Source organism: bacterium (assembly GCA_035281585.1).
GTDB lineage: Bacteria > UBA10199 > UBA10199 > DSSB01 > DSSB01 > DATEDP01.
Genome location: DATEDP010000061.1, coordinates 1 through 42,547 on the forward strand (window position 1 = coordinate 1; position 42,547 = coordinate 42,547).

General features: G+C 62.0%; 36 protein-coding genes. 11 read left to right on the plus strand and 25 right to left on the minus strand.

Going from position 1 to position 42,547, the window contains the following annotated elements; translation table 11 throughout:
• A partial coding sequence (locus VJR29_04650) for a hypothetical protein (GenBank protein HKY62690.1) occupies window positions 1-571 on the minus strand: 571 nt, incomplete at its 3' end.
• Between the two features lie 269 nt (window positions 572-840).
• On the minus strand, window positions 841-2,442 hold the full coding sequence (locus tag VJR29_04655) for a hypothetical protein (protein ID HKY62691.1): 1,602 nt from the start codon (window positions 2,440-2,442) through the stop codon (window positions 841-843).
• A gap of 238 nt (window positions 2,443-2,680) precedes the next feature.
• On the opposite strand from VJR29_04655, the gene VJR29_04660 reads away from it, so the two are divergent.
• On the plus strand, window positions 2,681-4,636 hold the full coding sequence (locus tag VJR29_04660; GenBank protein HKY62692.1) for a thrombospondin type 3 repeat-containing protein: 1,956 nt from the start codon (window positions 2,681-2,683) through the stop codon (window positions 4,634-4,636).
• A 250-nt stretch (window positions 4,637-4,886) separates the two neighbouring features.
• The gene (locus tag VJR29_04665; protein HKY62693.1) at window positions 4,887-6,047 is read left to right on the plus strand and encodes a thrombospondin type 3 repeat-containing protein; all 1,161 of its coding nucleotides are present in this window, start codon (window positions 4,887-4,889) and stop codon (window positions 6,045-6,047) included.
• Here the strand turns inward: VJR29_04665 and VJR29_04670 are convergent.
• Both VJR29_04670 and gstA read right to left on the minus strand, forming a co-directional pair.
• Window positions 6,021-7,124 (minus strand): nitronate monooxygenase, encoded by a 1,104-nt coding sequence (locus VJR29_04670; protein ID HKY62694.1) that lies wholly within the window; start codon window positions 7,122-7,124, stop codon window positions 6,021-6,023. The genes VJR29_04665 and VJR29_04670 overlap by 27 nt on opposite strands.
• A 12-nt stretch (window positions 7,125-7,136) precedes the next feature.
• Window positions 7,137-7,757: a glutathione transferase GstA gene (gstA, locus tag VJR29_04675; GenBank protein ID HKY62695.1), complete on the minus strand. Its 621-nt coding sequence runs from the start codon at window positions 7,755-7,757 to the stop codon at window positions 7,137-7,139.
• A 112-nt stretch (window positions 7,758-7,869) separates the two neighbouring features.
• On the opposite strand from gstA, the gene VJR29_04680 reads away from it, so the two are divergent.
• Complete coding sequence (locus tag VJR29_04680; GenBank protein ID HKY62696.1) at window positions 7,870-8,232, plus strand: helix-turn-helix domain-containing protein; 363 nt, start codon at window positions 7,870-7,872, stop codon at window positions 8,230-8,232.
• A gap of 48 nt (window positions 8,233-8,280) precedes the next feature.
• On the opposite strand, the gene VJR29_04685 is transcribed toward VJR29_04680, so the two are convergent.
• Entirely contained in the window at window positions 8,281-9,414 is a 1,134-nt protein-coding gene (locus VJR29_04685) for a site-2 protease family protein (protein ID HKY62697.1), read from the minus strand.
• A 120-nt stretch (window positions 9,415-9,534) separates the two neighbouring features.
• Between VJR29_04685 and pdhA the strand changes: the two genes are divergently transcribed.
• The 5 genes from pdhA to VJR29_04710 all read left to right on the plus strand — a co-directional run bounded on the left by pdhA (window position 9,535) and on the right by VJR29_04710 (window position 15,006).
• Window positions 9,535-10,638 (plus strand): pyruvate dehydrogenase (acetyl-transferring) E1 component subunit alpha, encoded by a 1,104-nt coding sequence (gene pdhA, locus VJR29_04690; GenBank protein HKY62698.1) that lies wholly within the window; start codon window positions 9,535-9,537, stop codon window positions 10,636-10,638.
• Window positions 10,631-11,605, plus strand: a complete 975-nt coding sequence (locus VJR29_04695) for an alpha-ketoacid dehydrogenase subunit beta (GenBank protein HKY62699.1) — start codon at window positions 10,631-10,633, stop codon at window positions 11,603-11,605. Before pdhA ends, VJR29_04695 begins: the two co-directional genes overlap by 8 nt.
• Window positions 11,606-11,664: 59 nt before the next feature.
• A complete protein-coding gene (locus VJR29_04700) occupies window positions 11,665-12,990 on the plus strand; it encodes a dihydrolipoamide acetyltransferase family protein (protein ID HKY62700.1) in 1,326 nt (441 codons plus the stop codon).
• Window positions 12,991-12,993: 3 nt separating this feature from the next.
• Window positions 12,994-14,421 (plus strand): dihydrolipoyl dehydrogenase, encoded by a 1,428-nt coding sequence (gene lpdA, locus VJR29_04705; GenBank protein HKY62701.1) that lies wholly within the window; start codon window positions 12,994-12,996, stop codon window positions 14,419-14,421.
• Between the two features lie 84 nt (window positions 14,422-14,505).
• Window positions 14,506-15,006: a hypothetical protein gene (locus VJR29_04710; protein ID HKY62702.1), complete on the plus strand. Its 501-nt coding sequence runs from the start codon at window positions 14,506-14,508 to the stop codon at window positions 15,004-15,006.
• A 94-nt stretch (window positions 15,007-15,100) separates the two neighbouring features.
• Here VJR29_04710 and VJR29_04715 read toward each other — a convergent pair whose 3' ends face one another.
• The 15 genes from VJR29_04715 to rpsB form a co-directional block, all read right to left on the minus strand.
• A complete protein-coding gene (locus tag VJR29_04715; protein HKY62703.1) occupies window positions 15,101-16,624 on the minus strand; it encodes a 2-isopropylmalate synthase in 1,524 nt (507 codons plus the stop codon).
• Between the two features lie 188 nt (window positions 16,625-16,812).
• Window positions 16,813-17,640: a CDP-diacylglycerol--serine O-phosphatidyltransferase gene (pssA, locus tag VJR29_04720; protein HKY62704.1), complete on the minus strand. Its 828-nt coding sequence runs from the start codon at window positions 17,638-17,640 to the stop codon at window positions 16,813-16,815.
• The gene (locus VJR29_04725; GenBank protein ID HKY62705.1) at window positions 17,637-18,305 is read right to left on the minus strand and encodes a phosphatidylserine decarboxylase family protein; all 669 of its coding nucleotides are present in this window, start codon (window positions 18,303-18,305) and stop codon (window positions 17,637-17,639) included. The genes pssA and VJR29_04725 overlap by 4 nt, the downstream gene beginning before the upstream one ends.
• Window positions 18,298-18,840, minus strand: coding sequence for an acetolactate synthase small subunit (gene ilvN, locus VJR29_04730; protein ID HKY62706.1), 543 nt, complete (start codon window positions 18,838-18,840; stop codon window positions 18,298-18,300). Before ilvN ends, VJR29_04725 begins: the two co-directional genes overlap by 8 nt.
• 1 nt (window position 18,841) lies before the next feature.
• On the minus strand, window positions 18,842-20,542 hold the full coding sequence (ilvB, locus tag VJR29_04735; protein ID HKY62707.1) for a biosynthetic-type acetolactate synthase large subunit: 1,701 nt from the start codon (window positions 20,540-20,542) through the stop codon (window positions 18,842-18,844).
• A 175-nt stretch (window positions 20,543-20,717) separates the two neighbouring features.
• On the minus strand, window positions 20,718-20,942 hold the full coding sequence (locus tag VJR29_04740; GenBank protein HKY62708.1) for a DUF465 domain-containing protein: 225 nt from the start codon (window positions 20,940-20,942) through the stop codon (window positions 20,718-20,720).
• Complete coding sequence (gene tsaB, locus VJR29_04745; GenBank protein ID HKY62709.1) at window positions 20,939-21,667, minus strand: tRNA (adenosine(37)-N6)-threonylcarbamoyltransferase complex dimerization subunit type 1 TsaB; 729 nt, start codon at window positions 21,665-21,667, stop codon at window positions 20,939-20,941. The genes VJR29_04740 and tsaB overlap by 4 nt, the downstream gene beginning before the upstream one ends.
• Window positions 21,667-23,025, minus strand: a complete 1,359-nt coding sequence (gene rseP / locus VJR29_04750) for an RIP metalloprotease RseP (protein ID HKY62710.1) — start codon at window positions 23,023-23,025, stop codon at window positions 21,667-21,669. Before rseP ends, tsaB begins: the two co-directional genes overlap by 1 nt.
• 136 nt (window positions 23,026-23,161) lie before the next feature.
• Complete coding sequence (locus VJR29_04755) at window positions 23,162-24,310, minus strand: 1-deoxy-D-xylulose-5-phosphate reductoisomerase (GenBank protein HKY62711.1); 1,149 nt, start codon at window positions 24,308-24,310, stop codon at window positions 23,162-23,164.
• A 7-nt stretch (window positions 24,311-24,317) separates the two neighbouring features.
• On the minus strand, window positions 24,318-25,121 hold the full coding sequence (locus VJR29_04760; protein HKY62712.1) for a phosphatidate cytidylyltransferase: 804 nt from the start codon (window positions 25,119-25,121) through the stop codon (window positions 24,318-24,320).
• A gap of 128 nt (window positions 25,122-25,249) precedes the next feature.
• Entirely contained in the window at window positions 25,250-25,990 is a 741-nt protein-coding gene (locus VJR29_04765; protein HKY62713.1) for an isoprenyl transferase, read from the minus strand.
• Between the two features lie 6 nt (window positions 25,991-25,996).
• Entirely contained in the window at window positions 25,997-26,554 is a 558-nt protein-coding gene (gene frr / locus VJR29_04770) for a ribosome recycling factor (GenBank protein ID HKY62714.1), read from the minus strand.
• A 21-nt stretch (window positions 26,555-26,575) separates the two neighbouring features.
• Complete coding sequence (gene pyrH / locus VJR29_04775) at window positions 26,576-27,292, minus strand: UMP kinase (protein HKY62715.1); 717 nt, start codon at window positions 27,290-27,292, stop codon at window positions 26,576-26,578.
• An 11-nt stretch (window positions 27,293-27,303) separates the two neighbouring features.
• A complete protein-coding gene (tsf, locus tag VJR29_04780) occupies window positions 27,304-28,212 on the minus strand; it encodes a translation elongation factor Ts (protein ID HKY62716.1) in 909 nt (302 codons plus the stop codon).
• 65 nt (window positions 28,213-28,277) lie between these two features.
• Complete coding sequence (gene rpsB / locus VJR29_04785) at window positions 28,278-29,165, minus strand: 30S ribosomal protein S2 (GenBank protein HKY62717.1); 888 nt, start codon at window positions 29,163-29,165, stop codon at window positions 28,278-28,280.
• Between the two features lie 264 nt (window positions 29,166-29,429).
• Here rpsB and VJR29_04790 point away from each other — a divergent pair, with 264 nt between their 5' ends.
• Window positions 29,430-30,404: a tetratricopeptide repeat protein gene (locus VJR29_04790; protein ID HKY62718.1), complete on the plus strand. Its 975-nt coding sequence runs from the start codon at window positions 29,430-29,432 to the stop codon at window positions 30,402-30,404.
• A gap of 78 nt (window positions 30,405-30,482) precedes the next feature.
• On the opposite strand, the gene VJR29_04795 is transcribed toward VJR29_04790, so the two are convergent.
• Window positions 30,483-31,820 (minus strand): PEGA domain-containing protein, encoded by a 1,338-nt coding sequence (locus tag VJR29_04795; protein ID HKY62719.1) that lies wholly within the window; start codon window positions 31,818-31,820, stop codon window positions 30,483-30,485.
• Between the two features lie 155 nt (window positions 31,821-31,975).
• On the opposite strand from VJR29_04795, the gene aroE reads away from it, so the two are divergent.
• Together aroE and VJR29_04805 are read left to right on the plus strand one after the other, a co-directional pair.
• Window positions 31,976-32,827: a shikimate dehydrogenase gene (gene aroE, locus VJR29_04800; protein ID HKY62720.1), complete on the plus strand. Its 852-nt coding sequence runs from the start codon at window positions 31,976-31,978 to the stop codon at window positions 32,825-32,827.
• Between the two features lie 93 nt (window positions 32,828-32,920).
• Window positions 32,921-35,275 carry a choice-of-anchor Q domain-containing protein gene (locus tag VJR29_04805; GenBank protein HKY62721.1) on the plus strand — a complete coding sequence of 785 codons (2,355 nt, stop codon included), beginning with the start codon at window positions 32,921-32,923 and terminating at the stop codon, window positions 35,273-35,275.
• Here the strand turns inward: VJR29_04805 and VJR29_04810 are convergent.
• From VJR29_04810 to glmS, 4 genes are all read right to left on the minus strand, one after another.
• Window positions 35,243-36,637, minus strand: a complete 1,395-nt coding sequence (locus VJR29_04810) for a tetratricopeptide repeat protein (protein ID HKY62722.1) — start codon at window positions 36,635-36,637, stop codon at window positions 35,243-35,245. The two genes, VJR29_04805 and VJR29_04810, sit on opposite strands and share 33 nt — an antisense overlap.
• A gap of 99 nt (window positions 36,638-36,736) precedes the next feature.
• A complete protein-coding gene (pcrA, locus tag VJR29_04815; GenBank protein ID HKY62723.1) occupies window positions 36,737-38,950 on the minus strand; it encodes a DNA helicase PcrA in 2,214 nt (737 codons plus the stop codon).
• The gene (locus VJR29_04820) at window positions 38,947-40,707 is read right to left on the minus strand and encodes a chloride channel protein (GenBank protein HKY62724.1); all 1,761 of its coding nucleotides are present in this window, start codon (window positions 40,705-40,707) and stop codon (window positions 38,947-38,949) included. Before VJR29_04820 ends, pcrA begins: the two co-directional genes overlap by 4 nt.
• Window positions 40,707-42,545 carry a glutamine--fructose-6-phosphate transaminase (isomerizing) gene (glmS, locus tag VJR29_04825; GenBank protein HKY62725.1) on the minus strand — a complete coding sequence of 613 codons (1,839 nt, stop codon included), beginning with the start codon at window positions 42,543-42,545 and terminating at the stop codon, window positions 40,707-40,709. The genes VJR29_04820 and glmS overlap by 1 nt, the downstream gene beginning before the upstream one ends.
• Window positions 42,546-42,547: the final 2 nt, after the last annotated feature.

Sequence of the window (42,547 nt, forward strand, 5' to 3'; positions counted from 1 at the left end):
ACATGAAGGAGGTGCTGCTCAACGGGAAGAGCAAAGCGTTCTTATTGAACTCGGCGCCTTTCATCCCATCGCGCGATTCCTCGGCGGTGTAATGAGCCGCGCCGAGATCGAGCAGAGCGTGAGCCGAGAACCAGCTCGGAACGAAGGAGTAGCCGAGATCGGTCTGGAGGCCGAAGGAGTGAATGGTGGCCTTGCTCTCGATGCCTTGGCCGAGGTCCTTGTTCAATCCCTGATAATCGTAGAAGCCGCGCAGCGCGAGGGTCAACTTGTCATCGAAGAAACGGAACCGCGGGCCGGCTCCGATCTTGAAGTTGAGACCGCCGTGATCGACACCTTGCTCGTTGCCCAGGTCGCGACCGCCGTAGCCAAGGTCAAGCTTGACCGACCAGCTGCCGGGGTCTGCGGCCACGAAAGCCGGCGGAGTTTTATCGGGACTAGGAGCAGCGGCAACCGGAGCGGCAGGGGCCGCGGCCTTGGCATCCGCTTTCACCTCGACCTTCGCGGTGGCGTCAGCGGCCGGCGGAGTCGCCGGCGGAGTGGCGGAAGGGGCGGGAATAGTACGTGCGGTCATTGCGTCAACCTCCTGCTAGAAAGCATGATTCGCTGGCAGAGGACGTCCAAATCCTCTGCGGCGGCGTTTCGGATTCTGCGGGAGAGTTAACGAATGAATTCGAAAACTTGAGATGGTCTTGTCAACCGGTGTGCCCCCCGCATCTCGCTTAACTTATCGGCAAAAGAAAAAAAAGTTGCGTCGATTCGCGAGAATCGTCGGCGGCCAAAAAAAACCCGATCTTTCCTGACGAAAAGATCGGGCTGAAATTCGCGCGAAATCGGCCGGAATCAACCGTTCTCGTCGATGCTACTGCCGCCGCCCGGAGGAGGCTCGGCATCGGGCCGGCGGGCCGGCGGAGGACCCGCATCGGGGCGACGCGTCGGCGAGGGATCGATCATGCTCGGATCGAAGATCAAAGGCGGAGCTCCGGCATCGCGGTCGCTCGAAGGCGGATCGGTGCGGGCCGGCGGATCGGTGCGAGTCGGCGGGTCGGTCCGAGTGGGTAGATCGGTGCGGGCCGGTGGGTCGGTGCGAGTCGGAGGATCGGTCCGAGTGGGTGGATCGGTCCGGCGTTCGCGCCGGGTCCGGCGACGACCTCCGGGGATCGGGTCTTCGGCGCTCACGGTGATGCTGTCGCCGTGGTCTGGTAAGCCGTTAAAATGGTCGACGACTTCCTGGGCTTGGCGAACCGCCGTCGAGGCCTGACGCCGAGCCTCAGTTTGCCAGGCCGTCATCTCGCGGACCAGACCGTCGGCGGTGGCCCGCTCCTCGCCGCTCAGGGCCGCGGCAGCGGTCTGGGCTTGGGTGAGGGCCTGCGAAAGCTCCTGGTAATGTTCAGTGGCGCCCAAGGCCTGGGTAGCGGCCTCGGAGGCGTAGAGCCGCCGGTTCCGCATGTCGTCCGCGCTGCGTCCACGAATCCCCTGATAAAGTCCGCGGGCACTGGCCACTTGGGCGCTCCAGCTGGCGACCAAGCCGCGAAGCTCCGAAGCCCGCTCATGCCCCTGCCGCACCAGGGCCAGGCCTTGAGGGGCCGTCTCGGCCGGCACGGTTCCCCCGCTGGTTTCGGCGGTTTCCGAGCTCGGTGGCCGCTCCGCCGGCTCGGCCGGCCGGGAAGCCGCCGGCCGGGAGTTGCCGGTGATCAGGTTATAAACCGACACCAGATCGACCCCGATCCCGACCTGGAGAGCCGAGATGTTGAGACCGAAATTGAGCGGTTCGCCATCGAGGACATTGAAGCTGGGGTTGACGCCCGGGAGGTTATTATAACGAAGGAAGATGCCGAGGGCCCCCTGCAAGGTCGAAATTCCGAGATCGGCTCCAAAGCTGAAGGTCCAGGAATCGATGGGCAGGAGCTGGGCATTGCGGGTGAAAACCGCCCCGCAGCTCATGCCGTCGGCGCATTCCGAGGCCCCGACGTGGGTGGCGCCGAGCTCGATACCGCCGGTGAAGCGGAGATTTCCGCCGAAGAACTGGGCGCCCAAACGGCCATGACCCAAAAGCGACTGATAATGAAGGCTGCTGGTGATCCCTGAGCCTAAGCCCCGGCTCAAGCCGCCGAAGGAGCCGGCCACCCCGGCCTGGGCGAAGAAAGTGTCGTTGAAATGGTATTCGATACCGCCTTCAGCTCGGCCATACCCGCCAAAGTGGTCCAAAACTTGGCCATTGCTCAAGTCCATCCATGCCATGCCGCCTTCCAAGGCAATACGGGGCCGTAGGGGATTGGGAGCGGAAGCGCTGGCATCGGGCCGGGGAACGCCGGCATCGGCGGAAGCATCGGCCGGCGCCGAAGCGTCGGCAGGCGCGGAAGCATCAGCCGGAACCGAAGCATCGGTTCTAGCAGCATCGGGGGAAGTGCCGGCATCGGCGGAACGAGAAATCGGGGGAGTCATTGGGGGGCCTCCTTAGAGCCTTTAGCGCTTAAGGTGCCCCCGAAAGCGTGGAACTATCGCCCTGTTTATCGGGTCGGGGGGTCAACAGTTGCCATCAAATTTTGAGGCAACTTTCGCCGCACTCGGCCGAGAAGCCCATCAAGGCCTAAAACCCTAGTTTTTACTCGCTAAATAGCCATCGGCGTTCCCCTCGGGAGGAACGATCGTGACTAGAGACAAAGCGAAAGGGAAATTCGATATGCGCAAGCTCCTGCTCCTCCTCTCTATGGTTGTCTTGACCGCCGCTCTCTCCTTGCCGGCTCAAGCCACCGTCGACAACACCACTTGCTCGGTCCTCACCGGCGAGGATCATCCCGACGGCCCCGGCTTCAACGAGCTGCGCCGCAAAGTGGTCGAAGGCTTCAACCGCCCTCAATTCCGGATGTGCACCGAGCTGATCAAATTTGCCAACGGCATCAAGGTGGACCTGAAGGCTCCGCTCAATATCAACAATGATAGCGATCTCGATTGCGCGGCCGGTTCCGGCAAGCCGGCGGTTTGCGGCGACGGCTGGGGCCTGATCGTCGACGGTTCGGGCGGCAGCATCGACGTCACCCAATCGGGCGGCGATTGCGCCATCGAAGTCAACGCCAGCCGGGTCAAGATCACCGGCTTGAGCATCACCGCCACCAGCGAGCAAGTCGCGGCCGGCAAGGTTCTTTGCGACAAGGGCAACCACAACGATTTTTCGGGCGTCACCATCAACGGCCAGAACCCCAACCCGACTCCCACGCCGACGCCGACTCCGACGCCCACTCCCAGCGCCACCCCGACGCCGACCCCCGAGGTCAATGTCCCCGGCGATTTGGTCGCGGTCAACGATCCGACCAGCACCGCCGAAGCGCTCAAGGTCCTGCTGACCTGGACTTATTCCGAGCCGGGCGATGGCAGCAATGGAGGCCTGGTCTCCTTCAATAACAATATCTCCCAATACTTCCAGGCGAGCCGGGGCTATACCGCTTTTCTCACCAAGAACACGGCTCACCGGGTCATTTTGAACCGCCAAGGCCTGGTTTCCCAAGTCGATCCGGGCGATCTCGTGGCGGATCCGGGCATCTTCGTTCCGGTCATCCCCGACAAGCCCTATGTTTTCCAAATCGAGCGGGCCACCAAGGAAGGAGCCTCTTGCGGCACCTTCTCCCAAATCGATGAGATCAACGGCAAGAACTTGAGCTATCAGGACACTGCCGTCGTCGAGAAGACCACCTATTGCTACCGAGTGCGGACCAAGCAAGACGCCCTTCAATCCGAATACTCCAATGTCGCCGAGGTTCGGACGCCCGAGGTGGCTTTGCCGGTCCCGACCCTCGACCAAGCCACCGGTATCAGCGAGAGCGTGGTCTTCCTGTCCGGCGGAGTGAACAATCCCGACGGCCTGTTCGGTGTCCGCATCGAGCGCGGCAACGCCTCCTGCGATCCGGACAGCTTCGCCGAAGTGGGTCCGGCCACCATCGCCGGCCTATTCTTCTCGCTGGCCGACACCGGCCTGACCGCCAACACGACTTACTGCTATCGCGCGGCCACGGTCAGCGACGAGGTCATCCCGGACCTCGGCAACAACCTTTCGCTTTACTCGAACACCAAGACCGCCACCACCTTGGACACCGGCGCCACTCCGCTGCCGACTCCCTCGGTGACTCCGCATCCGACTCCGACCGCCACCCCGACGGCGACGCCGACCGCAACGCCGACGGGCACTCCGAATCCCGATCCGGACGGCGACGGAATCCCCAACGGCACCGACAACTGCCCCAGCGTCGCCAACGCCGATCAGGCCGACTTGGACGGCGATAACCTGGGCGACGTCTGCGATCCGGATGCCGACGGCGACGGGGTCTCCAACACCGACGAGGCGGCCCATGGCACCGATCCGCTGGATGCCGACTCCGACGATGACGGCGTCAACGATGACAGCGACAATTGCCCGACCGTCGCCAACGCCGATCAAAAGGATACCAATGAAGATGGACGCGGCGACGCCTGTCCGGGCGCGACCCCCGATCCGAGCACCGGCCTGCCTCCGGGCGGCGCCATCGGTGGCGGCGGTGGTTTCTGCAGCCTCTCGCTGCATGCGGCCGGCAGCGGCCTGCCCTGGCTGACGATGGGCCTTTTCGCCCTCGGCTTGGGCTGGAGAACCCGCCGCCATCGCGAATAGTCGTTTCGCTTAATCTCCCTGTCACCGCCGCGGCGAGGTTTTCCTCCCGCGGCGGTTTTTTTATTGCCACCCTCCCCCCTCGCGGGGGAGGGTGATTTCGCCGCAGGCGAAATCGGGAGAGGGGGCGCGGCCAAGCAAGCATTCCCTTAACAACTTCTCCCAAAGGGCTCCGATAAATCATTTGGAATCTTCAAGGATTCCGCGGCCTTCTTGCCGCAATGCGGCGAACGGGCTCATAAGGAGATTTTCGATGCGGTGCCGTGCCCTTGTCCTCTCAGCGTTTTCCCTCAGCTTTCTCGCTTTTTCCCTGACCGCTCAAGCCACGGTCGACAACCGTTACTGCGAGGTCAAATCGGCCTCCGACAGCACCGAAGATTTCAACAGCCTGCGCCGCAAGCTCGACGAGGGCTTTAACCGCACCGGCGACCAAGCCCGGATGTGCACCGAGAAGATCAGTTTCGACGGCGAGCAAAACGGCGGCTCCTACAGCCTCAACCTCGGCGGCCCGCTCTCGATCTCCAATCCGACCGACTTGGACAAGGACGGCGACGGTTGGGGCCTCATCATCGACGGCTCCAGCGCCCTCAACGTCGAGATCCACGCCGAGGGACTCGGCTCGGAATGCGCATTTTCGGTCGACGCCAACAAAGTCAAGCTGACCGGCATGACCGTTTACGTCAGTCAGTTGAAAAAGGCGGTCTGCAAGGCTGAAGAAGGCCTCGAGGTCGATTACAGCGGCTTGACCATCATCGCCGCCGACGATCCGGACAAGGACCACGTCGCCAATGAAGACGACAACTGCGACGACCGATTGAACCCCGACCAAGCCGACACCGACGAAGACGAAGTCGGCAATGCCTGCGACAACTGCCCGACCGTCGGGAACCCCAACCAAAACGACAGCGACGGCAACGGCATCGGCGACGCCTGCCAGCAGGAGCCGACGCCGACCCCGACTCCTTCGCCGACACCGACCCCGACTCCGACTCCGACGCCGCCGCCGACCCCGACTCCCAGCCCGACCGGCACTCCGGTTCCGACCAACACGCCGAGCCCGTCTCCGACCGCGACTCCCTCCGAAACCCCGATCGTGAGCACGCCGCCGGCCGACCCCAATGACAGCGATTCCGACGGCGTGGCCAACGCCGACGACAATTGCCCGAGTATTTCCAACGGCGATCAAGTGGATGAAGACGGCGACGGCATCGGCGACGCCTGCGATCCCAGCGCCACCGGCAGCAATCCGGGACCCACCGACGGCGGGAGCGGCACCACGGTCGACCTCGACTCCGGCAGCAACAGCGGTTGCACCCTGGGCGCCGGCGAAGCCGGCGGGCTCTTGGGCTCCCTGCTTTTCCTAGCTCCGGCTGCGATGGGATTTTTCCTAAGACCGCGCCGCAAGCGCCTTTAGCCCGGTCTTGGCGATCCGATCCATGTCGCCAATCAACTCTTCCATTAAGTCGAAAGCTCGGCGGTGATGCACGAGCGAGGCTGATTGCCCGGCCCACAGTGGCATGAGATCGTCGCGGCCCTTGGCCGCCATCGCCGGCTTGATCTGCTGCAGCAGCCAGCCTTGGGCCGGATACCGGCAAATCTCGCCGTCTCGCCCCCTCATTTCGCGGATGAAGCGGTTCTCGATGCCTCGGGCCAAGCGGCCGGTAAAGGCCCGGGTCAGCGCGGTATAGCGGGCTTCGTAAGAAAAGAGCTTTTCCTTGTGATGGCGGTTGGCGTTCGACTCCTCGCAGGCCAAAAAGGCCGTCCCGATTTGAACCCCCGAAGCTCCCAATTCCAGCGCCGCCCGGATCCCCCGGGCGTCGGCGATGCCGCCGGCGGCGATGACCGGAGCCCGCACCCGGTCGACCACTTGGGGAATCAGCGAAAAAGTGCCGATCAGCGAATCCTCCGCCGGCCGCAAAAAGGAAACCCGATGCCCGCCGGCCTCGAAGCCCGAGGCGACGATCAAATCGACGCCGGCCTCGTCCAAAGCCATCGCCTCATCCAAGGTGATGGCGGTGCCGATGGTGGCGATGCCGAGCCGGCGGCACTCGGCCAAAATTTCCTTGGCCGGAATCCCGTAGACGAAGCTGAAAACCGGCGGCCGGGCTCGCAGCAAGGCTTCGACCTGGGCCTCGAAACGCTGGCCGAATTGCGCGGGATAGGCCGGCTCGGGCACTTCCAGCTCCCGGAAATACGGGCGGAGCGCGGCCAAGCTTCGCTCGAAGCTCTCCTGGGTGGGAGCGAAGCCGTCGCCGTCGTGATCCGAAACCCAGAGGTTGACGGCGAAGGGCTTGGAAATCTGGCGGCGAATGTCGGCGACCAGCTCCTCGATCTGAAGGGGGGGCAGGTGGTGGGCTCCAAAGGAGCCCAAACCACCTGCATTCGAGACGGTCGTCAGCAATTTCGTCGAGGAAAGGCCGCCGCCGAAGGGACCCTGAACGATGGGATATCTCAAGCCCAATCGACGGCTGACCTCGGTATCATTCCACATGGGCGGCCTCCTTTACGCGGCCGCTTCCTTGGTGATCAGACCTTCGGCCTTCAGGGCCTCCTGGACCTTGGGCCGGGCGCCGATCCGCGCCATGTACTCCTTCAACACCGGGAACTCGGCCAGGTCGATCTTGAGAGGGATGGTCCAATTCAAGACCGTGAAGAGATAGGCGTCGGCGACGGTGAAGCGGTCGCCCATCAGGTATTTCTTCCCTTGGAGCTGTTCCGAAAGAAATTTGAAGTGGCGCGCCAGCTTCTTCCGGTAAAACTCGAGGGTCTCTTCGCTGAGTCCATAGAAAAAAGGGCCGAAGCTCTTGTGTAGCTCGGCCGAGATGAAATTCAGCCATTCGTTCAAGCGGACCCGCTCGAAGCTGCCGGGCTGGGGGACCAAGCCGGATTCCGGCTTTTGGTCGGCCAGATATTGAACGATCGCGGCTCCTTCCGAGAGAATCTCGCCGTTGTCGAGCTTCAATTGAGGAACGTAAGATTTGCGATGAACGGCATTGAAGTCGTCGCCGTTTTCGGTTTTCTTGCTTTTCAAATCGACTTTCTCGAGATCGAAGTCGTAACCCGCCTCGCGCAGCACGATGTGGGGGGAGAGCGAACAAGCTCCGGGAGAATAGTAGAGTTTCATAAGCCGCCCTTTCTTGGGGTTGGTTAATTTAATAAACTCTGTTCCATTTATGCCTATTGGTTGCTATAAACAAGTAGGTACTTTAAAGTAACTAGTCACTGGAAGGAAACGGATGAAGGATATTCGAGAATACAGCGAGATGCGCTGCCCGATGCACGGCCTGCTCTGCCTGCTCAACGGCCCCTGGACGGTCTACATCCTGTGGCTGATCCGGACCCATGGGCCGCTTCGCTTCGGCCAGATCCGCAAGAATATCCCGGCGATTTCGGCCAAGGTCCTGACCAATCGCCTGCGGATGCTCGAAGAGGCCGAAATCCTGCGGCGCCATCAGGAGGCGACCATCCCACCCAAGGTGACTTACAGCTTCACCGACCGGGGCCTGGAGCTCAACGATTTGCTCGACAAGATCAACGCTCTGGCGATGGCCTGGACCCGAAGCTCGCCCAAGAACAAGCCCAAGGCCAAAGCCTCGTAGGGGCGACCCTTGCGGTCGCCCTCTCCAGGGCAGCCGCAAGGGCTGCCCCTACCGCCCCCGGAAATCTTTCCCCAGCTCGGCTTTCAGAAAATCCAGCAGCTCTTGGGCGGTGATCAGGCCCAGCACCTTGGCTCCCTCGGTCACGAAGAGAGTCAGCTTGCCGCGCTTGATCGTTTCAAGGGCGCTCCAAGCGCTGGTCTGGGGGCCGACACTGAGATCGCGCCAAGCCGGATTGGAGAAATCCCCGACCGTGGCTCGTTGCCAATCGCCCCATTGGACCTCGCGGAGGCGGTTGGTCTCCAAGAACCCGACCAGCTCGCCGGAATGGGTGACCGGATAACAGGAAAAGGTCGCGATCTGTCCGATCCGGTTGGGCAGCTCGCTCAAGCGCTCCTCGGGGTGAAGCTCGATGAAGGAGGTCTGCATGAGGCTTCCGACCGGAGTTTTCTCCAGGGCCTTTTTGAGAACGACCTGCTCCTCGCTGGCCCGCGAAGCCTGCTGGAGGAAAAACCCGATCATGATGTACCAAAGGCCGCCGAAAGTCCGGCCACGGGCGATGGCGAAAACACCGTAGGCCACCAAGAGCCAGCCGAAGCCCCAGCCGATCTTGGCCGCCACCTTGGTCGCCCAATCATAATTTTTCTTGATCGCCCACAGCACCGAGCGGAAAACCCGGCCGCCGTCGAGCGGAAAGGCCGGCACCAAATTGAAGGCCGCCAGCATCAAGTTCATGAAACCCAGATAATAAAAAATGAGCTGAAGGGAGCGGTTGCCGTCGCTCAAGTCGATCCAGTGATGCAAATAGAAGAAGATCAGGCCCAGCACCCCGCTGGCCAGCGGACCCACGATCGACATGAAGAATTCGACCTTGGGCGAGGCGGCCTCCTCCCGCATCTCGGCCACGCCGCCGAAGATGAACAGCGTGATGCCGTCAATTTTCATCTTGTAATGCCGCCCGACCACCGAATGGGCCAGCTCATGGAAAAGAATCGAAAGGAAGAGCCCGACCGCGGCGACGAAGGCCATGGCCCAATAAGCGCTCACCGGCATGCCGGGGTGGTTCACCGGAAAAAAACCTTGAGCCAAGCTGTAGGTCACCAAGAGAACGATGACGAGCCAGCTCAAATCGATTCGAATCGGAAAACCCAGCAGTTTGAAGATTTCAATCCGTTTACCGAACACCGTGACTCCGCAAATTGTTCACCCGAGGCCCAGCTTGCTGCATCGAGTCATTTTTTTCAAGAATTTCAGGAACTTGTCTTTTAAAACGCGGGACCTTAGAATCCGGCTTAGAGGTGTCCAATGCCCCGAGTCGTTCTGGAGAATTTTTCCGTCGAAGGGCTGTCGATCCTCGATCCCGACGGCCGCGCCGATCCCGAGCTCGAGCCGAAAATTCCCGACGCCCAGCTCAAACGCATCTTTCAAGACATGCTCCTGGCCCGAGAGTTCGACCTTCGCTCGATCGCGATGCAGCGGCAAGGCCGAATGGGAACCTATGCGCCGGCCACCGGTCAAGAGGCGATCCCGATCGCGGTCGCGGCGGCGCTTCAGCCGGGAGACTGGGCGGCGCCTTCCTTCCGCGAGCAAGGGCTCTTTCTCGCCCGGGGGCTCAAGCCTTCGACGCTCTTCCTTTTCTTCATGGGCAGCGAGGAAGGCAACCGCCTGCCTCGGCGCTACCGCACCCTCCCCTTCTGCGTGCCCTGCGCCACCCAAGTCCTCCATGCGGTCGGCTTGGCGATGGCCGCCAAGTACAAGAAAGATCCGGCGGTGGTCGCGACTTTCTTCGGCGACGGCGCGACCAGCGAGGGCGATTTCCACGAGGCCATGAATTTCGCCGGGGTCTACCGGACTCCGAATCTCTTCATCTGCCAAAACAACCAGTGGGCGATCTCGACCGCCCGCGAGGCCCAAACCCGCAGCGCCACCTTGGCGCAAAAGGCCTTGGCTTACGGCTTTCCCGGACTGCAGGTCGACGGCAACGATGTGCTGGCGGTCTACGCCGCGACTCGCGAAGCCGCCGACCGGGCCCGCAGCGGCGGCGGCCCGGCGCTGCTGGAGTGCCTGACCTATCGCCTCGGTGTCCACACCACCTCCGACGATCCCAGCCGATACCGCCGCGAGTCCGAGGTCGAAGCCTGGCAGTCCAAAGATCCGATTTTGCGCTTCGAAAAATATTTGCTGGCCAAGGGCGTGATTCAGGACGGCGACCGTGAACGATGGACCGCCGAGCTGGGCGAGCAGCTCAAGACGGCGGCGGCCGAGGCCGAGGCGATCTGCCGCAATTTGAGCCCCGACGAGATGTTCACCTACATGTATGCCGAGCTGCCGGAGTTCCTCAAAACCGAGCGCGAGGAGGTCCTGTCGTTGAGCTCGGCCTTGGAAGTCCCGGGGAGGGCCCATGGATAAGGTCACCTTGGTCCAAGCGGTCAACCAAGCCCTGCAAAAGGCGATGCAGGAGGACCCCAATGTCCTGCTGCTGGGCCAGGATATCGGACGGGCCGGCGGGGTTTTCCGAGCCACTGAGGGGCTTTTGGAGCGCTTCGGCGCGGAGCGGGTCCTCGATACGCCATTGGCCGAGGCCGCCATCCTCGGCTGCGCCGTCGGCATGGCGCTTTACGGGCTCAAGCCGGTGGCCGAGATGCAATTTTCCGGCTTCGCCTATCAAGCCTTTCATCAGGTCGAACAGCACGTCTCGCGTTACCGCAACCGAACTCGGGGCGAATTCCCCTTGAGCATGGTGATTCGGATGCCTTACGGCGGCGGCGTGCGGGCCTTCGAGCACCACTCCGAGAGCCGCGAATCCTACTATGTCCACACCCCCGGCTTGAAGGTCGTCATCCCCTCGAACCCCCGCGATGCCTACGGACTGCTGCAATCGGCGATCCGGGACCCCGATCCGGTCGTCTTCATGGAGCCGAAGCGAATCTACCGGAGCTTCAAGGAAGCCTTGCCGGTGGAAGAAGAGACGATTCCCCTCGGCCAAGCCAAAATCGTCCGGCCGGGCGAGGAGCTCACGCTGATCAGCTACGGCGCGATGATGCCGGTGGCGTTGGAAGCGGCCGACCAGCTGGGGGCCGACCACTCGATCGAGGTCATCGATCTGCGGACCCTTTCGCCGCTCGACCGGCCGTCCCTCGTCAACTCGGTGAAGAAGACCGGACGGGCGGTGGTGGTGCATGAGGCGCCTCGGCAGCTGGGCATGGGGGCGGAGATTTCGGCGCTCTTGATGGAGGAAGCCTTCCTCTATTTGAAGGCACCGGTGGCCCGAGTCAGCGGCTATGACGTCATCATGCCCTATTACCAGCTGGAAAATGAGTATCTGCCCAGCGTCGGAAGGGTCGTTCAAGCCATTCGCGAAACTTTGACTTATTAGATTTTGTTTGAGTCATCGGTCATCTTGGGCGACCCTTGTCTTTGTCTAGCCGGAGGTGAATGGTGGCCCAAGAATTCCGTTTTCCCGATCTCGGCGAAGGCGTCGCCGAAGGTGAGCTGGTCAAGTGGTTGGTCAAGGAAGGCGACGAGGTCAAAGAAGACCAGGACGTCGCCGAAGTCGAAACCGACAAGGCCTTGGTCAATATCCCCTCGCCCTACTCGGGCAAAGTCGCGAAGCTGCATTTCAAGGAAGGCGATAAGGTGCCGGTCGGAGCGGTGCTGATGAGCTTCGACGGCGGCAGCGGCGCTCCGGAGAAAAAAGAGGAACCGAAGGAAGAGCCGAAGAAGGAAGAATCCAAGAAAGAAGCGCCGCCCGAAGAAAAAGCCCCCGCCGAGGAGAAAGCCGAGCCGAAAGAGAAAAAGCCTCCTCCGGCCGAGGCCAAGCCGGCCGCCAAAGAGCCCCAGCTGCCGGTCCTCGCCACCCCCCATGTCCGCAAGCTGGCCCGCGAGCTCGGCATCGACATCGAGCAGGTTCGGGGCAGCGGCGAAAACGGCCGGGTGACCGAGGAAGACCTGCGCGGCTTTTCCAAACCCAAGGCCGAAAGCCCGGCCAAAGCCGCCGAGGCGCCGGCCAAGCCCGTCGCCAAAGCCGAGGCGCCGCCGCCCCAGGAAGAAAGCTTCGGGCCGGTCGAGCGCATTCCGCTCAAGGGCATCCGGCGGAAGATCAGCGAGCACATGCTCCAAGCGGCCGATCAGGCCGTCATGGTCACCCACATCGACGAGGCCCGAGTCGACGCCCTGCTCCAGCTGCGCAAGGAAAAGAAGAAATACGCCGAGGAACGGGGGGTCAAGCTGACTCTCCTCCCCTTCCTGATGAAAGCCTGCGTGATCGCCCTTAAAAATTATCCCTACCTCAACGCCAGCCTGGTCGGCGAAGAGATCGTCCTGCGGCGCTATTTCCACTTTGGTTTCGCGGTCGACACCGAGGCCGGATTGATGGTGCCGGTGATCCGCGACGTCGACCAGAAGAGCATCCTCCGCTTGGCGGCCGAGCTCTCCGACTTGAGCGAAAAGGCTCGCGACCGCAGCATCGCCCGGGAGAATCTCCTCGGCCATAGCTTCTCGATCACCAATATCGGGAGCATCGGCGGCCGGGCCTTCACCCCGATCATTCACTATCCCGACTCGGCCATCCTGGGCCTGGGCCGGACCTACGAGGCGCCGGTCGTCGCCGACGGCGAGATCAAGATCTCCAACCTGCTCCCGCTCTGCCTGACCTTCGATCACCGGGTCACCGACGGCGCCACCGCCGCCCGCTTCGTCAACGAGATCATCAAGTACCTGGGGGATCCGGACCTTCTCCTGCTCGACGACGGGGAGGCCTGAGGCATGGTCGTCGGCAACCTTTCCGAATTCACCGAAACGGTGGTGATCGGGGCCGGCCCCGGCGGCTACGTGGCGGCGATCCGTCTGGCTCAGCTCGGCAAGGAAGTGACGCTCGTCCACAACGAAAACCTGCCCGGCGGCGTCTGCCTGCTCCGGGGCTGCATCCCCTCCAAGGCCTTGATCGAAGCCGCCAACTTCTACCGCCGGCTGGGCCGGGCCGCCGACTTCGGGATCGAGATCGGTTCGGCCAAGGTTGACTGGCTCAAGCTCTTGCAGTGGAAGGACGGGATCGTCGAGAAGCTCGGGAAAGGCGTCGAAACCCTGCTCAAGCAAAACGGCGTCGCCACCGTCCGCGGAACGGCCGTCTTCGAGGATGAAAAAACGCTGGCGATCCAAACCGACGGCGGGCTCCAACGCTTGAGCTTCGGCAAGGCCGTCATTGCCGTCGGCAGCCGGCCCCGGTCCCTACCGGGAATGAATTTCGACGGCGAGCTTATCCTTTCCTCCGACGACATCTTACGGCTGCCGGAAATTCCGGCCAGTCTCTTGGTCGTCGGCGGCGGCTACATCGGGTTGGAGCTGGGCCAGGTGTTCGCCAAGCTCGGCTCCCAGGTGACGATCGTCGAGGCCTTGCCTGAGCTATTGAGCGGCCTGGAAGGCCCCTTGGTCCGTCCGGTCAAACGGCGATTGGAAGAGCTGGGCGTCGAGATATTCCTGAAAACCCAGCTCGAGAGCGGAAAGGCTCAGAACCGTGGCGTCGACGTTCATCTGAAGCCGGCCGAGGGCCAAGCCTTCGACCGTCGCTTCGATCGAGTCTTGGTCGCGATCGGCCGGGTTCCCAACAGCGACCGGATTCAAGCCGCCAAGGCCGGGCTAAAGCTCGACCCAAAAGGCTATATCGCGGTCGACCGGCGCCAGGCCACCAACCTGCCCCACCTCTACGCCATCGGCGACGTCGCCGGCGGCATCCAGCTCGCCCACAAGGCCAGCCGCGAAGGCGTGGTCGCCGCCGCCAATATCGCCGGCCAGCCCGATGCCTTCGACAACCAGGTGCCGGCGGTGATCTTCTCCGACCCCGAGATCGCCTACGTCGGGATGAGCGAGAGCCAGGCCAAAGAAAAAGGCATCGAGACCAAGTCGGGCATGTTCGGATTCGGGGCCAACGCCCGGGCCATGACCCTCGACGACGCCGAGGGCTTCGTGAAGACGGTGGCCGAAAAAAAGAGCGGCCGCCTGCTCGGGGTCCAGATGGTCGGCCCCCACGTCTCCGACCTCATCGCCGAGGCGGCCCTGGCCCTCGAGATGGGCGCGATGGCCGAGGACCTGAGCCTGACCATCCACCCCCACCCCACGCTGAGCGAGGCCCTCCACGAGGCCGCCGAATCGGCGCTCGGCCTGTCGATCCACCGCTACGAGAAGCGTGGCAAATAGTTAAAATTATTAGTATTTATATTATATATATAATGTATATACATTGTATTTGCCTAAAAGGCCGGATTGAAAAGGAAATAACAAATGAGACCGGTCACCGAAAAAGTTATCCAACGCCTGGCCTATGAAAAACTGTTGCTTGCGAACAAAATTCAGCCGCTTCGCAAAAAAATTACCCTCGAAGAATTCCTCGAAGCGGCCAAGGAGAAGCCGCGGATTTACAGCGCCCTCGCCGCCATACTCCTCCATAAGCCCAGAGTCTTCGACCGGCTCACCCGCGATTTGAGGCGGCATCCCGAGATCCAAGCGTTCGTCGACGAGCTTTTTCTTGAAACCCGGCCTAAAGCCAAGCTCTTCGGCCACGACAAGGCCTTCTATCAAAAGAGCGCCCGGACTTTTAAGGATTACCTCGAAAGCCAAAAGGCCAAGCGGAAGTCCCGCACTCTCCTGATCCGGCTCTCCGAGGAGGATCTCGAAGGCCTCCAACTCCTCACCAAGCAATTGGGCACCGGCAGCGTCTCCGAGACCATCCGTCGAATCGCCGGAGAAAAATTGCGGAAAGCCGATATCCCCTCCCCCCTTTGAAAAAGGGGGGGATCGAGGGGGGATTTATAACGGTGGCATCTTCACGAACTCACGGGGTGAAATGCCGCGAAGGGGGGGTGAAGATCTGCCCGGATTACACCCCTTCCCGCTTCGCCCTGAAATGCTCGAAGCGGTTCAAGGCGTTGAGATAGGCCTTGAGCGAGGCCTTGATGATGTCGGTGTCGGTGCCGACTCCGCGGACCTCGCGGCCATTGTCCTTCAAGGCGACGAGAACCTCGCCCTGAGCGTCGGCCCCGCCGGTGATGGCCTTGATGTTGAAGCCCGAAAGCTCGCCGGAGAATTGGGTGATCCGCTTCAAGGCCTTGAAAGAGGCGTCAACCGGGCCGACGCCCTTCTCGGAATCGGTCTTGGCTTGGCCGTCGATCTCGACCGTCACCTCGGCCTGGGGCGAGCCGTCGGAATCGCTGGTCACGCTGTAGCTTCGCAAGCGGTAGCGCTCCTCGCCTTCCTGCCGTTGCTCGAAGAGGATCACCTCGATGTCGTCGTCGAAGATTTCCTTCTTCTTGTCGGCCAAGGCCTTGAAGGCTTCGAAGACTTTCTCGAATTCGGCTTCCTCGAGCTCGTAGCCGAGCTCCTGAAGCCGCTGGCGGAAGGCATGGCGGCCCGAGTGCTTGCCCAAGACGAGCTTGGACTGGCTCCATCCAACCGACTCCGGCGTCATGATCTCGTAGGTCATGTTGTTCTTGAGCATCCCGTCCTGGTGGATCCCCGACTCATGGGCGAAGGCGTTCTCGCCGACCACCGCCTTGTTGGGCTGGACTTGGACGCCGGTGATGAGACTCAAGAGCTTGCTGGTGTGATAGATCTGCTCGGTCTTGATCCGGCTGTCGCATTGGAAGAGCTCGCGCCGCACCTTGAGGGTCATGACGATCTCTTCCATCGCCGCGTTGCCGGCCCGCTCGCCGATCCCGTTGACCGTGCACTCGACTTGACGGGCGCCGGCCCGGATCGCGGCCAAGCTGTTGGCGACGGCGAGACCCAAGTCGTTGTGGCAGTGAACGCTGATCACCGCCTGCTCGATGTTGGGCACCGTCTTTTTCAAGTGGGTGATGAGGCTGAAGAACTCCTCGGGATAAGTGTAGCCGACGGTGTCGGGGATGTTGACGGTCCGGGCGCCGGCCTCGATCACCGCCTGGATCACCTCCGACAAGTAGGAGCGGTCGCTGCGGGTCGAATCCTCGGCGCTGAACTCGACGTTGGCCGTGTAGGCGGCGGCATGCTTCACCGCCGCCACCGCGTCCTTCAAGACCTGGTCCCGGCTCTTGCCGAGCTTGTGCTTGAGGTGGAGATCGCTGGTCGCGATGAAGGTGTGAATCCGCGGGTCCTGGGCCTCGCGGATCGCGTCCCAACAGACGTCGATGTCCTTGAGGGTGGCCCGGGAAAGGCCGGCGACCGAGGAGCCCTCGATCTCGCGGGCGATGGCCTGGACCGCCGCGAAGTCGCCCTTGGAGGCGACCGGGAAGCCGGCCTCGATGATGTCGACGCCCAATTTCGCGAGCTGGCGAGCCATCCGGAGCTTTTCGTCCAAGTCCATGCTGCAGCCCGGCGATTGCTCGCCGTCGCGGAGCGTCGTGTCGAATATTTTAACGATGTCCATTTCGAATCTCCTGCGATTGTCATTCGGTGTAGGGGCACCCCTTGCGGGTGCCCGATCTGGGGCGAAGGCAATCTCCTCGCCTTGGGCACCCGCAAGGGGCGCCTCTACGTGGATGACAGTCGTTTTCAATATGCCGCAAGCACCGGACGCAAGTCCAGTCGATCCCGCGTCACGGCTTGGGGCCGTTGTTAGCTGTCTTTGTGGTTGGTGATGAGCCGCAGGTTGTCCTGCGGCATGGGGGTGGTGTCATTGGGCGCGCCGCCCAGCAGCAGCTCGGAATCGCCGCGGTCGCGGCGGGAAAAATGGAAGGCTTCCTCGATGAGGCCCGAAGCGACGTAGGCCAAGGCGATGAAGAAGATCATCTCCGAGGGCGCCGCCGCCACCACGAAGAGCACACAGGCCAAGAAGACCAAGGCGAAGAAGGATTCCTTGCGCTTGAAGTTGATCTTCTTGAAATTGCGATAGGGAACGTTGCTGACCATCAACAGCGCCAAGCCGATGCTTAAGCCCAAGAGCAGGACGCTCGAAACCTCGACGTCGCCTTTCCAGCGGTGATGGAAGATGATGTAGGAAGCCAAGACGTAGGCCGCGGTCGGGATGGGCAGGCCTTGGAAATGCTTCTTCTCGACGTCCGAAATCTGGACATTGAACCGGGCCAAGCGAAGCGCCCCGCAAGTGAAGAAGAGGAAAGCCGCAGCAAAGCCGATCTGGTTGAAGTGATCGAGGGTCCAAGTGTAGGCCAAGACCGCCGGAGCCAAGCCGAAGCTGGCCAAGTCGCAGAGCGAGTCGTACTCGATGCCGAAATCGCTGTGAGTCCGAGTGAGGCGGGCCACCCGTCCATCCAGGGCGTCGAAGACGCCGGCCAAGAGGATCATCCAGGCGGCGAAGAGATGATCGCCCCGGATCGAATGGACGATCGACACGAAGCCGCAGAACAGCGAGGCGGTCGTGATCATGTTGGGAAGGATATAGATGCCCTTCCGAATACCCACTCTTTTGACTCGAACGTTGCTCATGAAACCATCTTCGCCAGCGCCGTCGCGCCGGCGTTCACCTTATCTCCGGGCTTCACCAGGACTTCCCAATCCGGGGGCATGCAAACTTCCATGCGGGAGCCGAAACGGATCATGCCGTAGCGCTGGCCGCGCTCCACCGGCACATCCTTGGGGAGATAGCAGACTATCCGCCGGGCCACAAGTCCCGCGATCTGGACGAAAGCCACGGTTTTGCCGGTTCGGGACCGCATCACCACCGCGTTCCGCTCGTTCTCCAAGCTGGCCTTGTCCAGGCTGGCCACGAAGAATTTGCCCGGAAAGTAGTGGATTTCCTTCACTTCTCCGTCGCAGGGGATCCGGTTGACGTGAACGTTGAAGGGGCTCATGAAGATGCTCACCTTGCGGTGCTTTTCCTTCACGTAGGGCCCGGTCTCCAACTCCTCGATCTTCAAAACCGTCCCGTCGGCCGGGCTGACCAAGAGCGAGGGGTCGCCGGGGGCCTGTCTCGGCGGATCGCGGAAAAAGTTGAGGCAGAAGAGGAAGGCGGCTCCGAAGACCAAGCCCAGCGGCCAGAAGAACCAGCCGCCGACCACCGCCAGCACCAAGCTGATCAGGAGAAAGGGATAGCCCTCCACCGCCAGGTAGGGAAAAGGCCCGCCCTTCATGATATTGCGGGCTTCAGACATTCTCTTCCTTGGCAGGCTCGGCCGAGAAGGCCATGAGGACGTTCTTGCCCTTCTGCATGGCGATGTTGCCGGTGCGGACGACCTCGAGAATCTCGAAAGGCTGGAGCTTCTTCAAAAGGGCCTCGTTGGCGCCGTGCTCGGCGACCACCTCGAGGATTGAGGTCCGGGGATCGCTGGAGTCGATCACCCGACCGCCGGCCTCGGCCGCGATCTTGCCCAGTTCGGCCTTGTCCTTGTCGCCGACCCGCACCTTGACCAGCATCAGCTCGCGGCGGACGCAATCCTCGCTCGAGACGTCGACGACCTTGATGACGTCGATGAGGCGGTTGAGCTGCTTCAGGATCTGCTCGATGATGGTGGCGTTGCCGTGGGTGATGAGCGTCATCCGGCTGATCCTGGGATCGGGCGTCGGCGCGACCGAGAGCGCGTCGATGTTGAAGCCGCGGCCGGCGAACATGCCGGAGACCCGGGCCAAGACGCCGAACTCGTTCTCGACCAAGACGGAAATGGTGTGGGTTTTCTCGTGCGAGTTCATTTTATGCCAATACGATGTCGCTGACGGCGCCGCCCGCCGGCACCATCGGATAGACGTTGTCTTCCAGGGTGGTGACGAAATCGATCACCACCGGTTTGTCGCGGACCTTGAGGGCCGCTTCGATCACCGGCACCACCTCGTCCTTGACGCTGGCCCGCAGCCCGACCGCGCCGTAAGCCTCGGCCAGCTTGACGAAATCGGGCTGGGTGTTCATGTCGACCTCGGAATATCGGTTGTCGTAGAACAGCTCCTGCCATTGCCGAACCATGCCGAGGAAGCGGTTATTCATGATCGCGATGATGACCGGCGTTTTCCATTCCACCGCCGTCGCGAGCTCCTGGATGTTCATCTGGATGCTGCCGTCGCCGGTGATGCAGATCACGGTCTTGTCGGGATAAGCAAGCTGGGCGCCGATCGCGGCCGGGAAGCCGAAGCCCATGGTGCCCAAGCCGCCGGAGGTGCACCAGCGGTGAGGCTCTTTGAAATGGTAGAACTGGGCCGCCCACATCTGGTGCTGGCCGACGTCGGTGGTCACGATCGCCTCGCCCTTGGTGAGCTGGTAAAGCATGTCGATGACGTATTGGGCCCGGATCTCCTTGGGCCCCTGTTGGTAGCCCATCGGGGCCTTTTCCTTCCAAGCCTTGATCTGGTCCCACCAGGGCTGAATCTGCTGGTGGTATTTCCGGAGGAAGGCCGGATCGGCTTGGGCCAGCTGGATCATGTCCTTCAAGACGCTCTTCACGTCGCCGACGATCGGCACGTCGACCGGAACGCTCTTGCCGACGTTGGCCGGATCGATGTCGATGTGGATCTTCTTGCTGTTCTTGGAGAACTCGCTGAGCTTTCCGGTGACCCGGTCGTCGAAGCGGGCGCCGATCGAGAAGAGCACGTCGCATTCGTTGATCGCCATGTTCGAATAATAGGTGCCGTGCATGCCGAGCATGCCCAGGCTCTGCTCGTCCAAGCCGGGAAAGGCGCCGAGGCCCATCAAGGTCATCGCCACCGGAATCTTGGTCAAATCGGCCAGCTGGCGCAGCTCGGCCGAGGCCCGGGCCAGCACCGCCCCGCCGCCGACGTAGAAAAGCGGGCGCTTGGCGGTCTTGATCAGATCCCAGCCTTTCTTGATCTGACCGGGATGGCCCTGGCTCACTGCCCGTGGCGAGCGGACCTTGACCTGGTCGTAAGGCAGAATCTCGGCCTGATGGAGCTGGAGGTCCTTCGGAATGTCGACCAGCACCGGACCGGGCCGGCCGGTGACCGCAATATGAAAGGCCTCTTTCATGATGCGCTGGAGGTCGCGGACGTCTTTCACCAAATAATTGTGCTTGGTGCAGGGCCGAGTGATCCCGACGATGTCGGCTTCTTGAAAAGCGTCGTTGCCGATCATCGGCAGCGGAACCTGGCCCGAGATGACCACCATCGGAATGGAATCCATATAAGCCGTCGCCAAGCCGGTCACGGTGTTGGTGGCGCCGGGCCCCGAGGTCACCAAGGCGACGCCGGGCTTGCCGGTCACCCGGGCATAGCCGTCGGCGGCATGAACCGCCCCCTGCTCGTGCCGGACCAGGACGTGGCGGATCTCGGGCGCCTTGTAGAGCGCATCGTAGACATGGAGGATGGCGCCGCCGGGATAACCGAAGATCAGGTCGACTCCCTCGTCCTTGAGGGCCTGGATGAAAATTTGAGCACCGGTGAGCTTCATAGGAAAATTAGCTTTATGCTAAGTAAATCAAAGAAGTCAAAGGGGTTCACCCTCCCCCCTCGCGGGGGAGGGTGGCCGAAGGCCGGGAGAGGGGGCGTGGCGTTAAAAGAGTGCTTGCTATGCCACGCCCCCTCTCCCGCCCCTTCGGGGCACCCTCTCCCGCGAAGGGAGAGGGTCAGGATTTCCGCAGCTTGTCTAAAATATCTTCTATTCTTGTTTTTCCCTTTAATTTATCGACCTGTAGACGTTTTTTCTCAACCTTCTCTTCATTGGTGAGAAAGGGCTTTTTCTCCAGCTTCTTCAAGCTCGCCTCCAGCTTTTGATGCTTCGACCAAAGCGTCTTCAGCTCGGCGTTGGAATCGAGGTGGCTTTCGAGCAAGTCCAGGTCGCGGGCATTCATGGTCCCTCTCCTTCTTGTTCGCTTTTCCGGTGGAGCCGGTTCTCCGCTTCGGAGACCCTGAGATACTCGGGCTTCAGCTCGGCCGCGGTCAGGGCCTTTCCCTGCTGGAAAAGCCGGAGCCCGAGCTGGCCCAAAGCCGCCGGGCTGACGTGATCGTAGCGCCCTTCCTCGACCCATTCCAAATCCGAAATTTCGGCCAGCCGATTTCCGTAAGCCGCAACCGCATCGCCGACCAAGAGCTTCCGGCCCGACAAGCGGCCGAGGGTCTCCAGCCAAAGCTCGACCGGCCAAGCCCGGTCGGCTTCCAGCGCCACCGGGTAGATTTCGTCCCTCGAATAAATGCCGGAAAAGACCTCGCCGCAGTGGGCATCGAGGCAAGGGACGACGTATTCGGCATTCTCCAAGAGCGGAAAGGCCAAGGCCGCCAAGGTCGAGATTCCGGCCACCGGCTTGGGGTGACGGGCGCAAAGCCCCTTCACCGTGCTCATGCCGATGCGCAGCCCGGTGAAGGAGCCGGGGCCGATTGTCAGGGCGTAAACATCCACGTCCTCCAGCCTCCATCCCGCCGCCTGGAGAGCCGAGTCGATCGAGGCCAGCAGGGTCTCGCTGTGCGAGGCCGGCTTCAAAAGCAAGCTTTCGTGGAGCAGATCTTCACCGTGAAGGGCGGCGACGCCCTGGCTGCGTCCCGAGGTGTCGATGGCCAGAAGACGCAAGGGCTCCGCCATTAGAACAGGCCCTTCACCTTGTCCAAGATACCTCGGAAGCCCCAGACCGAGTCGATGTCGTTGACCGTCACGACGACCATCAGAGTGAGCAGCAGGAACATCCCGACTTGCTGGGCGACCAATCGTTTTTTCATCGAGAGCGCCCGGCCGGCGATCCCCTCGTAGGCCATGAAAAGCAAATGCCCGCCGTCGAGCACCGGGATCGGCAATAGATTCAAGACCCCGAGCTGAATGCTGAGGAAAGCCAGCAGGTAAAGGAAGTTGCCCAAGCCCTGCTCGGCGGCCTTGGCCGAGATCTGAGCGATGCGCACCGGGCCGCCCAGATCCTTATAGGAAGCTTTCAAGGTGACCAGGTCTTTCAAGACCTTAAAGGTCAGGCCGAACAGCATGAGGTTTTCGCGCACGCCCTTCCGGAAAGCCTCGGCAAAGCCGTATTTCAGCTTTTGGTAATTCTCGGGATTGCTGCCCTTGGCCACGCCGATGACGTACTTCTTGAGCTCGGCATTGTAGAGCGGAACCGCCTTCAGCTCCTTTTCTTCGCCGTCGCGCGTCACCTTGAGGGCGATTTCCTTGCCTTGGGAAGCGTTGACCTTGTCGGCCATTGCCGGCCAGTCGGCGATCGCTTGGCCATTGATCGCGACCACCCGATCGCCGATCTTGAGACCGGCGGCCTCGGCCGGCGATCCCGGCTGGAAGCCTCCGACCACCGGATCCATGTCGAAGAAGAAGATCGGCTCGAGACCGACGTAGGCGCCACCGCCTTCGGCTGGGGTCAGCTGGACGGTCTTGTCGATCAGCTGATCGCCCCGCTTCACCTTAAACTTGATTTCGCTGCCGGCGGGCTTGGCGATGCCCTTCAAGACCTTGTCCCAAGAAGCGACGTCCTCGCCATCAACTTGGACGATCAAATCGCCCTTTTCGAAGCCGGCCGAGGCTGCCGGCGTCTCGGCTTGGACGCCGATCAGGGTGGGCGCCTGGCGGAGGTATTTCGGCTCTTGGCGGCCGACCATGAACACCAGCGGCATCAGGATGAAAGGCAGGATCAGGTTCATCGCCGGCCCGGCCAGGACCACTTGGATGCGGGCCCAGAGCGGCTTGCTCGAGAAGGCCCGGGGATCGTCGAGCGGCACGATCTCGCCCTCCTCGAAGTCCTCCTGCCCGCTCATTTTGACATAACCGCCCAGGGGCAAAAGCGAGAGGCAGTATTCGGTCTCGCCGATTTTGACGCCGATGTGGGGGCCGAAGCCGAGCGAGAAGCGCTCGACCCGGATGCCGTTGGCCTTGGCGACGAGGAAGTGGCCGAGCTCATGGATGAAGATCAAGAGGCCTAAGCCTAAGATGAAATATAAGATGGTCATAGTTCTCTTCTCTTACCCCCCTTTGAAAAAGGGGGGACAAGGGGGGATTTGACGGATTCGGCAAAGCAACCCAGATGCTGATCGCCGACGCTTTAAATCCCCCCTACCCCCCTTTTTCAAAGGGGGGTTCTTAATTTTATGCCGCCGCTAACTCGGTCGCCCGGCGCCTAGCCCAGGCATCGGCCTCGACGATCTGCTCCAAGGAACGCGGGGTCACGGCCGAGTGGCCTTGCAAAGTTTCCTCGACCAAGGCCGCGATGTTGGTGAAGCCGATCTTGCGGTCGAGGAAGCGCTGAACCGCGATCTCGTTGGCGGCGTTGAGCACCGCCGGCATGGTTCCGCCGGCCCGCATCGCCTGCTTGGCCAGTTTGAGGCACCGGAACTTGTCCTCGTCGGGCTCGAAGAAGGTCAAGCCGGCGAGCTTGGTCAGATCGAGCGAGGGCAAATCGTTGGGGTAACGGTCGGGATAGCTCAAGGCGTAGGAAATCGGCACCCGCATGTCGGGCAGCCCGAGCTGGGCCATGACCGAGCTGTCTTGGAACTCGACCATCGAATGGATGATGCTCTGGGGATGGACGCAGACGTCGAGCTGATCGGGGCCGATGCTGAAGAGCCAGCGGGCTTCGATCAGCTCCAAGCCCTTGTTCATCAAGGTCGCCGAATCGATGGTGATCTTGGCGCCCATCGACCAATTGGGGTGCTTCAAGGCCTGCTCGACCGTGACCGAGGCGAACTCTTCCTTGGGCTTGTGGAGGAAGGGCCCGCCGCTGGCGGTGAGGATGAGGCGCCGCACCCGTTTGGAGTCCTCGCCGTTGAGGCATTGGAAGATCGCGGAATGCTCGCTGTCGACCGGGAAAATCTTGATGCCGCGGCGGGCGGCGGCGGCGTTCATGAACTCGCCGGCGACCACCATCGTCTCCTTGTTGGCCAAGGCGATGTCCTTGCCGGCCTCGATCGCGGCCAGGGTCGGCTGCAAGCCGGCGGCGCCGACGATGGCCGACACCACGACTTGCGACTCGGGATGGGCCGCGACTTGAATGGCCCCGGCCTCGCCCCAGAGAACCTCGGTGCCCGAGCCAAGCTCGGCCCGCAGAGCCGCGGCGTCGGCCTCGGAGCCGACCGAAACCAAAGCCGGGCCGAATTCCCGGATCTGCTCCCGAACCTTTTCGAGGTTGCGGCCGCAAGCCATCGCGACCACTTTCAATCTTTCGGGATTGCGGCGGACGACGTCGAGGGTCGAGGTCCCGATCGAGCCGGTGGAGCCGAGCAGTGAGATTTTTTTCATCATCGGGTCATCCCCTCAAGTAGGAGGCATAGTAATAGACAAAGGGCGCGGTAAAAAGCAACGCGTCGATTCGGTCGAGGAGGCCGCCGTGGCCCGGGATCAGGTTGCCGCTGTCCTTCACTCCAACCGAGCGCTTGAGCATCGATTCCGACAGGTCGCCCAGCGGACCGATGAAGCCGACCGCCAAACCGACCCAAACGCAATCTCCGACGCTCAGATCGCCCGGAATCAAGAGGCGGGTGATCAGGGCGGCGACGACGCTCAAGCCGGTGCCTCCGATCAGACCCTCGATCGTCTTGCCCGGCGAGACGTGGGGCGCCAGCTTGTGCTTCCCGATGGTCCGGCCGACCAAATACGCCCCGGTATCGGCGCCGAAGGTGCTGGCCAAAACCAAGAGCAGCCAGGAAGCCCCCGAGGGAAGGTCGCGAATCAGGCCCAGGAAGGAAAGCATGAGTCCGGCATAGAGGATCGAGAAGAAGGTCGCGGTGACCTGGCTCAAGACCACTTCGTTGACGTGGCGCCGGAAGAGATAAAAGACGAGGGTCGCGACCAGGACGACCGGCGTGCCGATGGTGAAGGCCGGCAGATGGGGCTGGCCGAGCATCAGGAAGGCCAAATAGAGCGTCCCGGCGATCACCGGAAAGGCCATTGAAGTGGTCGGATGAGGCGGCAAAATCATCCGGGCGCATTCGTGGATGGCCAAGGCGCCGATCCCCGCGATCACCAGCTTGAGCGGCAAGGGCGGCAAGAAAAAGATCAGCAGGATGACGACGGCCGCCAAAACCAGGCCGGTGATCACACGGGTAGCCATTTTGCTCCTAAACCCCCCTTTGAAAAAGGGGGGTTGGGGGGATTTAAAGCGATGGCGACAAGCCAATCGGTTGCCTCGCCAAGTCCGTCAAATCCCCCCTTTTCCCCCCTTTTTCAAAGGGGGGATTCTTATGATATCGCCCGAATCTGCTCGGTCGTCCGGCCGAAGCGCCGCTCCCGGCGCTGGTACTCGGAGATCGCCTTTTGCAGCTCCGAGCGGTTGAAGTCCGGCCAAAGGGTGTCGGTGAAATAAAGCTCGGTGTAAGCCATCTGCCAAAGCAGGAAATTGCTGATCCGGTGCTCGCCGCTGGTGCGGATGAGCAAGTCGGGATCGGGCAGTCCCTCGGTGTAAAGCTGGCGGGCCAGGTCCTCCTCGCCGATGACCTTGGAGGCATTGCCCTCGGCCAGGGCTTGGCGGATCAGCTGGTTGACCACCTCGGTCAACTCGCTTCGCGAGCTATAGCTCAGCGCCAGGATCAAGGTCATGGCCTCGCAGCCCTTGGTCTTCTCGATCGTCTTGGTCAGCTCCCGGAGCACCGGCTCGGGCAGGCGCTCGATCTGGCCGACCACCCGGAGGCGGACGCCGTTCTTGAGCAGCTTGGAGCGCTTCTCCTGGAGGAAGTACTTGAGCAATTCCATCAGGCCCAGGACTTCATCGGAGGGCCGGTTCCAATTCTCTTGGCTGAAGGCGTAAAGGGTGAGGTACTGGATGCCGGTCTCCCGGCAGGTCTCGACGATCTCTTCGACCACCTGGCTGCCGCGACGGTGGCCTTCGATCCGCGGCAAATGCCGCTGCCGGGCCCAGCGCCCGTTGCCATCCATGATGATGGCGATGTGCCGCGGCAATTTTTTACTTTCGGGAACGGCCATGCCGGTTCAGACTTCCATCACTTCTTTTTCTTTGTGTTCGAGCGATTCATCGACCTTCTTCACGTAGGAGTCGGTCAGCTTCTGGACCTCGGCTTCCAATTTCTTGGCCTCGTCCTCGGCGATCTTTTTGTCCTTCTCCATCGCCTTGATCTCGTCGATGGCTTCGCGGCGGACGTGACGGACGGCGACCTTGGACTCCTCGCCGAACTTGCGGGTGAGCTTGACCATCTCCTTGCGCCGCTCCTCGTTGAGGGCCGGAATCGGAATCCGGATCAGCTTGCCGTCGTTGGCCGGGGTGAGACCCAAGTCCGACTTGATGATCGCCTTTTCGATCAGCGGAATGACGCTGGCGTCCCACGGGCTCACCGTGATCATGCGCGGCTCGGGCACGCCCAGGGTCGCGACTTGGTTGAGCGGGGTCGGCGTTCCGTAGTAGTCGATGCGGATGTCGTCGAGCATCGAAGCCGAGGCCCGGCCGGTGCGAACCTTGCCGAGCTCGCCCCGCAGCGAGGCGAGGCATTTTTCCATCTTGTCCTTGGACTTGTTCAACACGGGATGGGACATTGAAGAATCTCCTCTGGTTGATCAATTCACGGTGGTGCCGATATCCTCGCCGCAGATCACCTTGCGGATATTGCCCTTCTTGAAGAGGTCGAAGACCACGATCGGCATCTTATGGTCCATGCACAGCGAGATCGCGGTCGAATCCATGACCTTGAGATTGCGGTTCAAGACATCGAGGTAGGTCAAGGAGTGGAAGCGCTTGGCCTGGGAGTTGAGCTTGGGGTCGCTGTCGTAGACCCCGTCGACCTTGGTTCCCTTGAGGATGACATCGGCCCCGATCTCGACCGAGCGCAGCGCGGCGGCGGTATCGGTGGTGAAGAAAGGATTGCCGGTGCCGGCGGCGAAGATCACCACCCGCCCCTTCTCGAGGTGGCGGACGGCCCGGCGCCGGATATAGGGTTCGACGAGCTGGTGAATTTCGATGGCCGACAGCACCCGGGTGTAAACGCCGGCCTTTTCCAGGAAGTTTTGGAGAGCCATGGCGTTCATCACCGTCGCCAGCATGCCCATGTAGTCGCCGGTGGCCCGGTCGATGCCTTCCTTCTCGCCGCCCATGCCGCGGAAGATATTGCCGCCGCCGATGACGATGGCGATCTCGATGCCCAGGGAAGTCAATTCGCGGAGCTCTTCGGCGATGTTGCCGACCACTTCGGCGTTGATGCCGTAGCCCTCGCGTCCCATCAGGGATTCGCCGCTGAGCTTGAGGAGGATCCGCTTATACTTGGCGACGCTTGCCATTGCCTTCTCCGTCATTTTCCGAGCTGCTTGGCCACCTCGGCCGCGAAATCTTCTTCCTTCTTGGCCATGCCCTCTCCGACCTGAAAGCGCAGGAACTCCACGACCTGACCCGAAGGGTCGGTCTCTTGCAGGTGCTTGAGGACCGACTTCTTGCCGGTCGGATCCTTCACGAAGATCTGCTCGAGGAGGCATACCTCCGAGGCGAACTTGCCGAGCTTGCCCTCGACGATCTTCTCGAGCATCTCCTTGGGCTTGCCGCTGTCTTGGAGCTGGGCCAGGTAGATTTCCTTTTCCTTGGCCCGAACGTCGGCCGGGATCTGCTCGCGGTGCAGGAAGCGCGGCGAAGCCGCGGCGACGTGCATCGCCAGGTCCTTCAAAAGATCGTCGTTCAGCTTGGCGGTGTCGCCTTTGGCTTTGACCAGGGCGCCGATCTTGCTGCCCATGTGGAGATAGGAGCCGAACTTCTCGCCGGCCTTGGCGTCCAGGACTTGGAAGCGCCGAATCGAGAGGTTCTCGCCGATCTTGGCGACCAATTCCTTGGTGAGGGTTTCGTAGTCGGCTTTGGCGCCTTCCGGCACCTGCTTGAGCAAGGCCGCCAAATCGGCCGGCTTGTGCTTCGCGACATGCTGGGCGACGCCGTCGACGAAGTTTTGGAAGTCAGGGGTCTTGGCGACGAAGTCGGTCTCGGAATTGACCTCGACCATCGCGGCGACGCTGCTCTCGACGTGGATGCCGATCAGGCCCTCGCTGGCCAAACGCCCGGCCTTCTTGCCGGCCGAGGCCATGCCAGCCTTGCGCAACACTTCGACGGCCTTCTCCATATCGCCGCCGGCCTCGCTCAAGGCTTTCTTGCAATCCATCATGCCGGCGCCGGTCTTCTCGCGCAGGTCTTGGACCATTTTTGCGGTAATCTCTGCCATGGAAAACTCCTAATATTGGGGCGATTGCCCTGTGCACGAGGGCAGGCGCAAGGCCTGCCCCTCTATTATTCTTCCGTTTTGGCCGGGGTTTCGGGCTCGGGCTCGGGCTGGACCTTGGCGCTATAGCTTCCGCTCTCGGCCTCGGCCTCCTCGGCTTGTTCGTCGCGGCGGCCGACGTAGGCCGAGGCTTTCTCGCCCCGGGCTTCGCGGACCTGCGGCTTTTCGTCCTCGTCGCGATCGCGGTCGCCGGCGCGGCGGGCCTGGGCTTCGCGGAGCTTGAGGCCTTCGAGGGCCTTGTCGGCCACGGCTTGGACGAAGAGCTTGATCGAGCGCAAGGCATCGTCGTTGCCCGGCACCAAGTGCTCGATCGGATCGGGATCGCAGTTGGTGTCACCCAGGGCCACGATCGGGATGCCCAGAACGTTGGCCTCGTGGAGCGCGATGTGCTCGAGGTTGGGGTCGATGACCACCATGACGCCGGGAAGTCGGGTCATGTCTTGGATCCCGCCGAGCGAGCGCTGGTAGCGCTCGATCTCGCGATCGATCATCAGGATCTCTTTTTTGGAGAGGACGGCGAAGGTCCCGTCTTCCTTTTTCTTCTGCAAATCCTTGAGCCGCTCGATCGAGGACTTGATCGTGCGGAAGTTGGTCAAGGTGCCGCCGAGCCAGCGGTTGTTGACGTAGTACATCCCGCAGCGCTTGGCTTCTTCCTCGATCACGTCCTGGGCCTGTTTCTTGGTGCCGACGAAGAGCAGGTCGCTGCCGTTGCCGACGGCCTCGGCGATGAAGGCCAGGGCTTCGCGGAACAGCTTGACGGTCTTGGAGAGGTCGATGATGTGAACGCCGTTGCGGACCCCGTAGATATAAGGCTTCATCTTGGGGTTCCAACGGCGGGTGAGGTGGCCGAAGTGCATCCCTGCTTCGAGCAGGTCTTGCATCGAGAGATTTTCCATTTTCTTTCCTTTCGGGTTATTTCCTCCACGCCGACCTTGGAAGCGATCTTGGATCGCCTCGCCTGCCCTTCCTTCATCCCCCTTGCGGGGGACACCCGAGGCCTGGGCTTTGACGGTCGCCGTGTGCGGGATAATTTTCTTTAAACCCCGGAAACCAATCCGGCGTCTGCTTTTAGGGGCCCTCTTCCCTCGGCCGCGTGAGGCCTTGGAATTAAAGGGTTTTTCCCCCTAACACGGGCATGCTATGATGACAACAGGAGTTTTATGAGCGGCCCTTTCGGACTTAAGTTGTCGATACTTCTGGCTTTTCTTCTTTGCACGACCCTCCCGGCCCAAGCCCAGGATCAGGTCGATGATTTCGCATTCTATAAGAAATACGGGCACACCAGCAAAGTCTGGGATGAGTCGGTCCAGCAGGGCTTCGCGGCTTACGACCAGCAAAATTGCGACCAGGCTCTCACCCACCTCAAGCAGGCGGTCGCCGGCCAGTGCCAGGACGCCCTGGTCTATTTCAAGCTCGCGGTCTGCTCCGAAGTCGCCGGCTCGCCCTACACCGCCCTCCAGTATTACCAATTGGCCGAAGAGAAGCTGAATCAGATGCAGGTCCTGCATCGCTATCAGAAAGACATTTACGAAGCCTATGGACGAGCCCTCTTCCAGGGGAAAAAATTCGACGAGGCTTTCAATTATTTGACCAAGGCCGCCGCCGTTGGGACGCCGAGCTTCGGGCTGTACTATATGGTGGGATTTCTCCACGCCAAGAAGAACGACCCTAAAGCCGCGCTGGAATTTTTCGAAAAGTCCTTGGCACAGGACACGAGCAAAGCGCCACCCCAGCTCTTGGGCATGATTTACCGCGAGGTGGCCAAATCTTATCTCCAGAACAAAGTCTACGACCGGGCTGAAGAGCTAGTGAACAAGGCCTTGGCTCTCAACGCCTCCGATGGCGAAGCTCAGCAAATGAAGAATCAATTGGCGACCTTGCGCCAGCAGCAGTCGATGGTCCAGATGATTCAGAACATCGAAGTGAATCGAAGCGGCGAAAAGACCGGGGTGGGTCCGGTTTCAAAGCCACCGCCGCCGGCCGCGGCTCAATTGCCTCCGCTGGAAGGCGCCAAGGACCCCACGCCGCCGCTCGGTGGAACCTCTTCGGCTCCGCCGCCGGCACCACCGCCCGCGGGCGGTGGAACCACCGGCAGCCCCGGCACTCTCCAACCGTTGCCGCCCTTGCCTAAGTAGGGGCACCCCTTGCGGGTGCCCAATCCACCCAAGGCCTCTTGCCACGCGGGCGGGGGCAAGCCCCACCCCTAGCGCCCGTCACGGCGTCCGGCCCGAAGGCCCGCTGAGACTGACCGAAGTGCTGCCATCGTCGGCCGAGCCGCCGCCCCCACTCATCAGCAAAACCCCGGCGGTGCCGCCGGCCACCGCCACTCCGACCGCCCCCCAAAGCCAGGGGCTCTTATACCAGGCTCGTTTCTTCTTCTTGCCGATCACGATGACGTCGCTGTCGGCATATTTCTTGGGATCCTTGGCCAAATCGAGCCGCGAGGCTTCGGCGAGCTGCTTGGCGATGACTTGGGAGGCCGGCCGGGTGTCCTTCGGCAGGTCGAGGACCTCGACCGACTGGAGCTTATGCGAGGCCCGGTAAGGGGTGTCGATCATCCGAGCCGAGATTTTGTGGTTCCACCCCACTTCCTCCAGGCTAACCAGCACGACCTTGTCGACGCCGGCCTGCTTGCCTAGGGCCGAGCCCAGGCGCACCTGCTCGTTGACGTCCTTGAGATCGCCGACCGCTAAGCCCGATTGGCTCGAAGAAGTCCCGCCCAGCTTCTCCAAATCGATTTTTTGCCGGAGACCTTGGGCCGGCACCTGCAGCTTCATCGCCACCGGCTTGTAGCCCGGCGCCTTGACTAAGAGAAAATGTTCGCCCTCGGCGAAACGCTCGAGCTTGGCCGGCGTCACGCCCTTGGCATCGCCGTTCAAAATGACTTCGGCCTTGTCGGGCGAGGAAAGGACCTCCAAGGCCGCCGGCTTGGATTTCCGCAAAAACTCCTCGCGGGCCTTTTGGAAAGCCGCCACCGATTTGGGCGGATAATCGCGCTCGGTGATCACCCGATCGGGGTCGAGCCGCGCCGCCTCCCGAAACGCCTCGTGGGCCTTGCGCAGGTCGTTCTTCCCGGCCTCGACGTTGCCGAGCATGAGATAAGCGTCGACCAAAGCAAAGCCTTCGGTCAGGGAGCCGCTGGACGAGCGATATCCGTCGATGGTGTTTTCGAGGAGGTTCACGGCTTCCTTGAATTGGAAGTTGCGATAGAACTCCTTGGCCTGATCCAAGTAGCGATTGAGATTTCCCGACCCGCTCCCCTCGGCCGCCAAATTAGGAGCATTCCGAAGCAGGCCGGCGGTGGTCGAGGAATCGACGACGCTCAAGCCCGCTTGGCGGCCGAGCTCGTCGCGCAGCGTGGCGCTCACCTTTTCGACGGCCTCGGCCTGGGAGCCCGGCCCCAACAAGGGCACGACTAGAATTTTCTTGGAAGCCGAAGGCAAGGGCGCGGTGGCCGATGCGGCGAAGGATGACAACGGAAACGAAATACCCGAAATTTGGGAAATAAGAAAAGCCGCGAGTAGGCGACGAGACAAAGCTTGGGCAAGCATGGAACCTCCTGGCTTCAACCCCGACATCAGGCTTACCCGGATGTGCTTCCGCCGCGAGCCGGAAAAAACACGTGGCCTTGCTGTAATTCAGGCCTTCCGGCCGGTCAATGCAAAAACCGGTGGCGGCCGCCCAAAAATGCCGTTAGGGAAGCTTCATGCCCCGCCCTCGGATCAAGCAGATCGCGGTCATCGGAGATCCGGTCTCCCACTCCCTTTCGCCCGCCATGCAAAACGCGGCGATCGCCCGCCTCGAGCTGCCCTATCGTTACCGGGCGATCCGGGTGAGGCCGGGCGAGCTTCCGGCCTTCCTCAAGGGCAAGGCGACTCGGCTCGAGGGTTTCAACGTCACGGTGCCCCACAAGGAAGCCATCGTCCCGCTGCTCGATCGCTTGGCCTATGAGGCCGAGCTGATCGGCGCCGTCAACACGGTGCTGCGCCGCGAGGGCAAATGGCTCGGCTTCAACACCGACGGCGCCGGCTACCTGATGAGCCTCCAAGCCGACGCCAAATTCAGCGTTCGAGGCAAGCGGGTGGTCCTGCTCGGAGCCGGCGGCGCCGCCCGAGGCATTGCCGTCGCCCTGGTGCTGGCCAAGGCCCGCCATGTGGTCGTCGCCAACCGGACCTTGGCCCGGGCCGAAGGCCTGGTCCAAGACCTCGGTTTCCGCCTCGGCAAGGCCAGCCTTTCGGCTTCGCCGCTCGAGGGCAAAGGCTTCGAAAGGGAGCTGGGGCGTGCGGATCTTCTCGTCAACACCACCCGGGTCGGATTGGGCGGCAGCTCCTTCGAAAGCTTCCCCTGGAAGAAACTGAAGAAAGGCGCCCTGGTCAGTGACATCGTCTACATTCCCCGCCATACTCCATTCCTGAAGGCCGCCAAGAAAATGAAGCATCCGATCCACACCGGCGAAGGCATGCTGGTTTTCCAAGGCGCCTTGGCCCTCGAAATTTGGACCGGCGCCAAGCCCGATCCCAAATTAATGCGGCGCGCCATCCTAAAAAATTTGCGTTAACGAAATTTCGGGCTTGGCCCTCGGCCTTCCCGCCTTTACCATTGTTCGAGCACAAGCACTCCTGGGGGCATCCAAGGTATAGGGGGAATCTTTATGCGCCGACGCGTTTGGGCGACCGCTACCTTAGCGGTTTTTTTCGTCTGGGCACACCACTCACCGGCACACAGCGCCACAATCCAAGTCATTTTCTCCGGCGACAACGCCATCGACGGCGCCGACGGGACCTGCTCCCTCGCCGAAGCCATCATTTCGGCGAACGAGGACGACAACACCGCCGAGCCGACTTGCACCGCCGGCAGCGGAGCCGACTTGATCGAGCTGATCGACGGCACCACCGGCGTGGACTCCGCTTGCTCGAGCTGCGGCGAGGGCTTGGCCTTTCCCACCATCAGCACCGAAATCACGATCCGCGGCAGCAATGCCTTCGGAAAGTCGACGATCCAACGGGCCTTCGACGGCGAGGAAGTGCACTTTTTCTTCGTCAACGCCGACGGCGACTTGACCGTCGAAAACTTGCATTTCCAAGGGGGGAAACGGACCGATGAAAGAGGCGGAGCCATTATGGCCTTCGGCCCCCTCACGGTCCGCGACAGCCTCTTCACCGAAAATCAAGGCGCCTTCCTCGGCGGCGGCGCCTTGAGTGGGCTCGAAGAGACTGTGGTCGAGAACTGTGTCTTCGAAGGCAACTCGGCGATCGATGTGCCGGCGGCCGACGGCGGCGCCATCCTGGCCCAGGGCCCCTTGACGGTCCGCAACAGCCAGTTCATCAATAACCGCTCCTTTGATGGCGAAAGCACCCAAGGCCATGGCGGCGCCATCGCCAACCAGCAATTCGATCCGATCGAAATCGAATCGTCCTACTTCACCGGTAACCATGCCACTAACGGCGGCGCCATCGCGGTCATCGGACCGGCTACCCTCACCGTCAGCGACTCGAACTTTAACCGCAACATCGCCGGCGAGCTCGGCGGAGCCATTTATAACGAGTCCGAAGAGGACAACCGGGTCACCCGCTCTTTTTTCGACGACAACGAAGCGGTCAACGGCGGCGCCATTCATAACGCCGACTCGGCGATATTGACCGCCAACACCAGCGTCTTCACCGGCAACCTCGCCACCCAAAACGGCGGCGGCGTCCATAACCTCGGGACTTTCACCTCCGAAAGCAGCCATTACATCGACAACTCCGCCGCCCTCCAAGGCGGCGCCCTCCTGCATCAGGGCTTGGCGCTGAGCCTCGTCGGCGGGCAAATCCGCGGCAACCAAGCGGTCGAGGGGGCCGGTCTCTTCAACGACGGCGAATCGGTCAGCCTGGAAAATTCCTCGATTTTCGAGAACAGCGGCATTCGTGGCGGCGGCATTTACGCCTTGAGCGATCTCGATTTGAACAACGCGGCGGTTTACTCCAATTTGGCGCTGGGCGAAGGCGCCGGAATCTACGTCAACGACTCCACCGTCGGGGCGACCAGCGTCACCTTCGCCGACAACCTGGCCGAGGACGGCGGCGCGGCCTTCGTCGAAGGCGGAACCCTGTCTTTGCTCAACGTGACCGTCTCGCTCAACTCGGCCAATGAGCTCGCCGGCGGCATCTTGAACGACGGCGGCACCGTCGAGCTCGAAAACACCATCCTCGCCGGCAATCTGGCGCCGGAAGGGCCGAATTGCGGCGGCGACAGCCTCACTTCCAACGGCTTCACTTTGCTGGGCGACGCCAGCGGCTGCACTCTGAGCGCCGGAACCGGCGACTTGGCGGGCGATCCCGGGCTCGGCTCCTTCAATTCGCTGAGCGCTCCGGGCAAGGCCCATATTCCGCTGGTGGCCGGCAGCCAAGCTCTGGACGCGATCGAGGGCGACCTTTGCCCCGAAACCGACCAGCTGGGCCAAAGCCGCAAGGGAAATTGCGATATCGGCGCCGTCGAGGGACCGGCGGCCGCGACGCCTTCGCCTTCGCCGACTCCCGCCGCCTGCGGCAACGGGATCTTTGAGATCGGCGAGCAGTGCGACGACGGCAATACCGCCAGTCAAGACGGCTGCTCGGCCACCTGCCGGACCGAGAGCGGCTTTCAATGCGCCGGCGAGCCGACCGTCTGCACTCCGATCCTGCCACCGCCGCCGGCGGCCGCCGATTCGGACGGCGACGGCCTGCCCGATTCAGTCGAGGAGGAGATCGGCACCGATCCCCATTCCGCCGACACCGACGGCGATGGACTCAGCGACTTCATCGAGACGGTCGGCGGCACCGCCTTCGAGGACGACGACTTGGACGGCCTGATCAATGCGGTCGACAACGACAGCGACAATGACGGCATCCCCGACAATGAAGAAGTCGAGGGCGACGGCGGCTGCTCTCTGAACCGAGGCGGCGCTTCGGCCGGGTCGGCTTCGGGCTTCACCGCGCTGATGGCGATGCTGGGCTTACTTCTTGGGGTTCGTCAAAGGCGGAGCTAAAGTCGCGGCTTCGGCCGGCCCGCTCGAGGGCAGGCTGCGCCGGGCCCTGACCTTCGGGGTGACCGGCTGAGACAAATCGCGCTCGGACAAGCGAAGGATCCGGGCGATGTCAGGCCGGCGCAGGAAGCTTTCGCGCTGCCCCGGCTCCAGCCCTTGGGAGATTCGGTCAAGGACGGCTTTGGCTTTGCGAAGAAAAGTCTCGGCCGACTTGCTTTCCTTCAAGCGGCGGGCTGCCAGGCTCAAGTGGAACCAGAAAGTCAGCCAATCCTCGACCCGGCCGATCTCGGCCGAATCCTGCGAGAGCAGGTCCAGGTCCTTGGGATCCCATTTCCCCAAAAAAGTTCCGAGCGAAAGCCGGCGAAGCTTGACCGAATGATCCAGCGCCGGAAAATCTTTCAACTCTTCCCATGAGGAGAGCTGATCGAGCAGGGCTTGGGCCTCCTTCAAAAGATAATGTTCCATCAGCGGCGCGCTGATCGAAAGCAGGACCTCCAGCTTGCCGGCGAGGTCGCCTTGGATTTCAAATCCTCGGGCCGCTTCCTCAAAGATCCGAAAAGCCGGGGCCAAGCGCCCCTGAATGACCTCGAGCTTGCCCGAAAGAAGCTGCTGGTACGGCGCCAGGGAAGCGAACTCCTCGCGGGCCGACATGTCCCCGACTTCCTGCAACGCGGCATCGGCCTCCCGCATCATGCCCATGCCGATGTAGACCTGGGCCAAGTGCAGGAGGATCACGTTGCGCTCGAGGCCGGAGCCGAAATCGGGGATCCGAGCCCGAACCTTTTGCAGCTCGTTCAAGGCCTCGGCGTAGCGGCCCTGTTCGACCAGGGCGGCAGCCAAGCTTTGGACCGCACGAAGCCAAGCCGCCGGGTTGGTCTCGCCGTTCAAGCGAGCCAGAGCCTCGCGGTAAGGTTGCTCGGCGGCGGCGAAGCGGCCGAGATGGCATTCGAGGTTGGCGAGCTGGAGATAAGTCGAAGCTTCCTGTCCCGGCTCGGCGGCGAAATCCAAGGCCCGGCGGTAGTAGCGGGCGGCGCCGGCAAAGTTCCCCGCGGCGGCCGAAATTTCGCCGGCCCGCATGTTCCAGCGGAAGGCCTCGGCGCGCAATCCGGCCGGACCGGCATGCTCGGCGAGAAGGCCGGCGAAAGAATCGGAGTCGCCCTGGGCGGCGATGAAATCGTAGAGCCGCCGGTGCAAGTCACGCCGCTCCTCGGCGCCCATCGCCGCCACCTCGGCTTCGGCGGCGGCCGGATCCTTCCACTTCCAGTAGGGCGAATCTTGGCCACTGAGCTCGACCAGCCCGGCCGAAACCAGCTCATCCAGCGCCGGCCGCAGATCTTCGGCCGGGGTTTGAAGGACCTTCGCCAAAAACGGGCCGCTCATCCAACCCGGGTGGGCGGCCAAAGCTTGGCGCAGTGCATGAGGGGAAGGATTCATTTCCAAGCGAGTTTAGCCCTTTTGCCCATTCTAGCCAAGGATGGTGAGATTGGAGAATTTGGCCAGCAGTTTCTTGCGGTCGCCGCTTTGGAAGGAGACGGTGATCTTGCGATCGTCGGCGCCGCCCTCGCAGGCTTGGATGGTTCCGAGGCCGAAGACCGGGTGCTTGACCCGAGCCCCGACCTTGTAGGGATTGGAGGGGTCTTCGCGCGGAGCCGGGGCCGCCGGCCGGGAAACGAAGCCGCGGCGGCTGCGAAAATCGTCGTCGAAATCCTCGTCCTCGTTGGGATCCCAACGGTCCGACGGCGGCGGAGCGATCCGCTCGACCAGCTCGGAGGGGACGTTTTCCAAGAAACGCGAAGGCAGGTTGAATTGCTCGTTGCCGAAAACCCGGCGCCGCTCGGCATGGCAGAGGAAGAGCCGCCGCCGGGCCCGGGTCATCCCGACGTAGGTCAGGCGCCGCTCCTCGTCCATCTCCTCCGGCGTGTCAAGCGAGCGGACGTGCGGCAGAAGCCCCTCCTCCATGCCGACGAAGAAGACCACGTCGAACTCGAGGCCTTTCGCCAAATGGAGGGTCATCAAGGGCAAGGCCTGGCTCTTGTCATCGAGCCGATCGATGTCGCTGATCAGCGAAACCTGATCGAGAAATCCGGCCAGGCTCGGCTCGGGTTGGGAAGCCTCGTAATCGGCGACGACGTTGACCAATTCCTCGAGGTTCTCGATTCGGCCCTCGGCCTCTAGGGTGTCCTCGCGTCGCAGCTCTTCGAGATAGCCGGTGCGCTCGAGCAGCGATTGAACGAAGTGAGAGAGCTTTCCCTTTGTGGCCGCCGTTTGGCCATTCTCGAGCAAGACCTTCAAGTTTTGGAGAAGCTGGTGAAACTCGGCGATCTTTTTGGCGGTGGCACCGGCGACCCCGGCCTCGGCGGCTCGCGGCAAGGCCTCGAGCAGGGTGATGCCCTGCTGGGCCGCGAAGGCTTCGAGCTTCTCCAAAGTCACCTTGCCGATGCCCCGGCCCGGAACATTAATGATACGCCGGAGGTGGAGGCCGTCGGCCGGGTTGGCCAAGACCCAAAGATAGCTCAGGATGTCCTTGATCTCGGTCCGGTCGTAGAAGCGGACGCCGCCGTAAATGACGTAGGGCAAATTGCGCCGCCGAAGCTCGTCTTCGAAGACTCGGGATTGGGCATTGGTCCGGTAAAAAATCGCGAAATCGGAAAGCTTCCGGCCCTCGGCCGCCCGGAGCTTCTCGATCTGGCCGACGACGAAGGCCGCCTCGTCCTTGTCGGTCCGGCCGGTAAATTGGACGATCCTTTCGCCCTCCTCGTTCTCGGTCCAAAGGGTCTTGGCCTTGCGGGCCGCGATGTGGCGGACCACCTCGCCGGCGGCCTTGAGGATGTTCTTGGTCGAACGGTAATTCTGCTCGAGCTTGATCACCGTCGAGTTGGGAAAGTCCTTCTCGAAGTCGAGGATATTGCGGACGTCGGCCCCCCGCCAGCGGTAGATCGATTGGTCGTCGTCGCCGACCACGCAGAGATTGCGTCGCTCGCCGGCCAAGAGCTTGATGAGCCGGTACTGGGCATGGTTGGTGTCCTGGTACTCGTCGACCATTAGGTAATGCAGCCGCTGCTGGTAGGCCCGCAAGACCTCGGGATGACGTTCGAAGAGCCGGACCGGCAGGAGCAGGAGGTCGCCGAAATCGACGGCGTTGTTGTCCTTCAACTTCTTGGCGTAGAGCTTGTAAACCTTGGCCACCTGCTCGTTGAAGAAATCGTCGGAAGGATAATCGTCGGGCTCGATCAGCTCGTTCTTGGCGGCGTCGATCCGGGTCTCGACCGCCCGGGGCGCGAAAATCTTGGGGTTGAGCTGAAGCTCCTCGAGACAGTCCTTGATCAGGCTCATTTGGTCGGAATCGTCGTAGATGACGAAAGTCTCGCCGTAGTCCAGGCGCTGGGCGTGCTGGCGAAGGATTCGCACGCCGGCCGAGTGGAAGGTCGAGATCCAGGTGTCGTCGGCTCTTTGTCCGAGCAAGCCGCCCACCCGCTCCTTCATCTCGCCGGCGGCCTTGTTGGTGAAGGTCACCGCGAAAATGTTCCAGGGGCTGATCCGTTTTTCGCGGATCAAATGGGCGATCCGATGGACCAAGACCCGGGTTTTGCCGCTGCCGGCGCCGGCGAAAAGCAGGAGCGGCCCTTCGGTGCAGAGGACGGCCTCGCGCTGTTCGGGATTCAAATGGTCAAGATTCATCCGTTCCTCGACTCCTCGATCATTTCCTTAACCTCCCGGTTATAGCAGGACAGGATATCCCTTCGCGAGACCAGGCCGATCACCTTCCGGGAACGTGCCGATTCGAGCACCGGGAGGTATTCGATATTTCGATCCCCGATCTTGAGCAAGGCTTCTTCGAGAGTATCGTCGGGCAAAGCGGTGCTGACCGAAGTGGTCATCAGCTCCCCCACGACCACAACATCGGCCACCTCGGGTTCGGCAACAGCTTCCTGAAAATCTTGCAGCGAGACGATGCCTTCGAGCTCGTCCCGCTCGTTCAAGACCGGAAAGGCGTATTGCCTCGAATTGGAAAGGAGGTCCAAGACTTCGCGCAGCTTGGTCCGCGGCGTGACCCGGTGGAACTCCCGCTTCACGATGTCCTTCACCCGCATCCGTCGCAATACGTTGCGCTTCTCGCCGTAGAAGATTCCCTTCTTGAGCAGAGGCCGGGTGAAAACCGAGCCCTTCATCACCACCTGGACCAAAATCGTGGTGACGGCGCAGGCTATCATCAAGGGTAGGATGATCGTGTATTTCCCGGTCAGCTCGAAAATCAAGACCACCGAGGTTAGGGGCGCGCCGGTAACGCCCGCCATGACCGCCCCCATGCCGACCAAGGCATAGCTGCCGGCGGTGGCGGTAACGTTGGGGAAAATCCGGTGGATAATGTTGCCGAAGCCGTCGCCGAGCATGGCCCCGATGAAAAGACAGGGCGCGAAGACGCCGCCGGTGCCGCCAGCCCCGAGAGTGACCGCGGTCGTCAGCATTTTAAGGAGGCCCAGAGCAACGATCAAATACCAGACATATTGACCTTCCAGAACGTCGTTCACCGTCGTGTAATTGCTGAAGCCGTGGAGCTGAGGCAAGGCCAGCCCGATGACGGCCATGACCAGGCCGCCGATCATGGCTTTCAGATACCCCGGCAGTTTCAGCCCCTCGAACGCTTGCTCGACCCACTCCAGCGAGCGGATGAAAAGAATACAGGCGGCCCCGAGCAGCAAGGCCAGCCCGAGATAGATCGGGATTTCCCAGCCGCTGTGGAAATGGAAATTAGTCTCGCCGCTGGTCAAGGCGGTGAGGCCGGTTACCTCGCGGAGCAGTGAATTGGAAATGACGGTTGCAATCACCGAGGAGATGACGATCGGGGTGAAATGGCGGATGGCAACGTCGCCGTGGAGGATCTCGAGCGCGAAGAGCGCGCCAGCGATCGGCGCATTGAAGGTCGCGGCGATGCCGCCGGCGGCCCCGCAGCTGATCATGGTCTTGGCCAGGTCACCTTTCTTTTTGAACAATCCGCTGATGGCCGAGCCGACTGTAGCCCCGATGTGGGCGATGGGGCCCTCCCGTCCGGTCGAGCCGCCGCTGCCGATGGTGATCGCCGAGGTCAGTGAGCGGAGGAGTATGACCCGCCGGGGGAGAGGCTTGCCGGCCTGCATCGCCTCCATGACATCGGGTACCCCATGGGACGCGCCTTCCTTCTTCAGGAAGAACTTGCTGATCAGAGCGACCAGCAGCATGCCCAGAACCGGCATCAGCAGCCTGCGCCACCAGTGAGCTGCTTCGGCGACGAGCAGCGGATTCTCGCCAACCCCGAAGAAAAGGCCCTGCATCGCCGAGATCAACCAGCGATACACCACCGCCGCGAAACCCGAGAGAACGCCGATCAGCAGTCCGATCAAAATGAGCTGGGTGGCTTGGTCGTCGCGGAATCTTTTTAGCAAACCGGGCACCGACATCACTCGACCGTCACGCTCTTGGCCAGGTTCCGCGGCTGGTCGACGTCATGGCCGCGGTGGTCGGCGATGTAATAGGCCAAGAGCTGCATTGGAATCGCGCTGAGCATCGGCATGAGGTAGGGATCGAGCTTGGGCAGAAAGATCGCGTCGCCGGCCAGCTGGCCGATCTTGGTGTCGCCTTCGCTGGCGATCGCGACCACCGAGGCCTGGCGCGACAGCACCTCTTGGATGTTGGACAGCATCTTGTCGTAATACTCGTCGGCCAGCGCGATGGCCACCACCGGCGAGCCTTGGTCGATCAGGGCGATCGGCCCGTGCTTCAGTTCGCCGGCCGGGTAGCCCTCGGCGTGGAGATAGGAAATCTCCTTCAGCTTGAGCGCGCCCTCCAAGGCGATCGGATATTGGGGGCCCCGGCCGATGTAAAGGCAGTCGTCGCTGTAGGAGTGCTTCAGCGCGATCTCGCGGATCTTTTCGGCATGCTTCAAGACCTCCTCGATTTTTCCGGGAACCTCCAAAAGCCCATGCAAGCGCTGCTCGGCTTCCTCCTGCTTGAGCTTGCCTTTTTTGCGGCCGAGGAAGAGCGCGGCCAATTGGAGGACCGCGATCTGGGCGGTGAAGGTCTTGGTGGCCGCGACCCCGATCTCGGGGCCGGTGTAAGTGTAAAGGACCGCGTCGCTCTCCCGGGCCAAGGTGCTTTCGACCACGTTGCTGATCGCCAAGACCTTGGCGCCCTTGGCCTTGGCATTGCGGATCGCGACCAGGGTGTCGGCGGTTTCGCCGGATTGGGAAATGCCGATGACCAGGCTGTTCTTGTCGAGGATCGGATCGCGGTAACGGAATTCGCTGGCTTGCTCGACCATCGTCAAGACGCCGACGTCCTTCTCGAAGAAATACTTGGCGGTCAAGGCCGCATGCCAGCTGGTGCCGCAGGCGACCAGGTAGATGCTGGAGATCTTATCCAGATCGGCCTTGGTCTTGAACAGCTCGGCGACGCCGTCGCCGTAGACCGCCGATTTGGCCAGGTCGAGGTGCCCCCGGAGGGTGTCGGCCAGGGCTCGAGGCTGCTCGAAGATCTCCTTGAGCATGAAGTGCTTGTAACCGGCCTTCTCGGCCATCGCCAAAGTCCAGGTGATGATCCGCGGCTCGCGCTGGACCGGCTTGCCGTCCAGGGTTTGGATTTCGCATTGGTTCCGGGTCAAGACGGCGACCTCGCCGTCCTCGAGGAAGATGACCTTCTTGGTGTAGGGCAGCAAGGCCGGCACGTCGCTGGCCAGAAAGCTTTCGCCCTCGCCCAGGCCCAGCACCAGCGGGCTGCCGCTGCGGGCGGCGTAAAGCTTGTCCGGCTCCTGCTCGTGGAGCATGGCGATCGCGAAGGACCCCTTCAAGCGATGGAGCGCCTTCTTGAAGGCCGTCAAGGTCGGCGTCCGCGGTCCCGACTCCGCCGCCACCAAATGGGCGACGATCTCGCTGTCGGTCTCGGAGGAGAACCTGTGGCCCTTCTTGATCAGGCCTTCGCGAAGCTCGCTGTAGTTCTCGATGATGCCGTTGTGCACCAAGGTGATGTCGCCGAAGCGATGGGGATGGGCGTTGGCTTCGCTGGGCCGGCCGTGAGTGGCCCAGCGGGTGTGGCCGATGCCCAGCTTGCCGGCCGGCGATTTCTTTTGGACCAAGGAGCGCAAAACCGAAAGTTTGCCCTCGGCCCGCAGGATCTCGAAGCGACCGCCGTCGAGGACCGCGATGCCGGCCGAATCGTAGCCCCGGTATTCCAGGCGCGAGAGCCCGTCGAGCAGGATCTCCGCCGCCCCCTTTTCACCGATGTATCCGACGATTCCGCACATAG

What these genes read in the sequence shown, in the direction of transcription:
- rseP (HKY62710.1), bottom strand. Translation starts at nt 23,025, where the DNA reads ATGACCATCTTATATTTCATCTTAGGCTTAGGCCTCTTGATCTTCATC.
- VJR29_04665 (HKY62693.1), top strand. Translation starts at nt 4,887, where the DNA reads ATGCGGTGCCGTGCCCTTGTCCTCTCAGCGTTTTCCCTCAGCTTTCTC.
- VJR29_04715 (HKY62703.1), bottom strand. Translation starts at nt 16,624, where the DNA reads ATGGACATCGTTAAAATATTCGACACGACGCTCCGCGACGGCGAGCAA.
- VJR29_04660 (HKY62692.1), top strand. Translation starts at nt 2,681, where the DNA reads ATGCGCAAGCTCCTGCTCCTCCTCTCTATGGTTGTCTTGACCGCCGCT.
- VJR29_04820 (HKY62724.1), bottom strand. Translation starts at nt 40,707, where the DNA reads ATGTCGGTGCCCGGTTTGCTAAAAAGATTCCGCGACGACCAAGCCACC.
- rpsB (HKY62717.1), bottom strand. Translation starts at nt 29,165, where the DNA reads ATGGAAAATCTCTCGATGCAAGACCTGCTCGAAGCAGGGATGCACTTC.
- VJR29_04700 (HKY62700.1), top strand. Translation starts at nt 11,665, where the DNA reads ATGGTGGCCCAAGAATTCCGTTTTCCCGATCTCGGCGAAGGCGTCGCC.
- pcrA (HKY62723.1), bottom strand. Translation starts at nt 38,950, where the DNA reads ATGAATCTTGACCATTTGAATCCCGAACAGCGCGAGGCCGTCCTCTGC.
- ilvB (HKY62707.1), bottom strand. Translation starts at nt 20,542, where the DNA reads ATGAAGCTCACCGGTGCTCAAATTTTCATCCAGGCCCTCAAGGACGAG.
- gstA (HKY62695.1), bottom strand. Translation starts at nt 7,757, where the DNA reads ATGAAACTCTACTATTCTCCCGGAGCTTGTTCGCTCTCCCCCCACATC.
- VJR29_04740 (HKY62708.1), bottom strand. Translation starts at nt 20,942, where the DNA reads ATGAATGCCCGCGACCTGGACTTGCTCGAAAGCCACCTCGATTCCAAC.
- frr (HKY62714.1), bottom strand. Translation starts at nt 26,554, where the DNA reads ATGTCCCATCCCGTGTTGAACAAGTCCAAGGACAAGATGGAAAAATGC.
- pssA (HKY62704.1), bottom strand. Translation starts at nt 17,640, where the DNA reads ATGAGCAACGTTCGAGTCAAAAGAGTGGGTATTCGGAAGGGCATCTAT.
- VJR29_04795 (HKY62719.1), bottom strand. Translation starts at nt 31,820, where the DNA reads ATGCTTGCCCAAGCTTTGTCTCGTCGCCTACTCGCGGCTTTTCTTATT.
- VJR29_04695 (HKY62699.1), top strand. Translation starts at nt 10,631, where the DNA reads ATGGATAAGGTCACCTTGGTCCAAGCGGTCAACCAAGCCCTGCAAAAG.
- VJR29_04680 (HKY62696.1), top strand. Translation starts at nt 7,870, where the DNA reads ATGAAGGATATTCGAGAATACAGCGAGATGCGCTGCCCGATGCACGGC.
- VJR29_04755 (HKY62711.1), bottom strand. Translation starts at nt 24,310, where the DNA reads ATGAAAAAAATCTCACTGCTCGGCTCCACCGGCTCGATCGGGACCTCG.
- VJR29_04790 (HKY62718.1), top strand. Translation starts at nt 29,430, where the DNA reads ATGAGCGGCCCTTTCGGACTTAAGTTGTCGATACTTCTGGCTTTTCTT.
- pyrH (HKY62715.1), bottom strand. Translation starts at nt 27,292, where the DNA reads ATGGCAAGCGTCGCCAAGTATAAGCGGATCCTCCTCAAGCTCAGCGGC.
- VJR29_04670 (HKY62694.1), bottom strand. Translation starts at nt 7,124, where the DNA reads ATGTGGAATGATACCGAGGTCAGCCGTCGATTGGGCTTGAGATATCCC.
- VJR29_04710 (HKY62702.1), top strand. Translation starts at nt 14,506, where the DNA reads ATGAGACCGGTCACCGAAAAAGTTATCCAACGCCTGGCCTATGAAAAA.
- glmS (HKY62725.1), bottom strand. Translation starts at nt 42,545, where the DNA reads ATGTGCGGAATCGTCGGATACATCGGTGAAAAGGGGGCGGCGGAGATC.
- tsaB (HKY62709.1), bottom strand. Translation starts at nt 21,667, where the DNA reads ATGGCGGAGCCCTTGCGTCTTCTGGCCATCGACACCTCGGGACGCAGC.
- lpdA (HKY62701.1), top strand. Translation starts at nt 12,994, where the DNA reads ATGGTCGTCGGCAACCTTTCCGAATTCACCGAAACGGTGGTGATCGGG.
- pdhA (HKY62698.1), top strand. Translation starts at nt 9,535, where the DNA reads ATGCCCCGAGTCGTTCTGGAGAATTTTTCCGTCGAAGGGCTGTCGATC.
- tsf (HKY62716.1), bottom strand. Translation starts at nt 28,212, where the DNA reads ATGGCAGAGATTACCGCAAAAATGGTCCAAGACCTGCGCGAGAAGACC.
- VJR29_04760 (HKY62712.1), bottom strand. Translation starts at nt 25,121, where the DNA reads ATGGCTACCCGTGTGATCACCGGCCTGGTTTTGGCGGCCGTCGTCATC.
- VJR29_04655 (HKY62691.1), bottom strand. Translation starts at nt 2,442, where the DNA reads ATGACTCCCCCGATTTCTCGTTCCGCCGATGCCGGCACTTCCCCCGAT.
- ilvN (HKY62706.1), bottom strand. Translation starts at nt 18,840, where the DNA reads ATGAACTCGCACGAGAAAACCCACACCATTTCCGTCTTGGTCGAGAAC.
- VJR29_04805 (HKY62721.1), top strand. Translation starts at nt 32,921, where the DNA reads ATGCGCCGACGCGTTTGGGCGACCGCTACCTTAGCGGTTTTTTTCGTC.
- aroE (HKY62720.1), top strand. Translation starts at nt 31,976, where the DNA reads ATGCCCCGCCCTCGGATCAAGCAGATCGCGGTCATCGGAGATCCGGTC.
- VJR29_04765 (HKY62713.1), bottom strand. Translation starts at nt 25,990, where the DNA reads ATGGCCGTTCCCGAAAGTAAAAAATTGCCGCGGCACATCGCCATCATC.
- VJR29_04725 (HKY62705.1), bottom strand. Translation starts at nt 18,305, where the DNA reads ATGTCTGAAGCCCGCAATATCATGAAGGGCGGGCCTTTTCCCTACCTG.